The sequence below is a fragment of the Nocardia sp. CC213A genome (assembly GCF_030766805.1).
Taxonomy (GTDB): Bacteria; Actinomycetota; Actinomycetes; order Mycobacteriales; family Mycobacteriaceae; genus Nocardia; species Nocardia otitidiscaviarum.
The window spans coordinates 283059-339691 of sequence record NZ_JASFXA010000005.1 but is presented as its reverse complement, the minus strand read 5'-3'; the positions used below and the strand labels follow the sequence as shown (position 1 = coordinate 339691).

The following is a 56633-nucleotide window of genomic DNA, read 5'->3' as shown; positions in this document are numbered from 1 at the left end:
ATGGATAAGGCTGGCCGGGGTAGCGACCCACACTGCGGCATCGACAAGGTCACGCGATGGAGCGTGCCGGGCGCACCCGTGCCACAGGGGACAGCCCTGATGCTCGCCGTCGTCTTGGGCATCCAACGCTTCGAGTGAGCGGCACGGCGGTCGCCGGACATCCCACGGGTGCGCGCTGTGATCGCGAAGGCCGTCGAGGCCGCAGGCGGTGCTGATGAGGTCGAACATAGGCTCATCGGTAGGCCCGATTGTGCCGTCGCTGGGTGCTGTGAGTCGGTGCAGTCGACGAAGATGCAACAACCGGTTGGATTGGCCCAGCACGGGCGCGGCGGCGATCCCCAGCGCGCGCAAGTGTGTCACCTTCCGCAGTACGGTGGTGACGTTGTCGAGGACGACGCAGATCCGCTTCGACGGTTGCGACAATGAGGTCCACAGGATGAGTACCTCGACGAGGGTGCTCTTGCCTGCCCCGACCATACCGATCAGGTGGAGCATCCCATCGATGGTGAGTGTCTGCGACGGATGGAAGCTGTGATCGGCGGCGCGGACCTCCAGTCGCACGTCCGACAGCCGAGACGCCCAGTTGGACCGAGGAGACCAGCCCGACTGTTCCTCGAGCTGATCTCCGTGCTCCGCGGCGGCTTGCAATTCCGCCCAACTCACCGTGATGGGGTCGCGCTGACGGATGGTGAGGTCATGGCCAGTGGGCGGTGAGCCCAGCGGTATCCACTCTGGGATGGTCACGCTGGTAGGCCCTTGCACAGTGCTTACCAGGTAGTGGCCATGGACGCCGGGGCTGGCTGAGGTAGTCGCGTGTGGTGGCGGTGCCGAGAGTGCCTGGTCGAACAATTGCCACCGATCGGTCAGCGTTCGGGGCTGCCGTCGTCGTATCGCACCGGTATCGAGGTCCAGTTCGTAGCCGCGCAAAGTCTCATCAAGAGCGGAATACCACCGCAGTGCCGACTGCCAATCGTGAAAATCCTTGTACCGCAACAACAAGTGGCGGGCGACCGCGATCACATGTTCGGTTTCTTCATCGACCGATTGGCCGCTCGCATGCACAAAGGGGTATCCGCCCAAAAGCGCCCAGGCGTCGGTGCATGGAGAGGTCGGCGCGACCTGCTGAGCTAGAAAGATGCAGAGCTCGACGTCGAGCAGCCTTGCTGCTTCACGTCGGTGCATGGGTGGGTCGGAGGCCCGCTGCACTGCCTTGATCGCATCTGTTTTCCATCGCTGGCTGTCTCTCATTCCTTCCCCTCCCTCAGCCGCGCCACGACGCGCTGGATATAGGCCCGTTCGGTAACGACTTCGATGTGCCGAGACCGTTTCAACCACTCACAGTGCTGGCGAACTGTTCGGACGTAATGTTCACGTCCGCGAACTTGTTCCTGCGCGATCACAATGAACGCTCGTTCCGAACCTTCTGGAGGACGAAACGGCTTCTCGGTTAGCCGTCGGGCAAGTCGAACCGGGTTTGCCCATGACTTCACGTCAGCGGGCCAGGCCAGCCCCTCGGGAAGGAGATCGCAGGAGTCGTATCCAGGCCACAGATGTACTTTGACCCGTTCCTTCTTCAGTGCCCTCTCGATGGCCTTGGCGATCCGAATCTCAGGGCGTCCTGGGGCCGTGACGAACATCCGGAATTCGCGCGCCAGCCAGACCACCCCCTCGGCAGCAGTGAGTTGTGTTCGGACAGAATGAGGATCAGGGCAATCCCATTCCCGGCACCCTCGACGCCCGTGTGCGTCCAAGGTGCGCAAATTGCCGCATCCCCCGCACACCTCGGCGAAGCCACCGACGAGAGTCTCCGGCGGCGCAGGGCGATATGCCGACCGCAGTTCGTGAGCGAGCAGGGTCAGCTCCGGGCGGCCAAGCTGTTTGAGGAGTTCGCGCTCGGACATGGCGGGGCATTCAACGAGCAACCGGCGAAAGGCAACATAAACATCCGCGCGATTGCGCGCGCGGCACTTGTCCAGCACCGCGTTCATCAGCCGACGCTCGCGAATCTCGGCCTCGACGTCACCGGAGCCCAGGACTGCCCACTCCACGCATTCCCTGCTCGGCCGCCCTCCGACCAGCAGGCGCTCATCGACGTCGATGCCATCCGAGTGCAGCTGCAACGGCCACTGTCTGAACGGCAGCCCGGCCCAGCCGATCAGATCCATTGCGCTGCGCGGCGGATCCGCCCCCGCAGCCAGGCACATAGCGGTCAGTCGATCAAGTGCCCTCTGCATCATCGCGGGATAGGGGACGTCGATGGCGGTGTTCCCGTCGCTGATGTTGTCGGTCAAGGTCATCAGACCAGTCGCCAACATCCCGACCGCAACCTCGCCCCATTCCGCCGGCCACGCAGGCCGCCTCTCCGAGGCACTACCTATAGCTAAAGCCATGGGCGGACTGTAGCTGTGACCACCGACACTTTTGAGTTCGATCTCCATAAATGCCGGTTGGTTTCGTCCGTTATGGAGGAAATGCGCGAAATCGGCTCGCAGAGTTGAGAGATCGACTGGGCATCCGGCTAGTGAGCCGCGAAGCGCTTGCAGATTCCAGACGGTGAGGTGACCACCAGCCCCGAAGATGCGAGCGAATACCCCCGAAACAAGGGACGTGGTACTCGCGTCACGTACGATCTGGGATCGCTGAATGCACGATGATTGAGTGCGAAGGGGGCGGGAAATGGCGGGTGGGGTACCGGAGGCAGTGCCTTCGGTTAGTGAGCTCTCGGAGATCCGTGGCCGCGTTCGTCGAGAGGTGCGTAGGCGATTGGGCGAGCTGGGGGTCGTCCTCCTCCTGGTCCTCGGCGCTGTCGCGGGTGCGTTCTGGGTAGCCGCCGGGGCCGATGGCCCGCAGCTTCGATCCGGAGCCTGGGTGACAGAGGTCCGGAAGGCAGTTACCGGGCGTATCACCGCCGAGCAGTCACTGGCCATCGTGTTGGCGATGTTGGCATTGAACGCGACTATCAATGTGGCACTCGCGATTCCGCAGAACCTTTCTCAGCTGAGACCCCATGAGCAGGTGTCGCTCATGGAGTGGCGGAACTGGCTCGATCTCACCTCGCTGCTCGCCGCTAGCGTCGCGGTGCTGGCGGGTATCGCAGCGTGGCTGGGACCCACGATACGAAGCACATCGTTGATCTCCGTGTTCACCGATGCCGCCGCGCTGCTGTGCGTGGCGTTGATGGTCAGCATCACCCAGGCCACCAGCAACGCCGCAGAACGGGAGATCAACCGTGCCTGGGCGCGGAAACAACGACGCCTCGTGCTCGTATGTAAGCGACTGCTCCCGCCATCGTCCCAGCCCCCACTGTGGCGAGGCAGAAGACTGGCGATTCGGCTGGCAGCCACCGGATTGTTGATCACACTGGCGACTGCCATGGTTTCCACGGTGGCGTGGTGGGTGCTCGCAGCCCTCACCTATGACAGCCCCCTCCAGCCGGGATGGATCACCGGGGCCGCTATGATCGAACTGATGTTCTGCGCCCTGTCGGTACTGGCAGTCGGGCTCTCATCGTTCCTGCGGTGGTCGTGGTACCACACCCCGCATGCTCGGCTCAACATCGTCAGCTGGGGCATCCGTATCGCCTACGTTCTCTTCTGTACCACTGCAATCGGCCTCACCGCGGCGACCACATCAGGGCCTTCCATCGCGAACTCGGTGATGTTCTGGTTGCCGATCGTGGGGTTGCCGATTGTGATGTGGTGGGTTATCGGCCGAACTCGACGCGATTCGCTGGCATCAACATGGATGCGCTCGCTCGCGGCTCCATTGTGGAGTGCCGTCTCCGCCAGCCTCGACAACCAAGCGAGGAAGCGACGGCACCACCGCTAGATTGCCTTCCGCTGTGTTTCCGAACTGCCGCGAATCTATACATTAACCGAGGCAGGACCGCCGGACGTCAATCGCTGCCGGACCAGCCACGAATACGCCGCACCACCTCGACATCGGCAGATATTCGCAGTTCACGGCGGGTAGGTGTTTGTGTAGATGCTGTACGTGCCGCCCCGCAGGTTCGAACCGATATCGGAGCGGCTGCACGCTGCCATTGCCGTCTACGGCGCGACAAGTAGCAGTTTCCGCTGGTTGAACACGTGTGCGTAGTGGTCGATACCCTCTCTGGACACCATCACGCGTGGATGCGATCCCGGATTCCTTCGGTGTGTGCGGGCCGTGCACTGTCGAATGCGGGCAGTCGTACGGCCCAGCCGCAGGGACCACATTCCGCGTCGGTTGTGGGCATCCCGGAGACGAGCCGATATCTGGATCGAAATGCAGGGGCGTAGCCGCCCGTCGATGGTGTGATTGCTACTCACTGTGGGTGCACTTGGCAGCCGAAACGGTGGGCAGCGATGGGAATTCAGGTGCGATTTTGCGTGCCATTTTGCGGCCGAGATGGTAGGAAGCCAAGGGCTTCAGCCGGAACCCATGGGACACGTTGGGACCGCGAAACAGCAGGTCAGGATAGGTAGAACCCCAAGATCGCCCGGTCGGCGCACGATCTTGGGGGTTCTACGAGATGATGAAGAAGGATTGAGCTGTTTCCTCAGCTCGAGCGGCCTGAGCAGTGGCCGTAGCGTTGCTGCGTCGTCGACCGGTTGCCGTCGCACGCCGCCATCTGGGGTGACGAGGAAGGATCGTCAGCCCGATCGGGCGGTTTGACGTAATAATTGCGTCAAACTATCATGGTATCATGCTGTTCCCGACGCCTGAATTGACTGCTGTCGACGCTCGTGTCCTCGCCGATGTGGACCGGATGCGCGTCGACCTGCGTCACGAACTTCAGGGCAAGGCTGGCAAGTGGGCAAGTGGGCTGCGCAAGTTCCTGACGGCGGACGCTGTCGCCGCGTCGAACTCCATCGAAGGGTTCAGGGTCTCCACTGTCGATGTGGAGGACTTGATCGCCGGTGAGCGAGATGTCGAGGTTTCGGAGGAAAACAAGGCCGAGACGCTGGCCTACGAGCGGATGATGACTTACATCCAAACGTTGCATGATGTCGTTGATTTCGGCTATAGCAAGGGATTTCTGAACGCTCTGCATTGGATGCTGCAAGGGCATCGGCACGCCGAGCGTCGCCCGGCCGGGCAGTGGCGTCCCGGCCCCGTGTACGTGACCGACGCTCGCGACCCGAGTATCGCTGCGTACACCGCCCCTGACGCTGACGCGGTGCCGGCATTGATGGAAGAGCTTGTTGACTGGCTCAATATCGAGGACGGCACACACCCGCTCGTGCGGGCGGCGATGGCTCACCTGCATCTGGTGTCCATCCATCCGTGGGCCGATGGCAACGGACGTATGTCGCGATCACTGCAGACATTGATGATCGCCCGTGAAGGTGTTCTCTCGCCGGAATTCTCGTCCATCGAGGCATGGCTCGGCCGGCCTGGTAACACGTGGGAGTACTACCAGGTGCTCGGCCGGCGGGGCAGTACTTATCGGCCGAATCAGGATGTGTCCGAATGGATTCGGTTCAACTTGACCGCCTATCACCAGCAGGCGCAAACCGTGCATGCGCGCTGGGTTCGGTCCGGCACGGTGTGGGCGATGCTCGAGGAATACGTCAGGGGTATCCGCCTCGACGAAAGGGTTGTCAGCGCATTGCACGATGTCGCGATGTCCGGTCGTGCTCGCCGAACTCGATACGAACAAGCCGAAGGGCTGAGTCTGCAACAGGCGCAACGCGATCTGCGTGACCTCGTCACACTCGAGGTGCTCGAGCCGGTCGGTCGCACTCGCGCACGTTTCTACACTGCGGGACCGCGCTACCCCGTAGATGTGCTGGAGGTCTCAGGCACCCCCACGACCCTCGAGAATCCGTACGCCGAATAGCGCAAGCGGGCGGAGTAAGTCATCGAGCCCGTTGTCGGAACCAGCCGGACCTTCGTGTGGATGTCGCGGGTGGCCGCGCGAAATAGGGAGGAATGATCGACGGGTTCACGCTATGGTCACCATCGGTGACCGCCGGCGACGTGCCGGGGAGGGGTGGACGACTGTGATAATCGACGAGTTGGTCGTTCGCCGTACCTTGCGGGTGCCTGCGCCCGCAGGCGTGGCGGGTGATGGGTCCGTCGCGACTCGGCAGTTCGACGCCGTGTTGATGTCGGTGGGGTTCAAGCTCTCCGAGGAGCTTTTCGATCTGTTGTCGGCGCTGTCGGCGGGGGTGGTGATCGATACCGCGGTGAGCGTGCTCGCGGCTGTTCGCGGGATGGTCGGCGATCATGTCCAGCACAATGTCTACTTCCGGGACTTCCCCCGCCATGTGCCCGAGACGGTGGAGTTCTGGGCCGAGTGTCTGGTCGAGGCGTTGGCGGAGCCGGAGGTGGCGGAGCGGATCGGTGGTGATGTGCTGCTCGGTTCGTTGAATCTGCTGGATCTGCCGAAGTACGGACGCTACCAACACGATTACGCCGACATGCTGGCCGCGCACGCCGAGTTCATCGCGGGTGCGGGCGACCGGGTGACCGTGCTGCATGTCGGCGGGAAGGTGGCCGACGAAGCCGCCGGGCTGTACCGCGCGCTGGCGGGCGCGGCCACCCCGGGCAATGACGACGACCGGGAGGCGCTGCGCGCGCTTGCCCGGTACTGCGCGACCGATCCCCTTCAGCCGCAGGATATTCCGGTGCGAGAGAACCGGGCGCTGATCAATGCGGTGCGCCTGGAGTTGGGGCTGGAACCCTTGCTGGGGACGGTGACCGATGTGCTGCGGCTGGCGTGCGCGATCTCCGGTGGCGACGTCACGCTCGTCGAACCGACGCGGTTCCGCACGCTGCCGCGCTCCTATCGCAGAGCGCTGCTGGCCGGGCTGCACCGACTCGTGCTCGACAACCCGAGTGTGCTCGGGGATATTTCGCGCCATCGCGAACAGTGGAAACGGCTCGGTGAGCGCCTGCATCCGCACGAGTACCCGAAATGGCCGCGCGCGGCAGAGGTTTTCGCGGTGGCGCGCGGCGAGCTGGACGCCGAATCGACCGTGTCGCGTTTCGAGCGGCTGATGCGCTCGGGGCGTGTCGACGACGCGGCCGCTGTGCTGCGAACCCGGGCGCCGGGACTGCTGTTTCGGTCGGCGGACCGAGTGCTGCGCGCCAGCCCGACACCCGATCAGGACGCGATGGTCACCCGCATCGCCGACGCCGCTCCCGAGGTGTCGGGCCGGGTCCTGCTGTCACTGCGGGAGCACCTGGAGAACCGGGACGCGGCGCGCGGTCGACGGCGGGTGTTCATCAATCGGTCGGCCCGCGGCCACGCGATCGACGATGAGCGGCCGCCGATTTCGCGTGCGGCACTCGAGCGGTTGCGGGATGTGCTCGACGGCGAGATTCGCCGTCGCCATGCGGCGCTACCGCGCTGGGTGGTCGATCCGGACATGCTGAATGTCGCGCTGCCGATCAGCGGGAAGTCGATCGCGGGTGGATTCGGTACCCTGCCGCGCGGCTCGGTGTCAGCCGTGGACGGGCGGCTGCTGCGCTTTTTCGTGTACTGGCGAGAACACCAGCGGCGCACCGACTTCGACCTGTCCGCTCTGATGCTCGACGGTCGCTACGGCAGCCCGACGTGGCTGTCCTACACGAATCTGACCGCAGCCGGTGGATGCCATTCGGGCGACATCACCGAGGCACCGTTCGGCGCATCGGAGTTCATCGAAGTCGACCTGGCCAAGGTTCCCGCGCGGATTGTGATTCCCCAGGTGAACATCTACTCCGGGGAGGGATTCGATGAGGTCGCCGAATCGTTCTTCGGCTTCATGCTCCGCGAGGGCGAGCAGCGGGGCGCACCGTTCGAACCGCAGACGGTGCGCATGAAGTCGGATCTCCGTGGTGCTGGTCGCGTGGCCCTGCCCCTGGCGTTCATCCGCGGCGGAGGCAAGCGCTGGCGGGCGGTGTGGACCCACCTGCACCTGTCGGGACAAACGTTCAATCGGGTGGAGGACAACCGCCTCTCGACCGTCGACCTGATCCGCAGCGTGGTCGAACGCCGGTATCTGAAAGTCGGTTACCTCGCCGGATTGCTGGGCGCGGACATCGGCGATCCCAGCCCGGTGGCGGGCCAACCGATCACCTATGTCGGACGCGAGGACCCCGGGCAGCTGCCCGACGGTTCGATCGTGATCACACCGAGAAATCTCGCGGAGCTCGTTCCGGTGTAGTGCTAGAGTCGGTGACGGCGAGGCCATGGGGACGCTTCCTTCTCACACTTCACATGTTCCAGCATCTCCGCTTTCCTCGCCTTCACCTTTCGGTGCCGTCGCGGTTTCCGTTGCCCGGGAAGCGGTTCCCAGCCGAGTCGCGAGGATCTCGACCCCCGGCCCGGCGGTGTGTGCGAAACCCGCTGGGCGGCCGGTGATCACGAGCAGTAGGGCCAGCGTGGGGCCGTGGATCTCGAGTCCGTCGCCGTGTTCCCAGGTGGAATCGGTGGCGCGCAGCCGGACGCCGTCGAGGCGATGGCGGTCCCAGACCGGCCAGCCGACCTCCACCGCGCGGTCGGCGGCGGCTTCGAGGGAGACGGTGATGGTGCGGCCCAGGGGGATGGCCATGTCCTGGGATATGCACCATGGTGTCGAAGAGAATGTTCCGGTAGCTGGTGAGCTCAGGCAGATCACCGACCCGTACGCGTGAGCGCGCGGGGGTGTCGGTGAGGGCCGGGGCTCCCGGCGGATCGGCCGCGCGTGGTGCCACTGGACAACGTCTGTACGATGCTTAGCCTGCCCTAATTTGTGGTGCCGACCGCTACCGCCGAGCGATCCTGATGAAAGGTTTCCGATGCGCCCGAGCCCCCGCCGACTAGTCGTCTCGGCCGTTGTCGCCATGCTGTCCGCCGGTGTGCTCGCCGGTTGCGGTGCCTCGGAACCGATCGACGACACGGCGGCGGCATCCGACACCGAGGGCGTGGTGAACTACCCGCTGACGCTCGAGAACTGCGGTCTGTCACAGACTTTCGACCGGGCACCCGCCCGGGTGGTGTCCCTGGACCAGGGGTCCACCGAGATCCTGCTCTCGCTCGGACTGGCGGACAAGATCGTGGGCACCGCGTCCTGGACCGATCCGGTCCGGGATAATCTGGCCGAGGCCAATGCCGATGTGCCCCGGCTTGCGGACAATGCCCCGTCCTACGAGGCCGTGCTCGACACCGACCCGGATCTGATCACGGCATCGTTCGGGCGGCACTTCAAGCGGGAGGGCGGCGTCGCCACTCGGGAGCGGTTCGCCGAGACCGGCATCGAGACCTACCTGTCGCCCACCGACTGCGCGGACGGCCGGTCCATCAACGCCGGCGGAAAACGTACCCGGCCGCTCACCATGGACGCCCTCTATCAGGAGATCACCGAGCTCGCGCAGATCTTCGACGTGCCCGGCCGAGGCGCGCGGCTGGTGGCGGAGCTGAAGCAGCGCACCGATGCCGCCGTCGAGAAGGTGCGGGCCAGCGGGCAGACCGTCGGCTTCTGGTTCGCCGACACCAGGAGCCCGTACTTCGCCGGGGGGACGGGATCGGCGAACCTGCTGGCCACCACGGTGGGGCTGACGAATATCTTCGCCGAGGAGGCCGACGACTGGCCGGCCGTGAGCTGGGAGGCCGTGGTGGACCGCAATCCGGACATCCTGGTGCTCGGTGATCTGGCCCGCACTCGCTTCCCGGGCGATCGACTGGACGACAAGAAGGATTTCCTGGCGTCCGATCCGGTGGCGGGTGCCATGACGGCGGTACAGGGTAAGCGGTACATCGCACTGCACGGTGCCGAGCTGAATCCGTCGATCCGCGCCGTGGACGGCATCGAGAAGCTCGTCGACGGCCTCGCCCAACTGCCACCGCGGTGACCGCGCTCGATCGCGGCGGTCGCGTCGCCACCCGCAACCGCGCCACCGGCCCCGCCCTGATACTGGTCGGCCTCACCCTGCTGGTGCTGTCGGTGATGGTCGCCGTGACCCTGGGCACCGCGGACATCTCCCTGGTGAATGTGCGCGACATCCTGACCAACCACCTGCGTCTGACCGATATCCCGGTCCGGCGCACCGAGGACGCCATCGTCTGGGAGGACCGGCTGCCCCGCTCCCTGGTCGCCGCGGCATGTGGCGCCGGGCTGGCGGTGTGCGGTGTGGTGCTGCAGTCGCTGCTGCGCAACCCGTTGGCCGACCCGTTTCTGCTGGGCATCTCCTCCGGCGCCTCCACCGGCGCGGTGATCATCGGAGTGCTCGGCCTGGGCGGCGCGGTGATCGGCATGTCCGGTGGCGCGTTCGTCGGTGCGCTGCTCGCCTTCGCCCTGGTGCTGCTGCTGGCGCGCGGGTCGGGCGGCAGCAATGAACGGGTGATCCTGGCCGGAGTGGCCATGACCCAGCTGTTCTCCGCCCTGACCTCCTTCGTGATCTTCGCCTTCGCCGACTCCGACGAGACCCGGGGCGTGATGTTCTGGCTGCTCGGCTCGCTGGAGGGGGTGCGCTGGGACGATGTGTGGCTGACCGGCACGGTGGCGGTCGCGGGCGTGCTCGTCTGCGCGGTGCTGGCCTTCGTGCTGGACGCCTTCACCTTCGGTGACGAGGTGGCCGCCTCGCTCGGCATGCCGGTGCCGTGGGTGCGGGCCGGGCTGCTGGTGCTCACCTCGCTGATCACCGCCGCACTGGTGAGCGTGGCGGGCGCGATCGGCTTCGTGGGGTTGGTGCTGCCGCACGCGGCCCGGTTTCTGGTCGGTCCCGGGCACGCCCGGCTGGTACCGGTCGCCGCGATCTTCGGCGCCGTATTCCTGGTGTGGGTCGACGCGCTGTCCCGGGTGGCCTTCGCTCCCACGCCGCTGCCGGTGGGCGTCGGCACCGCCCTGATCGGCGTCCCGGTGTTCGTACTCATCATGTTCCGACGGAGGGCGGCCGCATGACACTCCACGCGGACAGCGTGACCTGGGATCGCGGTGGGGCGATCGTCGTCGACTCGGTCAGCGTGCATCCGGAGCCGGGGCAGACCGTGGGTCTGCTGGGCCCCAACGGTTCCGGCAAGTCCTCGCTGTTGCGGCTGCTCGCCGGGCTGGCGGCACCGACCGCCGGCACCGTCGAACTGGACGGGCGTGACCTGCGCCGGATCGGGCGGCGGGAGGTGGCACGGGCGGTGGCCGTGGTCTCGCAGCACGCGGACACCAATGTCGACGTCACCGTGCGGGAAGTGGTGCGGCTGGGCCGGATTCCGCATCGTGGCCTGTTCGACAGCGATCGCGCGGCCGACGATGCCGCGGTCGTCGCCGCGCTGGCACACACCGGCCTGGAGGACAAGGCCGACCGCCTGTGGCATCGGTTGTCCGGCGGTGAGCGGCAACGGGTGCAGATCGCCCGCGCGCTGGCCCAACAGCCACGGGAACTGCTGCTCGACGAACCCACCAACCACCTGGACATCCACCATCAACTGGAGTTGATGGCGCTGGTGGCACGGCTGCCGGTGACCTCGATCGTCGCCCTGCACGATCTGAACCTGGCCGCCATGTTCTGCGATCACCTGATCGTCTTGCGCAACGGTCGGGTCATGGCGGCCGGGCCGGTCCGTGAGGTGCTCACCACCGACCTGATCGCCGAGGTGTATCAGGTGCGCGCCGAGGTCACCGACACCGCCGACGGCGGGCTGCACATCCGCTTCCTGCCCACGGCGGTCGCGGTGGAAGCGCGGTGATCGGTCGGCTGCCCGGTGGGGACCGCCGCGTGACGGCGGTGAGTGGGTTCCGGGCGGCCGGTCCGGTGGTGCGCCTGCTGGTGCTGACCCAGTTGGCGTTCAATGTCGGATTCTTCATGGTGCTGCCGTATCTGGCGGTGCACCTGAGCGACGATCTCGCGCAGGGCTCGGCCGTGATCGGCGCGGTGCTGGGGTTGCGGACTGTCTCGCAACAGGGGTTGTTCATCGTCGGCGGGATACTGTCCGACCGGATCGGGGTGCGGCCGGTGGTGTTGCTGGGCTGCGCCTGCCGGGTGCTCGGATTCCTCGGATTGGGTCTGTCCACCGGTCTGGCGGGGATCGCCGTGGGAGCGGTGCTCACCGGTTTCGCCGGTGCGCTGTTCTCCCCGGCCGTGGAGGCCGCGCTCGCCCGCGCGGTCGCACCGGCGGCCACCGCGACGGACCCCGACCGCCCCGACGCTCGACTCGACAGTGCGCGTTCCGCGCGGCTCGGCGCGTTCGCCCTGTTCACCGCCTTCGGTCAGCTGGGCACCTTCCTCGGCCCGCTGGTCGGGGCCGTCCTGCTGCTGGTCGACTTCACCGCCGCCTGCCTGGTCGCCGCCGCGCTGTTCGTGGTGATCGGTTGCGCCCAGCTGCGCTGGCTGCCCGGCGACCCCGGCGAGCGCTCACATGGTGACGCGGGATCGGTGTCCGGTTGGCATGCGGCGCTGGCGAACCGCCGGTTCCTGGCCTTCGCCGCGGTGATGAGCGTGCAGCTGGTCGGTTACAACCAGCTCTACCTGCTGCTGCCATTGCAGGTGGACCGGGCATGGGGATCGGCGGCACCCCTGAGCGTGCTGTTCGCGGCGGCGTCGCTGCTGGTGGTCTTCGGGCAGCTGCCGGTCACCGCGGTCGTCGCGGATCTGCGGCCCGCGACGTGCCTGGCGGTCGGCCTGGCGTCGATGGCCGCCGCGTTCGCCGTCGGAGCGGCCGGTGTCGCGGCGAACCTGCGCGGTGCGGCGGCGCTGACCGTACTGGTCGGATTCATCCTGCTGTTCACGGTGGGCCAGATGATCGCCACCCCCACCGCCCGGGCGATGATTCCCGGCCTTGCCGGGGACCGCTGGCTGGGCACCTACTACGGGCTGTTCGCTTCGATCGGGGGACTGGCGGTACTGCCCGCGGCGACGGCCACCGGTCTGCTGTCCGATCTGCTACCCACCACCGGAATCGGCGCCGCCGGCCCGTGGCTGCTCATGAGCGGAGCCTTCGCCCTCGCCATCGTGCCCATCCTGCGCGGTGCCTCCCCGACGACGACGGTGCGCGCGGGCGAGGGCATGGTGAGCCGCTGATCAGCCAGCCCGGCCGCTCAGGGCGTCGGTCGGAGCATGGCCCAGTGCATCGGGCCGTCGTCGGGCAGCCGAGCTTCGCCGACGACCTTGAACCCCAGCGATTCGTAGAACGGCAGATTCGCCGCGTCCTGCGTCTCCAGAAACGCCCGTACGCCTTCGGCATCCGCGGCGGCCAGGCCCGGGGCGATGACCGCCCGCCCCAGACCCCGGCCGCGCCGGTCCGGGTCCACGCCGACGACGGCCAGACCCCAGACGGGCTCCGCGGGACGGTGCGCCTCGATCACCGGACCGTCCATCGCGACCACGTCGGCGCGGCTGCCGCTGATGTCCTCGAATTCCGCGGCGAGATCCGCGAAGACGCTGAGCGGGGTGCGCGGGGTCAACCAGACCGAGACGGCACTGTGGTCGTCGGTCACCCACACCCGCCCGTGGGGCAGGCCGATGCCGGTGAGGAACAGGAGCTGGTAGCGGGCCAGGCGGGTGAGGTAGTCGTCCGGGGCCAGGCTGCGCCGGGTCATCGGATAGTGCTCGAAAGCGCGGGTGAGGGTGCGGACCGCGGGGTCGATATCGGCGGCGGTGGCGGGACGGATGTCGGCTCGATCGAACGGATGACCCATACCCGCAAGGTACCTGCGTGGCGCGCGGGATGACGAGAACGCGCGACGGGTAAGCATCGCAACCGTTTTCGGCCAGCGCCTGGCTCACCGGGGGATCGCGATCGCCGGAAAACGTGTTGACCGGATATCTCCGGATGCGAACACTGACGCTGTGCACGATGCCATCGAGGAATCGAATGCGCCGCATCGCGATATGCCGCGGCCTGGAGGAAGGATGCCGGACAGCGGCATCGACAGGATTCGGGCCACCCGGGAAACGGACCGACCCGACGTGGTCCGGCTGCTGCACGCGACCTGGCGTGCCGCGTTCGCCCCACACCTGCCGCCGAGCTCCTCCGACGCCTACGTCGCCCGGCGGATCGCCGAGAACTATGTCGCGGAGCGGTGGGCTGAACTGGCGGTCGCGGAACGAGGCGACCGGGTGGTCGGCATGGTGCACCTCGAGGGGAATCTCGTCGCCGCACTGCATGTCGAACCCGCGAGCTGGGGCCGGGGTGTCGGACGACGCCTGCTGGCGTGGGCCGAGCGCCGGGCCTTCGACGGCGGCGAGCGGGTGTTGAGGCTGCAGGTGGAGGACTTCAACGCGCGGGCGGTCGAGCTCTACCAGCGCGCCGGATGGACCGAACTGGTCCGGCGGCCCGATACCGAGCTGGGATCGGGCGGGAAGTCGATCACCATGGGCAAGGTGCTCGACACCGAAGGCTTGCGGCTGCGGCCCTACGATGAGACCGATCGTGCCGGGTGCCTGGCACTGTTCGACGGCAATGTGCCGGAATTCTTCGCGCCCCGGGAGCGTGACGACTTCGTCGAATTCCTGGACGACCTACACGGTCCCTACCTCGTCGGCGCGGACACCGACGGGCGGCTCGTCGCCTGCGGAGGACTCCAGGCCGATGACGAGGACGCCACCGTGGCCGTGCTCTGCTGGGGCATGGTCGATCGGACACGGCACGGGTCGGGCTTCGGACGGGAATTGCTCGCCGCGCGGCTCGATCTGATCGCCGCCGCGGACTTCGAGCAGGTGACGATCGAAACCACGCCGATGAGCCGCGGCTTCTTCGAACGGGTGGGATTTCGGGCACTCCGGACCGAGCCGGACGGATTCGCGCCGGGCTACGACCTGGTGGAGATGGCACTTGTACTGGCCGAGCGGATGGCCGACGATCGGTCCGGGGACGCTCAGACCGTCCGTACCGGCTGAGGGTCCGCGGGCGGCAGCGGGGGCGGGAGATCGGTGTCCGGATCACCGTCGTCGGGGCCGATGTCCTCGGACAGCCGTCGGCGACGGCGCTGCGCCAGCCACTGCTGGAACTGGGTCCAGCGGGTCTGCCGGGCGGGCCAGAACTCCTGCACGCTGGCATTGAACTCCGCACCCAGGATCACCGCGAAGCCGAGGGAGAAGGTGAACAGCAGGAAGGCGATGGGGGTGGCGAGCGCGCCGTAGCTGATGCCGGTGCGGGTGACCCAGGTCAGGTAGCGGCGCAGGCCCTCGCTGGCGGCCATGAAGAACACCCCGGCCACCAGTGCGCCGCCGAAGAGCCGGTGCCAGGGCAGGGTGCGGTGCAGCGCCAGCTTGTACAGGGTGGTCAAGCCCACAATGAGCAGCAGTGCCGTGCCGGGGTAGTAGAAACTGTCGACCAGCCGCAGTCCGGGTTCGCGCCAGCTCTCCGGCAGCGCGCGGCCCACCAGCGCCGGTCCCAGCGCGACCAGCGGCAGGATGAGCACCGAGGCCACCAGGAAACCCACGTACAGCAGCAGGGCGAACAGCCGCTGCCACACCGGATGTCGGGCGTCGGCCTGGCCGTGTGCCGCGGTGATGGCGTCCACGAAGGTGGCCATGGCCGAGGACCCCGCCCACAGCGAGAGCACGAAGCCGAAGGAGACCACGCCGCCGTGTCCGCGCAACAGCACGTCGTTGACCGTCGGCGCGATGAGATCGTCGACCACGCTGGGGCTGAACAGCTTCCGGCTGAAGCTGATCACCTTGGATTCCACGATCTGGACGGTGTCGGGGCCGAACCAGCCGCCCACGTAGCCGAGGCTGCCGAGCAGGCCCAGCAGCAGCGGGGCCAGTGACAGCGTCTGCCAGAACGCGGCCGCGGCGGATTTGGCGAAAATCGAATCGTCCCACGCCTTCACGGCCACATGGGCGACGAGTTCCCAGCCGCGGCGTACGGCGGCGGCGACACGCGCGAGCACGCCGCTCGATGCGGCGGATGTCGCAGAAGGGCCAGCGTGCTCGTTCATGGTGGTTACAGCATCGCCCACCTGGGTTGCGGTTGGCTTGCGACCTGCCAATGTGTCGGGAACCACCCAACTGTGATGTGTCGAATTGGTGCGGTGTCGGTCGCGGTCGCTAATCTCTTCCGAGTGACTTCGGGTGGTGGCGGTTCGCTTCGTGCATGGCAGCGTAGGGCTCTCACCAAGTATCTGACGTCGAAGCCACGGGACTTCCTCGCGGTGGCCACGCCCGGTGCCGGTAAGACCACGTTCGCGCTGCGTATCGCCGCCGAACTGCTCACCGATCGCACCGTCGACCAGGTGACCGTGGTCGCACCGACCGAGCACCTCAAACACCAGTGGGCGGCCTCGGCGCAACGCAGCGGACTCCAGCTCGATTCCAACTTCTCCAACTCCACGGGTTCCACATCGTCGGATTACCACGGTGTGGTCGTCACCTACGCGCAGGTGGCCTCGCATCCGTTCAAGCATCGGGTGCGCACCGAGAACCGGCGCACCCTGGTGATCTTCGACGAGATCCATCACGCCGGTGACGCCAAGAGCTGGGGTGAGGCGGTCGAGGAGGCATTCGGCGACGCCACCCGACGCCTGGCGCTGACGGGTACGCCGTTCCGCAGCGACGACTCGAAGATTCCGTTCGTCAGCTACGAGCCCGACGAGTCGGGTTTCGAGAAGTCGCGTGCCGACCACACCTACGGCTATTCGGAGGCCCTCGCGGATGGCGTCGTGCGTCCGGTGGTCTTCCTCGCCTACAGCGGTGACGCGCACTGGCGCGACAGCGCGGGCGAAGAGTACCAGGCCAGGCTCGGGGAACCGCTGAGCGCCGAGCACACCGCCCGCGCCTGGCGCACCGCGCTCGACCCCGCCGGTGACTGGATGTCGAAGGTGCTCACCGCCGCCGACACCCGCCTGCGGCAGCTGCGCGCCACCGGGATGCCGGACGCGGGCGGCCTGATCATCGCCACCGATCAGGAGAAGGCCCGCGATTACGCCGAACTGATCGAGCACATCTCCGGCAGCAAGCCGACCGTGGTGCTCTCCGACGATCCGGGCTCCTCCGACCGCATCGACCAGTTCAGCCGGAGCACCGACCCGTGGATGGTGGCCGTCCGGATGGTGTCCGAGGGCGTCGACGTGCCGCGGCTGGCGGTGGGCGTGTACGCCACGTCCGCGTCGACGCCGCTGTACTTCGCGCAGGCCATCGGACGTTTCGTGCGTGCGCGCAGACCCGGGGAGACCGCGAGCGTCTTCCTACCCTCGGTGCCGGTGCTGCTCGACCTGGCGGCGCAGCTGGAGATCCAGCGCGACCACGTGATCGGCAAACCGCACCGCGAGGCCAGCGCCCTCGAGGACGAACTGCTCATCGACGCCAACCGGCAGAAAGACGAGCCGGGGGAGGAGGAGCGCAAGTTCGTCGCCCTCGCCGCCGACGCCGAACTCGACCAGGTCATCTACGACGGCGACTCCTTCGGCACCGCGACCTTCGCGGGCAGTGACGAGGAGGCCGACTACCTCGGCATTCCCGGTCTGCTCGACGCCGACCAGATGCGGGCGCTGCTGCGCGACCGGCAGACCCGGCAGTTGCAGGAGCGCAGCGCGGCGGTGGACACCGCGGTGCGACCCGAATCGGGGGCCGGAATCACCGCGGCCACCGAGCGGGCGGCGACCGCCGACCGGCTCGGGGAACTGCGTCGGGAGCTGAACAGCCTGGTGGCCATGCATCACCATCGGACCGGAAAGCCGCACGGGGTGATCCATGGGGAATTGCGCCGCGAATGCGGGGGGCCGCCCACGGCTTTGGCGACCGCCGATCAGCTCGAGCAGCGGATCGCCGCCCTGCGCCGGATGTAGGACGGCGGCACCCGGGAAGCCGCGCCGCTGGCCCTGCGACTCGAGCGCGGACCTACGTGGCTCGGATGCGGCCCCGCCGTTCGGGCGCGGCCCCCGCTCGGTTGTGCTCCGCTCGGATGCGGCCTCGATTCCTGGTTGCGGGAGGGTTGCCATTAACCTTGTTCGGTGACTTCTCCGAGCACCCTGCGGTCGGGTGCGCTTTCCCTGGCGTCCAGCGTCGTCATCGGTGTGGCCTCCGCCGGGCCCGCGTACAGCATTACCGCCACGCTCGGACTGGTGGTCGCGGCCGTGGGGTTGCAGGCTCCGATCATCGTGCTGCTGGCGTTCGTGCCGATGCTGCTGGTGGCCATCGGATACCGGGATCTCAATGCGGTGGAACCGGATCCGGGGACCAGCTTCGTGTGGACGACGCGGGCGTTCGGTCCGTTCACGGGGTGGATGGCCGGGTGGGCGATCGTGGTGTCGGATCTGCTGGTGATGGCGAGTCTGGCCCAGATCAGCGCGCAGTACACCTTCCTGCTGGTGGGTGCCGACGGGATCGGGGCGGACGCCACCAGCTGGTGGGTGCTGTTGCTGGGCATTGTCTATCTGGTGGTCATGACCGCGGTGGCGGTGGCCGGGATCGATGTGTCGGCGCGGTTGCAGTCCTGGTTGCTGGCCGTCGAGTTCGTGATCCTGGTGCTGTTCGCGGTGGTCGCGCTGGTGCGGGTGTTCCTCGGGCACGCCGCCGTGGGTGCGGCGACGCCGAGTTGGGAGTGGTTCAACCCGTTCGCGATCGGCTCGTTCAACGATTTCGTGACCGCGCTGCTGCTCATGGTGTTCATCTACTGGGGATGGGATTCGGCGGTCTCGGTGAACCAGGAGACGGTGGACCCACGGCGCACGCCGGGCCGGTCGGCGGTGCTGTCCACCATCACCCTCGTCGCGCTCTACCTGCTGGTGACGGTGGCGGCGCAGGCGTTCGCGGGCAGCGGCACCGAGGGGCTGGGCCTGGCCAATCCGGATCATGTCGACGATGTGCTCGGCGCGCTCGGCACCGCGGTGTTCGGCGCGGGCCCGGTCGGCTCGTTCCTGGTGCACCTGCTGTTCCTCATGGTGCTCACCTCGGCCGCGGCCTCCACCCAGACCACGATTCTGCCGACCGCCCGCACCACCTACTCCATGGCGCTGCATCGCGCGCTGCCGGAGGCGTTCGGCCGCGTTCATCCGCGCTTCCGCACCCCGATCGTCTCGACGGTGGTGTTCGGCGCGCTGTCGGTGCTGCTCTATGTGGCGCTGAACTTCGCCTCCGGCGGGCGGCTCATCGCCGACGCGGTGACGGCCATCGGCATCTCCATCGGTGTCTACTACGGTCTCACCGGCGTCAGCTGCGCCTGGCTGTACCGGCACGAATTCGCTTCGGACCGAAGGGCTCTGGTCATGAAGGGCGTGCTGCCCGCGCTCGGCGGCGGCATGCTGCTGTTCGCGGCGGGCTGGACGGCCGTCACCTCCTGGCAGGCCGATTACGGCGATTCCGCCTGGACGCTGCCCTTCCCGCCGCACTGGCAGATCGGCGGGGTCTTCCTGCTCGGCGTGGGCACCCTGCTGCTCGGGGTGCCGCTGTATCTGCTGCTCGCCCGCTCCATGCCGGAGTTCTTCCGGGGTGAGGTGCTGGCGCGGCGACTGCCCGCGCCGTCGGAGCGGATCGTCGAATCCGATGTGACGCCGCGCGCCTGAGGTCGACAGGCGCTGGGCGGCAAGGGATCAGCGCGCCGGTACCGGCCAGGCCGCCATGGCGGTGTCGATGGAGCGTTGCAGTTCGCTGTCGTCCACGCCGTCGCGGGCTTGAATGGACAGTCCGTACAGCACGGTCGCGTAGAAGGCGGCGAGGGCGTCGATATCGGTGTCCGGCGGCAGATCACCGTCGGCCACACCGCGTTCCAGCCGCTGCCGGATGTCTTCGGTTGTGCACCTGCGCATATCGATGAGGAAGTCGCGGACGGCGGTATTGCGGGTGGTGTAGGTGGAGCCGGCCAGCACCACCATGCAGCCCCGCGGTGAGCCGGGGGTGGTGTAGGAGCGGGCGTTGTCGCGCAGCATGGCCTCGATGGCGGCGCGGGCGGTGGGCTCCTCGCGCAGGGCGCGTTCGGTCAGGCCGCCCTCGGTGCGGCCGTAGAGCGCGACGGCCTCGCGGAACAGCGCCTCCTTGCCGCCGAAGGCCGCGTACAGGCTGGGGGAGTTGATGCCCATGGCGGTGGTGAGGTCGGTCATGGACGCGCCCTCGTAGCCGTGCTCCCAGAACACCTCCATGGCGCGCCGCAGCGCGATATCGCGGTCGAACGCCCGTGGCCGTCCGCGTTCCGCCATGGCGGACTCCTTTCTGTGTCGATCGTTAAATATACCCCTTGACGCGACCGATCGACCTCTGCTTGGGTATTTATGTACTGATCGACACAAAAAGTTATGGAGGGTTCCGATGTCGGATCTGACGGGCAAGGTGGCGCTGGTGACCGGTGGCAGCCGGGGGATCGGCGCGGCGATCGCCCGCGCGCTCGCCGCCGCGGGCGCGGATGTGGCACTGACGTACCAGGCCAATGAGGTGCTGGCGAAGAACATGGTGGCCGAACTCGAGGCGCTGGGTCGTCGGGCCGTGGCGATACGGGCCGACAGCGCCGACGCCTCCGCGGTGGCCGCCGCCGTCGACCGCGCCGCCACCGAGCTCGGCCGACTCGATGTGCTGGTCAACAACGCGGGTATCTTCCCGGCCAAGCCGTTCGAGGAGTTCACCGTGGACGAGATCGACAACGCCCTGCACATCCACGCCCGCGCCCCGTTCGTCGCCGCGCAGGCCGCGCTGAAGTATCTGACCGAGGGTGGCCGCATCATCAGCATCGGCACCAACCTGGTCGAGCACGCGCCCTTCGGCGGACTGGCGCTCTACAACCTGAGCAAATCGGCCCTCAACGGATTCACCAAGGCCCTTGCCCGTGAACTCGGCCCGCGCGGCATCACCGTCAATCTCATCCAGCCCGGCTCCACCGACACCGATATGAACCCCGCCGACAGCGATCACGCCGAGGGCCAGGTCCAGCTCACCGCCCTGGGCCGCTTCGGTGCGGCCACCGATATCGCCGCCGCCGTCGCCTATCTCGCGAGCGATTCCGCCCGCAGCGTCACCGGCGCGTTCCTCACCGTCGACAGCGGAACGAACGCCTGATCCGCGGTCGGTCGCGACTCGGCTCAGCGGCTGGGAGAAGCGGGATGGTCACCCACGGATGGGCGAAGTCGCCATCGAGCACGCCGTGCTCCTGGGAGATGCGGGGATGCTCGACGGTGACTTCCACGGTCGCCCAGCCGCGCCGACCGTATTCAGGCGACGTCGAAGAACCGGGCGGGATCCAGACTGTCGATGGGGGTCCAGCGGGCCGGCGCGGGCTCCGGGCCCTCCTCGGTCGCGCCGCCCGTGCGGTAGCCCTGGAGGTCCAGGGCCAGCCAGGGATTCTCGTCCACCATGCGAGCCAGCGTGTAGCAGGTGGCGAGCATATGGACGCAGCGGGTGGTGCGCGCGCGGCAGGAGCAGTCCGCGCTGGTGAGGGTGGGTGCGAGGGAGATGCCCGCGGCGCGGATCGCGGCGTGCATCTCGTCGGTCGGGGTCAGCGCACCGGCGGGGACGAGTTCGGCGATGGTGCGGATGGCGGCGCCGGTCAGCGGCGCGAACTCCAGGTAGGTGACCGACGCCTCGGAACCGCGGTGGATGGTGGCGCGCACCACGCTGTGCTCGATCTCCGTCCGCACCCCGCCGTGCCGGGCGATGCTGCGGGCGCGGGGCAGCAGCGGTTCGGGTTTGGTCACCGAGAGCGGTTCGGCCAGGCGCACCCAGTCCATACCCCACGTCGTGAAACCGAATTCGTTGTCGGGCATATCAGTTGCCTCGCTTCCGGCGCAGCAGTTCCATGAGTCGGTCGTCGTCGAGGCGGGCCAGAGTCGCCACTCCGGCGGCATCGGAGAGATCGGTGAGCGCCGATTTGCGGTCGTGCATGCCCGCGATGTGCTCCTCGATGGTGGTGCCCGAGGTCAGCGTGGTGACGGTGACGGTGCGGGTCTGCCCGATGCGGTGCGCGCGATCGGAGGCCTGCGCCTCCACCGCCGGATTCCACCAGCGGTCGAAATGCACCACATCCGCCGCCCGGGTCAATGTCAGCCCCGTCCCGGCCGCCTTCAAGCTCAGCACGAGAACCGGTGGGCCGTCGGCGGATTGGAATCGCCGCACGATTTCGGCGCGCTCCTGCTGGTTCAGCCCGCCGTGGAAGAACGGGGCCGTCACCCCGAACCGTTCGGCGCACAGCCGCACCAACAGCTCCCCGGTGCGCCGGTACTGCGTGAACACCAGTGTGGGCGCGCCGACCTCCACATTGTTGGCGAGAATATCGGCGCATACGTCGAACTTGCCCGAGCGCCCGGACAATTCGTCCAGCTCGCCGGTGATGAGGCCGGGATGGTTGCACACCTGCTTCAACTCGGTGAGCACCGCCAGCACGCGCGTGTGCCGCTGCGCTCCGGACCCGAAGCCTTCCGCCTCGGCGCGGTCGAGCAGCCGGTCGTAGAGCGTCTCCTGTTCGGCGGTCAGATCACAGACCAGGTCGCTGTGGATCTTGGGCGGCAGGCTCGCCGCCACCTGGGCCTTGCGCCGCGCCAGCACCACCGGTTCGATGGCGTCGCGCAGCCGCAGCACCGCCTCTGCCGACCCCTCGTGCACCGGCCGCACGAATCGGCGGCGGAACTGTGACCGGTGCGTGAACTCCCCGGGCACCACCAGGTTGAGCAGCGCCCACAGCTCGTCGAGATGGTTCTCCACCGGGGTACCGGTGAGCGCCACCCGCACCGCCGCGGCGATGGCCCGCGCCGCCTTGGCCACCTGCGTGCGCGGATTCTTCAGGACCTGCGCCTCGTCGAACACCACCGCGGCCCAGTGTGTTTCGGTCAGGGCGGGGCCGTGCCCGCGCAGGGTGGGATAGCCGGTGACCACCACCGTGCCCGCCGTCGCGTGCGGCGGCTGCCCGCCCCGCCAGGCCACGGCGCGCAGGCCGGGTGCGAATCGTTCGATCTCGTGCACCCAGTTGCCGACCAGGGAGGTCGGGCACACCACCAGTTGCGGACCCTCGGCGGCCCGCCCCAGCAGGAAGCCGATGGCCTGCACCGTCTTCCCGAGGCCCATCTCATCGGCCAGCACCGCGCCACCGTGCGCGGTGGTCGTCTCCCGCAGCCAGGTGATGCCGCGGGCCTGGTAGGGCCGCAGCTCCGCCTTCAGGCCCGAGCGCAGTTCGCCGGAGATGGCCACCGTCTCCCGCAGGGTCCGCAGTGCCCGTTCGGCGGACACCACGGCCGTTCCCGCCGCGTTGGGCACCGCGTGCGCGGCGGTGGGTAAGGGACCGGGTGTGTCGGTGAGCGCCGCGAGCCACGCCCGACCGGAGGACGCGAGGTCGGGCAGTGCCAGCGTCGGGAGTCGCTCGGGTTCCACCAGGGCGCATTCGACGTCGGCGATCTCGATCCGCCGCCCGGACGGCACGGCCAGCGCGACGGTTTCCCGCTCCCCGATATCGCGCGGGGCGGCGCCGGGGCCGGTTCCGGCCCAGGTCCAGAGGGCGAACATGTGCCGGTCCGGCAGATAGGTGACGTGGATGGCGGACAGGGGACACCTCGATTCGGTTCGTGTCAAATCGGCGGGCAGAGAGCGCGACAGCGGGCGACCGTGTGGTCGCCCGCTGTCGGGTTTTCTGTTGGGAAGATTCAGTTGTCGAGCGGACCCCTCGCGTTCACATACCGCGAGGCGGAGGAGCTGATTACAGCGCCGGTGCCGACTCCGTGTCGATCACGGCTTCGAGCTCACGAAGACGATCCATGTGCTCATTGGCGTGATGCTGGCAGAAGAGCAACTCTCCACCACCGGGAAGGGTCGCACGCACGCGCGCGCCTGCCCCGCAGCGGTCGCAACGGTCGACCGCGGTCAGTGGGGTGCTAGTCAGGGTTCCTGGCATGACTCCTCCGTCCTGGCTCCGGGTGCTCACACACCGTTCGCCTGGTGTGGGGCTCACGGACCTCTCCGTGAGCTCGCTACCGCTACTTCCCAGCAGTGGCTATGACTACTTTGTCAGACGTTCGGGACGGGGGCTTTGTTCCCGAGAATGTTTCTTTGTGTTTTCGCTAACACGACCTGCGGTTTCGCTAGAAGCGAACAGCCCGCGGCCGCATTCGCGATACGCCGATATCACCCTCCGGAACAGGCCGATCCATTTGTCTTATCGGGAGACTACCCGGGGGCACCGACACTCACACTCCGATTGGATATCGGCACGGACTCGGTAGCAAACGCGAGTAGGACTCGTTTCAGAACCAGGACTCGTCCAGGTCCAGCGTGGTCCGGTCGCGCGAGACCAGCAGGTCGAACAGCGGACCGGTACGCGGCAGCTCCCAGCGGAAGAAGTAGCGCGCCGCCGCGCGCTTGCCGAGCGCGAAGGCGTCGCCGCCGCTGGCAACCAGGGACTGCTGCAACCAGAGCCAGGCCAGCACCACATGCCCGACCGCCTCCAGATACGCCGCGGAGTTGGCCAGCGCCGTCTCCGGATCGAGGTCCTGCCACAGCGTGGCGGTGGTGGTGGCGACCCGGCCCGCCGCCAGGTCCAGGGCGTCGGCGCAGGCGGTGAGCTCCGTATCGCCGGTGTCGCGCGCGGCGGTCACCGTGGTCGCGATGGCGTCGAGCAGGGCGGTGAGCGCGCTGCCCCCGTCGGCGGTGACGGCCCGGCCCAGCAGGTCCAGGCTCTGAATGCCGTGCGTCCCCTCGTGAATGGGATTGAGCCGGTTGTCGCGGTAATGCTGTTCGACGTCGTAGTCGCGGGTGTAGCCGGCACCGCCGAGCACCTGGATGGCGAGGTCGTTGGCGGTCAGGCACCACTGGGACGGCCAGCTCTTGGCGATCGGGGTGAGGATGCGCAGCAGCACGGCGGCGCGCTCGGCGTCGGTACCGGTGCGCAGATCGTCGACCAGCTTGGCGCAGTACAGCTGAAGCGCGAGCGCGCCCTCCGCGTACGCCTTCTGCGCCAACAGCATCCGCCGCACATCCGGATGCCGCACGATGGGCACCTGCGCGCCGTCGCGCACCCCCTGCGGGCGGCCCTGCGGCCGCGTGCGGGCGTAGTCCAGGGATTTCAGGTATCCGGTGTAGCCCAGGGCGGTGGCGGCCAGGCCGACGCCCAAGCGCGCCTCGTTCATCATCGAGAACATGTACGCCAGACCGCGATTGGGCTCGCCGACCAGGTAGCCGACGGCACCGGCGGCTCCACCCGGGGTGTAGCGGCCGTCGCCGAAGACCGGCGCGGTGTTGACCGTGCCGCGCCATCCCATCTTGTGGTTGATGCCCGCCAGCGCCACGTCGTTGTGTTCGCCCGGCGTGCCGTCGGCGGCGGGCAGGTACTTGGGCACGATGAACAGCGAGATGCCGCGGGTGCCCGCCGGTGCGTCGGGGATCCGGGCCAGCACCAGGTGCACGATATTGTCCGAGAGTTCGTGATCCCCGCCGGAAATCCACATCTTGCGGCCGAACAGCCGGTAGGTGCCGTCCTGCTGCGGGACCGCCCGGGTGGTGATGTCGGCGAGATTGGATCCGGCGTGCGGCTCCGACAGCGCCATGGTGCCGAAGCTGCGGCCGTCGAGCATGGGGCGCAGGAAGCGGTCGACCTGCTCCGGGCTGCCGTGCGTGGCAAGCAGATTGGCATTGCCGACGGTGAGCAGCGCATATCCGGTGGTGCCCACATTGGCGGCATGGAACCAGGACATGCAGGCGGTGAACACGCTGTAGGGCAGCTGCATGCCGCCGACCTCGTAATCCATGGCCGCGCCGATCATCCCGGCATCGGCGAAGGCCCGCAGTGCCTCGCCGACCGCGGGGATGATGTGCACCTTCTCCCCGTCGAAGGTGGGCTCGTGCAGGTCGCTGTCGCGGTTGTGCGGCGCGAAGTAGCGCGCGGCGAGATCCTGGCTCAGTCGCAGCACCTGGTCGAAGGTCTCGCGCGAGTGGTCGCCGTAGCGGTCCCGTGTCGTCAACGACTCCACGTCCAGCCAGTCGTAGAGCAGGAATTCGATATCGCGGGCGGACATGATGAGCGACGGGTTCATGGCCACCGGTCTATCAGAGACCGCGTGTCGTGCACACCGCTAGCGTGGCGGCATGGCACTCGACGCATCCGAGGCGGTATCGGAGTACACCGGCCCGCTCCTGCACATCTGTTCGCGGGCGGAATGGGAGGCGGCGCGCGCGGCCGGGGAACTGCGCGCCCCTTCGTTGGCCGAGGTCGGCTTCATCCATCTGTCCGCACCGCGGCAGGTGCACCTGCCCGCCGATCGCCTGTTCGCGGGCCGCCGCGACCTGGTGCTGCTCTGGCTGGACCCGGCCCGCCTGACCGATCCGGTGCGCTGGGAGCCGGGCGTGCCGACCGATCCGGAATCCATGCGGTTTCCGCATCTCTACGGGCCGCTGCCGGTGGCGGCGGTCGTCGAGGTCACCGAGTTCCGGCCCGGTCCGGACGGTCGCTTCGTGCCGGTGGAGCTGCCGCGGGGGGATCTGTCCTAATCTGGACGTCGTGAACGTCGACGTTACTGCGCTGCCCGGCATCGGTGTGCGGAAAGATTTCGAGTCCCGCGGCGGTCGCCGGATCGGAGTGGTGGTGCACCGCGACGGAGGTATCGACCTGATCGTCGCGCAGCGTGACGATCCCGATGCCTGCCTGGCCCAGGTGCCGCTGACCACCGATGAGGCGGCGGTGCTGGCCAACCTGCTCGGCGCGCCGCAGCTGGTGGAGAGCCTCAAGGAAGACCATCGGGATCTGCCCGGCATCACCACCCGGCAGCTGCCCATCAACAACAATTCGCCGTACCGGGGGCGGATGCTGGGGGAGACCGGGATGCGCACCCGCACCAAGGCCTCCATCGTGGCGATCATGCGGGCCGGACAGTTGCATCCCTCGCCCGGCCCGGACTTCGTCCTCGATTCCGGTGATCTGCTCGTCGTGGTCGGCACACCGCAGGGGCTGGACGCGGCCGCGCGTATCCTCGCCGACGGCTGAGCGGCGTGGATCCGACGGCGCTAGGACTCGTCGAACTCGGCGCGATCTTGTTCGTGCTCGGCGTGATGGGCCGGGTCGCCGGACGGTTCGGCATGTCGCCCATTCCGCTGTACCTGCTGGGCGGGCTCGCATTCGGCACCGGCGGGATCGTGGAGATGCACGCCGCGGCCGAATTCGGCCATCTGGCCGGGGAAATCGGCGTGGTACTGCTGCTGCTCCTGCTCGGGTTGGAGTACACGGCCGCGGAACTGGTGACCGGGCTGCGGCGGTCCTGGCTGGCCGGTCTGCTCGATATCGTCGCCAACGCCACCCCCGGCGTGCTGGTGGCGCTGATGCTCGGCTGGGGCACGGTAGGCGCGATCACCATGGGCGGGGTCACCTACATCTCGTCCTCGGGAATCGTGGCCAAGGTCCTCAACGACCTCGGTCGACTCGGCAACCGCGAGACGCCGGTGATCCTGTCCATCCTGGTCTTCGAAGACCTGGCCATGGCGGTGTACCTGCCCATCCTCACCGTCATGCTGGCCGGGCTGGGCTTCGCCGCCGGGGTGAAGACGCTCGGCATCGCCATGCTGGCCATCACCGTGGTGCTGGTGGTCGCGCTGCGCTACGGCAGGTACGTCTCGGCCGTCGTGGACAGCGAGGACCGGGAGGTGTTCCTGCTCAAGCTGCTGGGTGCGGCGCTGTTGGTCGCCGGGGTGGCGTCGGCGCTGAACGTCTCGGCCGCGGTCGGCGCGTTCCTGCTCGGCATCGCCATCTCGGGATCGACCGCGCAGCAGGCGGCGAAACTGCTGGAGCCGCTGCGGGATCTGTTCGCGGCCATCTTCTTCGTGGCCTTCGGTCTCAATACCGACCCCCGCGCCATTCCGCCGGTGCTCGGCTGGGCGGTCGCGCTGGTCGTCGTCACCACCGTGACCAAGGTGGGCACCGGGTGGTGGGCGGCCAAACGGCAGGGCATCCGGCGGATGGGCCGCGCCCGTGCGGGCGCGGCGCTGGTGGCGCGCGGCGAATTCTCGATCGTCATCGCGGGATTGGCGGTGACCATGGGCGGGGTCGACGGTGAACTCGCCGCGCTGGCCTCGGCCTACGTGCTACTGATGGCGATCCTCGGGCCGATCGCCGCCCGGCTGGTCGAACCCGCCGTCGCCTTCGTCAAGCAGGACCGCCCCCGGGCCGAACCCGTGGGGCGCTGACTCGCGTTCCAGGCGCCGGGTGGCGAAGACCGCCGACCCGGCGATGAGGAAGCCGACGGTCATGGCCAGGACGTGGCCGTAGTCGGTGAAGGTGCGCCCGCGCACCGCCGCGCCGACGTAGACGATGATCAGCAGGCCCGCCCAGAGCAGTCGCGGCACGCCGCGCAGTCGGAAGGTGAGCGCCGCCAGCACGGCCGAAATGCCATAGCTGGGGCCGACATCCGAGGCGAGCGCCACCCGCAGCGGAATCAGGCGATGCTCCACGGCGTAGGCGATTCCGGTGACGGTGCCGAGCGTGGCCCCGACGTGCCCGATGGCGAACACACCGATCCAGCGCAGGGTGCCCAGCCAGCGTTCGGCGGCGGCCATCACCGTCAGGAAGGTGATGATGAACGCCCACGGGAAGTCGCCGTCCACCCAGAACGCCGAGGCCACCAGCACCTGAACCGGGTCGCGGCGCATATTCGCGAGGTTGGTGGAGGCCGAGAAGATGATGTGGCGGTCGGTGATCTCGTTCGCACCCCGCAGCGTCCAGTAGGTGACGAAGAGCGTGAACGCGTAGCAAACGCTGGCCGGTGCCGCTCCCAGGTGGTCGCGCACGGCTCGCACCGCCCGCCGCGGCCGGTGTGGTCGCCGCCACCAGCTACACCACCGGCGTAGCTCGTCGGCGAGATCGAGGGTCCGAGTCCACGGGGACCGGTGCCGGTGCGGTACGGGCGGCATAGCTGCGATTGTGCTCGGTCCGCGGCGGATCGGCACGCACGCGGGTCCGTAACGCGGCGTCATGCCGCCACAAACTCGTAGTTACACGTCAGCAATATAGGTCCGGAGGATCTACAGGTCAGCCCTCTGGGCATGTGACCAACCGAGTACGAGGGGTACGGGCAACCTGCATGACGACTGCTTCGAGGCCGACGGCGGATACCGCCGAGGACTATCTGGCCAAGCGGACCCTGCGCTCCGGATCGGCGGGCTGGCTGCTGCTGGCCGGGCTCGGCGTGAGCTATGTGATCTCCGGTGACTATTCCGGATGGAATTTCGGCCTGGCCGAGGGCGGATTCGGTGGGCTCTTGATCGCCACCGTCCTCATCGCGGGCATGTACCTGGCCATGGTGTTGGGTATGGCGGAACTGTCGGCGGCGTTGCCCGCGGCGGGCGGCGGCTACACCTTCGCCCGCCGGGCGCTCGGGCCGTGGGGCGGATTCGCCACCGGCACCGCGGTTCTCATCGAATACGCCATCGCACCGGCGGCCATCGCCACTTTCATCGGCGCGTACGTGGAATCGCTGAACCTGTTCGGGATCACCGACGGGTGGTGGGTGTATCTGGCGGTGTACGCGCTGTTCATCGGCATTCATCTGGCCGGGGCGGGGGAGGCGCTCAAGGTGATGTGCGCGATCACGGTGATCGCGCTGATCGGGCTGGTGGTGTTCGCGGTGGCGGCCTGGGGCCGTTTCGACCTGGGCAATCTCACCGATATTCCCGTCGATACCGGGGCGGCGGGGGCCTCGGAGTTCCTGCCGTTCGGCGCTTTCGGCGTCTGGGCGGCGATTCCGTTCGCGATCTGGTTCTTCCTGGCCGTCGAAGGGGTGCCGCTGGCCGCGGAGGAGGCGCGCGAGCCGGAGAAGAACGTGCCCAAGGGCATTATCGTCGCCATGCTGGTGCTGCTGGTGACCGGCGGCAGCGTACTGGTGCTGTCCACGGGAGCGATTGGCGCGCAAGCGCTCTCGACCTCCGGCAATCCGCTGGTCGAGGCGCTGGGCAGCGGTGGCGCGGCCACGGCGGTGAACTACATCGGCCTGGCCGGACTGGTGGCCAGCTTCTTCTCCATCGTCTACGCCTACTCCCGGCAGACCTTCGCGCTGTCGCGGGCCGGATACCTGCCGACCAGCCTGTCGGTCACCAACTCCCGCAAGGCCCCGGTGTGGGCGCTGATCGTGCCGGGCGTGATCGGCTTCGGGCTGTCGCTGACCGGCGAGGGCGCGATGTTGCTGAACATGGCCGTCTTCGGCGCGGCGGTCAGCTACGTGCTCATGATGGTCAGCCATATCGTGCTGCGAGTGCGCGAACCGGGTATGCGGCGGCCGTACCGCACTCCGGGCGGCGTGGTGACCACCGGATTCGCGCTCGTGATCGCCTGTGTGTCCGTGGTGGCGACCTTCCTGGTGGATCCGGTGGCCGCGGGCTGGACATTCGCCGCGTTCTGCGCCTTCATGCTCTATTTCGCCCTCTACAGTCGCCATCGGCTGGTCGCGGCCTCGCCCGATGAGGAGTTCGCGATCCTGGCCCGCGCCGAGAAGGAGCTCGAATGACGGTGTACCAGCAGCGCATCGGCGGCGTGAGTTACCGGTTCGACGGGTTGGTCGAGCTGTTGGCCAAGGCGACGCCGCGCCGCAGCGGTGACGAATTGGCCGGGTGCGCGGCGCATTCCGACGCCGAACGGGCGGCCGCGCAGTGGGCGCTGGCGGAGGTGCCATTGCTCACCTTCCTGAACGACGTGGTGGTGCCGTACGAGAGCGACGAGGTCACCCGGCTCATTGTCGACACCCACGATCGCGTCGCGTTCCAGCAGATCTCGCACCTGACCGTGGGCGGGCTGCGGGATTGGCTGCTGGCGGTGGCCGCCACCGAACACGCGGCCGCCACCCTCGCGGCCGTATCCCGTGGGCTCACACCGGAAATGGTGGCCGCGGTCAGCAAACTCATGCGCAATCAGGACCTCATCGCGGTCGCCGCGGCCACCGAGGTGCGGGCCGGATTCCGTACCACCGTGGGACTTCCGGGCACCCTGGCCACCCGCTTGCAGCCCAACCACCCGACCGATGACCCGCGCGGTATCGCCGCCGCCGTGCTGGACGGGCTGCTGCTCGGCTGCGGGGACGCGGTGATCGGCATCAATCCGGCCACCGACTCGCCACGGGCCACCGCGGATCTGCTGCACCTGCTCGACGAGGTGCGGCAGCGGTTCGACATTCCGACGCAGTCGTGTGTGCTCTCGCACGTCACCACCACGCTCGGGCTGATCGAGGCGGGTGCCCCGGTGGATCTGGTGTTCCAGTCCGTGGCCGGAACCGAGGGCGCGAATTCCGGGTTCGGCGTGAATATCTCGCTGCTGCGGGAGGCGAATGCGGCCGGGCGCGCACTGGGTCGCGGAACGGTCGGCGACAATGTCATGTACCTGGAGACCGGGCAGGGCTCGGCGCTCTCGGCGGGCGCGCACCTCGGCACCGGCGGCAAACCCGTGGACCAGCAGACCCTCGAGGCCCGCGCCTACGCGGTCTGCCGGGATCTCGATCCGCTGCTGGTGAATACGGTGGTCGGGTTCATCGGTCCGGAATACCTCTACGACGGCAAGCAGATCATCCGCGCCGGACTCGAGGACCACTTCTGCGGCAAACTGCTGGGGCTGCCCATGGGCGTGGACGTCTGCTACACCAACCACGCCGAGGCCGACCAGGACGATATGGACAGCCTGCTCACCCTGCTCGGCGCGGCCGGTGTCGCCTTCGTCATCGCGGTACCCGGGGCCGACGACGTCATGCTCGGGTACCAGAGCCTCGCCTACCACGATGCCCTGTACGTGCGAAAGGTGCTGGGGTTGCGGCCCGCTCCCGAATTCGCGGGCTGGCTGGACCGGCTGGGCATGCTGGACGCCGACGGCCGGGTGCGGCCGGTCGAGCCGCTCACCTCGCCGCTGCGCGCCCTGGCGAGTGCGTCATGAGGCCGGTGCGCGGCGATACCTCCCGTACCGACACCGCCCGTACCGGTGCCTCGGAGGAGTTCTGGGCTGAGCTGCGGCGCACCACCCAGGCGCGGATCGGGTTGGGCCGCACCGGGGATGCGCTGCCCACCGAACGGGTGCTGGAATTCCGGGCCGCGCACGCGGCGGCGCGGGACGCGGTGCACACGCCACTCGCGGTCGACGACCTGGCCGCGCGGGTGGCGGAGCTCGGTCTGGGGCGGCCGACGCACGTGCGCAGTCGCGCGGCGGACCGATCGGAGTATCTGCGCCGCCCCGACCTCGGACGGCTGCCCGCGATCGCGGCGGGTGCGGTCGAGTGGACGCGCACGAGCGCGCCGGAAGCCGCGGACGCGGTCGAGCCGCATTCCGTCGCGTCGAATGCCACCGCGTCGAACGCCACCGCGACGGATGCCACCGCGACGGATGCGCCAGGGACGGATGCCACCGCGACGGATGCGCCAGGGACGGATGCCACCGCGACGGATGCCACCGCGACGGATGCGCCAGGGACGGATGCCACCGCGACGGATGCGCCAGGGACGGATGCCACCGCGACGGATGCGCCAGGGACGGCACGTACGCCCTCTGCGCGCGCCGTGGTCGGGGAGGCGCTGTCGTCCTCGGCGGGTGGGCGCACCGGTCCGGACATCGAGATGGATCCGAGTAGCCGTGCAGGGCAGAGGGTTTCGGCGTCACCGGGAACCGGGGCCGATATCGGTTTCGTGCTCGCCGACGGTTTGTCGCCCCGGGCGCTCGCCGAACACGGTGTGCCCATGCTGCGGGCACTGGTAGCGGTGCTGGGGGAGCGCTACACCCTCGCCCCTCCGGTCATCGCCACCCAGGCGCGGGTGGCGCTGGGTGATCACATCGGTGAAAGCCTCGGCGTCGCAACCGTTCTGGTACTCATCGGGGAGCGCCCCGGCCTGTCGGTCGCCGACAGCCTCGGCATCTATCTCACCCACCGGCCGCGTCCGGGGCGGGCCGACTCCGAGCGCAATTGCATCTCCAATATCCATCCGCCGGAAGGACTCGGCTACGAGCGTGCGGCGCGGGTGGCGGCGGGGCTGGTCGAGGGCGCTCGCCGACTCGGGCGCTCCGGTGTGGATCTGAAGGACACCTCGGTGAGCGCGCTGGTACCCGGTGCCGACGCGCTCGTTCTCGAGGCGGATGGCGCGCAGGTGTGAGCCGACAGGTGATCGCCCCCCGCGTTCGTGCGGGGGGCGATCACCCGGTGTGCCTGGCGGATTCCGTCAGAATGCGGCCAGTACGCAGGCGGCGAGGAAGACGCCCTGCACCACCGTGCGGGCGGGCAGCGGCATGGTCTTGACCCCGCCGCCGGTCCGCGCGGCTCGAATATTGGCCGGGAACATGATGATCAGCAGCGCCGCCAGGCACGCGGCGGCGACCGGGGCGACCGGCGGCAGCAGTAGGCCCACCGCACCGGCCGCCTCCAGGACGCCGGTGAGGGTGATCATGGCCGCCGCGTTGGGGAAGGCGGGCGGGACCATGGCGATCAGCGCGTCACGTTTGGGCTGGGTGAAGTGCGCGCTCGCGGTGAGCAGGAACATGGCGGCCAGGCCGACGCGTGTGGCGTGTGGCCAGGAGTCGAGCCAGTCGACACCGAGCAGGCCGATGAGTCGGGACAGTCCGGTGACGGCGATGAGGGCGATGAGCGGCGCCATGGGGCACTCCTGAGGGCGAGCAGCGAATCTTGACAATGGCTAGATTAGAACCGTGGCGAGAACTTGTCAATGACAAGATTTGCCGTCAGGATCGAAGGATGACCAAGAGCGCCTACCACCACGGCGACCTACGCGCCGCGCTGCTGCGGGCCGCGGCCGAACAGATCGCTCAGGACGGCGTGGACGCGGTATCACTGCGCGCCCTCGCCCAGCGGGCCGGAGTCTCGCATGCCGCGCCCGCCCATCACTTCGGCAACAAACAGGGACTGCTCACGGAACTCGCCATCGAGGGATTCGAGCTGCTGGCGGCTCAATTGCATGGTGCGGCAGGCGATTTCCGAGCCGTTGCGCTCGCCTACATCGGTTTCGCCCGGCGCTGGCCCGGTCATTTCGATGTCATGTTCCGACGCGACCTGCTGTGTGTCGACGATGAACGGCTGATCGCGGCGCGCCGTCACTCCGGGGCGGAATTACGGTCCGGCATAGCGGAATTGGGCATCGAACCGGAGGATCGCCGGGCCGGTCAGCTCGCGGCCTGGTCGCTGGTGCACGGTTTCGCGCATCTGTGGCGCGAGGGTGCGCTGGTGGGATCGGATCTCGGGGGCGACGACCCCGAGGCATTGGCGCTGGCCATGGTGTCGGCCGTCCGATTCGAGAGTGGTACCGCCGACTGAGCGGGTGGCCGAGATCAGGGCATGGGATTGGACCGCAGGTCCAGGCGGCGCATCACCCGGTCCACCACATCCGGTGGGATACCCGGTTCGCGGCGGGCCGTCAGGGCTTCGGTGCGGCCCGCCTCCATGACCTCGTGGGTGATCCTGCGCATCTCGGTGGTGAACTTCAGGGTCTTGTCGGTGGCGAGGCGGGCCTTGTCGTCGGCCGCCTCCGGATCGGCCTGGGCCAGGCGGCGTTCGAAGGATTCGCGCAGCCGCACGTAGACGTCCTCCGGCAGATCCTCGGTGGTCGAAATCTGTTTCAGGCGGGCCAGTTCCGCATTGAGGACCCGGGTCCACAGTTGGCGTTCCAGGGTGCGCTCGAGTTCGGTGTCGGCGTGCACACCGGTCGCGCGCACCACGGCGGGCAGCGTCGGCCCCTGGAGCAGCAGGGTGAACAGGACGACGGCGAAGGCGGTGAAGAGGATTTCGGTGCGTCCGGGGAAGGGGTCGCCGTCGGCGGTGGTGAACGGCACGGCCAGGGCCAGCGCGACCGTCGCCACTCCGCGCATACCGGCCCACCAGGTGACCAGGGTTTCCCGCCAGGTGTACGGCTCATCCTTGTCGCGGGTGCGCCACCAACTGTGGAAGACCGCGGTGGTGCCCAGCAGCCACAGCAGGCGCAGCCCGACCACCACCGCCACCACGGCGGCCGCGCCGGTGAGGAAGCGCGGCCAGTCCGGGCCGGTGGTGCGCAACACGGTGCTCAATTCCAGGCCGATGAGGCCGAAAGCGAAACCGGTGACCAGCATTTCGGTGATCTCCCAGAAGGAGTCGCCCACCGTCCGATAGGCGCTGTCGCTGAAATCCGTTGCCGCGTCGGTCAGATACAGCGCGCTCACCAGCACCGCCAGCACTCCCGAACCGCCGCGGGCGTCGGCGATGCCGTAGGCCGCGAAGGGCAGCAGCAGGCCCAGCGCCACCTGCCACGGCGCTTCGCTCAACCGTTTCATGAGCATGGTGCCCAGCCAGCCCAGTGCCAACCCCACGCCCACCGCGACCAGCGCCGACAGTACGAACTCCCAGGCCGCGCTCCACGCGGAGAACGTCCCGGTCAGCACCGCCTGAATGGCCACCGTGTAAATGACGATGGCGGTGACGTCGTTGAACAGCCCCTCACCCTCGAGCACCGACACCAGGCGGCGCGGCAGCCCCAGCTTGCCCGCCAGCGCCGAGACCGCGACCGGATCCGGTGGCGCCACCAGCGCGCCCAATGCCACCGCCGCGGCGATCGGCACCGTCGGGAACATCTCGTGGAACACCCAGGCCGCGGCCGCCGCGGTCACGATGACCAGCACCACCGCCCGCATGACGATGGCACTCCAGTTGTCGGCGAACTGCCGCCACGAGGTGCGCCGCGCCTGGGCGTAGAGCAGCGGCGGCAGCACCATCGGCAGGATCAGCTCCGGATCGATGTGGATCTCCGGCACCGAGGGAATGAGGGCGAGCACACATCCGAAGGCCGTCATGAGCACGGCCGGAGCCTGTCCTATCCGCTTGCCCAGCGGCTGCGCCAGGATCGTCGCGAACAGGACCAGAAAGATCAACTCCAACTGGTGGTGCACCCCCGCCAGTTTGCTGTCGATGCGCTGGATTGTCGAACCGGCTCGCTCGGCCCGCTAGGGTCGGGCCTATGCGTCGCCTCCTGTTCGCGCTGTGCGTGCTGCCCGCCGGGCTGGCCGCGCTGCTGGAGTTGAATGCCACGGGGTCGCTGTTGTGGACGGGCGTGGACGCGGGCGGGGCGGCGCTGGGGAGTTGGGCCTGCTGGACGGCGGCGCGGGAGGACGCTGTGCGGCTCACCCGGCACGCCGGGGTGCCGCTCACCCGACGCGCCGGGGTGGTGGCCGCGCTGGCCGGGCCGGTGCTCGCGATCACCGCGGTGAGCCTGTGGCCGCAGGGTGTGCAGAGTTGGGCGGTGGCCTCGGCGTGGGTGGCAGTTGTCGCGAGCGGGGTGGCGGCGTCGCGGATCGTCACGGTCGCCGATGCCGGGCTCACCGGTGCGCTGGCCGTCGCCGCGGTCGGGTCGCCGCTGGCCCTGCGGACCGACGATGTGCCGATAGGCGTGCTGATCATCACCGTTCCGACCGTCACCGCGCTGGGAATCGGGCTGCTCGTGCGGGCCCAGCGCCAACGGCTGGTGGCCGAGCGCGGCGCGGCCGTCGCGGGCGAACGCGCCCAGATGGCACGGGAACTGCACGATGTGATCGCGCACGAGGTGATGGGGATGGTGGTGCTGGCGCAGGCCGCGCAGGCGGGCGCGGAGGAGCGCACCCGGCCACTGCTGGCGCGCATCGAACAGTCGGGTCGGCGGGCGCTGGGCGATATCCGGTCGCTGGTCGACACCCTGGGCGACGGTGCGGGCTCGCGCGGCACCTACGACCTCGACGATCTGGTCTCGCGCTTCGCCGATACCGTCGACGCCGAGGTGGTGTCGGACATCGACCCGGACGTGCGCGACGCCCGGGTGCCCGATCCGGTGGCCTTGGCGGCGCACCGAGTGCTGGCCGAGGCGTTCAACAACATTCGGCGCTACGCCGCCGACGCGAGCCGCATCGACGCGGTGGTGCGGATCCGCGATGCCGAGCTGGCCGTCGAAGTGTGCGACAACGGTTCCGGGACAGCGGGATTGGGTGGTGGCAGTGGTACGGGACTGACCGGGCTGGCCGCGCGGGCGGCGGCGGTGGGCGGCACCGTCACCGCGGGCCGCCTGCCCGACGGCCGCTGGCGGGTGGCCGCGCGGCTGCCGGTCGACGGAAAGGCGGGAGGGATATGACGATTCGCGTCCTCGTGGCCGACGACCAGGAGATGGTGCGCATCGGCTTCGCGCTGATCCTCGACAGTGCACCCGATATCGAGGTGGTGGCCCAGTGCGCCGACGGTGTCGCGGCGGTCGCGGCGGTGCGGGAGCACCGGCCGGAGGTGGCGTTGCTGGATATCCGGATGCCGCGGCTGGACGGACTACAGGTGTGCCGCCGGATCAGCGGCGAGACACGCGTGGTCATGGTGACCACCTTCAACGACGACGACTATGTCGATACCGCGCTCGCGCACGGGGCGACCGGATTCCTGCTCAAGGACTCCGGACCGGACCTGTTGCTCGCCGCCGTCCGCGCGGCCGTCGCCGGGGACGCCCTGATCGGCCCGGAACTCACCACCGGTCTGCTGCGCCGCACCCATGCCCGCGCCGGCCGCCGGGTGCCGCCGGAGCTGGCGGCCGCGGTCGCCGCTCTCAGCCCCCGTGAACTGGAGGTGACCCGGTTGGTGGGGGAGGGCGCGACCAACGCTGAGATCGGGGAGCGGTTGCATCTGTCGCTCGGTACGGTGAAAACCCATATCGCCAGCGTGCAGCGGCGGCTGTCGGCGCGGAACCGGGTGGAGGTGGCGGCCCGTGCCTGGCGGGCCGGGCTCATGGACTGAGATCGGCCGATCGGCCGGCGCGGGCGGGTGGATACCGGCCGTTCGGCCGATGCCGGACGGATGCCACGGCGGCCAGCATGAGGGTATGCGACGACTGCCGAGCCTCGATGTCCTGCGTGGATTCGCGCTGTGCGGAATCCTCTTCGCCAACGCGCCCGCCATCCTGCGGCTCGATCCGGTGCGCGACGGTGCGCTCGACCCGGTCCCACGGGTGCTGGAACTCGCCGTGTACGGGCGGTTCTTCCCGCTGTTCTCGCTGCTGTTCGGGATCGGCTTCGCGCTCATGTGGCGCTCGGCCCGCGGCCGGGCGGCGGCGCCGCGCGTGGTGCTGCTGCGGCGGATTCTCGCCCTGGCGGTGCTGGGTGCGCTCCATCAACTGCTGCAACCGGGGGAAGCGCTGCTGCCGTACGCCATCGCGGGGCTCACGGTGTTGCTGCCGTCGACGTTCCTGCCGCAGCGGTGGGTGATCCCGGTGACCGGTGCGGCAGGTGCGGTGCTCACCGTCGCCGGGGTCGCGCAGGGCGGTGGCCTGGTGCTGGTGCCCGGGCTGTTCCTGCTGGGGTTCGCGGCGGGCCTGGCCGATCTACCGCGACGATGGGAAACCGTTGCGGGTCCGGCACTGCCGACAGTCGCGCTGGTGTTGGTATCGGCCAGCGCCGCCGGAATCCTGTGGCAGTGGGGGCATCCGGAGGCCGGTGCGGCCGTCGGGCTGATCATGGCGGCGACCTATGCCTGCCTCGTGTCGATGCTCACTCGCACAGAGGTTTTCGCGGTGATCACCCCGGTGCTGGCGGCGCTGGGCCGCACGGCGCTCACCAACTATGTGGCGGCCACCCTCATCGTGGTCGGCCTGCGCTTCGCCGCGCGGCCGCTCGGCATCGTTCCGGACGCGCCGCGGGCCTGGTCGCACACGGTCGTGCTGTGTCTGCTGATCCTCGCGGTTCAGGGGGTGGTCTCCCGGTGGTGGCTGAGCCGCTTCGACCAGGGGCCACTGGAGTGGTTGCTGCGCAAGGCATCCTGGGCCGGTGCGGCCCCGGCGGTCAGGGTCGGTAGCGCGGCGGCTGCGTAGTCGTGGTCCGGGGTGCGGCCGGGTTGCTGCCCGCCAGCGACCACGGTTCGGGCGCCGGCGTCCGCGGCAGCGTCTCGCGGCGGCTGCGCTCGTCCACCTCGGTCAGTCCCACATGAATGAGCAGGACCAGGGTCACCATGCTCACCGAGATCATCAGCGGCGCAAGCAACTCCATGGCTCCCGCGCCGGAGGGCATGGTCGGGTTCGCCGCATGGTGCGCGCTCATGGCCGCCATGCCGGTGTAGTGCATGCCGCATACCGCCACACCCATGATCAGGGCCGCCCCGATGGTGGCGAGGATGCCATTGATGTGCAGCGTGAACCACAGCGCCACCGTCGCCGCCACCACCGCGATCACCATGGACAGCGTCACCAGCGCCGGATCGTACCGCATGATCGCATCCGATTTCATGGCGTACATCCCGGCGTAGTGCATCGCGCCCACGCCCGTTCCGGTGATCGTGCCGCCCGTCGGCAACTCCCATCGTCCCCGCCGCTCCCGCGTCACGATGGACAATCCCAGCCACACCACCACCATGGCGATCCCGGCGCTCAACAGCGTGATGGGTATGTCGTAGCGAATCGTGGCCCCGGGAATCGAGAAGCCGAGCATGGCGATGAAGTGCATCACCCAGATTCCGGTGCCGCCGATGGCCACCGCCGCCGCGATCAGCCACCCGCGCCGTCCACCACCGGCACGCGCCCGTGCCGTACACCGCAATCCGAGCAGCGAGCCCGTGACGGACATAATGTAGGCCAGCACGGGCGTCACCCACCCGTAGCTGAAGTGATGAATTTCGAGCACACGAACTCCATTGCCGGAACTGGGCTTTGGCGCTTCACCGCCGCGATCGAGCGCGAACCTTACCGTCCGGTACCGGCTTTGTGAAATTGAAAGGCCCTATTTCCTCGAAACTCGTTCCAGTTGGCGATAGCTCGAAGTTTCCGCAGGTGACGAGCAATTCGCGGGCGAATGCGTACACCGGGTCGGGGCTACCCATGGCCCGGCGCGACCGTTGTGGTGTCGATGCGCCCGATCGGGTCCGCGACGAGGTCGGTCCGCAGCTGTTTCCAGTCCGTGTCGTCGATGCCGAGAACGTCGCGGAGAAAGGCTCGGGCCGCGCGCCGGATGAGCGCTACCCGCTCGGGGCTCTCGTCGGTGGTGTCGCGGGCGTTGTAGCCGTGGATGCCGCCGAGGGAGTGCTCACCGCCGTGGATGGTGAGCAGGCTCAGCGCGCCCGGGCTGTGGGTGTAGGCGTCGGTGAACCAGTCCGGCCCGCGCGTCGAGAGGTGGGATCGGTCGTGGTCGCCCGCGACCACCAGCGTCGGGGTGGTCAGGGCGGCGAAGTCGGGACTCATGAAGTCGAAGTGCTCGGCGGCGAACGGTGTCAGGCTGTCGCCACCGATGCCGGTGGTGGCAAGCAGCACACCGGCTTTCACGCGTGGATCGCTCAGGTCGGGTCCGGGTCGCCCGTCCGCGTCGAGTACGCGCGCGCCGAGCAGCATGCCGACGGTCTGGCCGCCCCACGAATGCCCCGCCACCGCGATGCTGTCGCGGTCGACGCGGTCGCCGAGTCCGGGGAGCGCCGTGACGATGTGGTCGAGTTCGTCGAGCACCCGCGTGATGTCGGCGACGCGGATCCGCCAGATATCCGGGTAGCGCGGATCGGCCATGGACAGGCCCAGAGTTCGGGAATCGAGGAAGGTCGGCTGCACGACGACGAAACCGTTGCCCGCCCAGTAGTCGACCAACGGGTCGTAGGCGGACATCGATTCGCCGAAACCGTGCGCGAACACGATGACCGGCAGGCCGGTCCCGACGGCGGGCGCGGACACGCGCACCTGGAGGTCGTGGCCGCGTTCGGGTGCGGGCAGCACAACCGGTTTGACGCTGATGACGGGCGTGGACAGTGCGGGTACGGCGCTGGGGGCCGTCAGATCTGGTCCGGGCATGGCTTTTCCTTCGATAGCGGTGAACGCCCCACTGCTGCGGTGCGGCCGATGACCGCGCGAACCGCCGATATACTCATAACCGGAGCGCTGTTCCGAATATACGGAGCAGTGTTCCGCTTAGCAAGTGCTGTCATCGGAAAGGGGCGTCACATGGACGCAGGCGACCGGACTCCACCCGCCACCACCTCGGCCAAACGTGCCGACGCGCAGCGGAACGAGCGCGCCCTGCTCGACGCCGCCGCCTCGGTCTTCCGCACCCACGGCGTGGACGCACCGGTCCGCCGCATCGCCGCCGCCGCGGGCGTCGGCATGGGCACCATCTACCGCCATTTCCCCACCCGAGCCGACCTCATCGCCGCCGTCTACCGCCACCAGATAGCAGCCTGCGCCGAAGCCGCCCCCACCCTCCTCGCCACCGAGCAGTCCCCCTTCGTCGCCCTCACCCGCTGGATCGACCTCTTCGTAGACTTCCTCGTCACCAAACACGGCCTAGCCGCCGCCATGCGCACCGACCCCGAAGGCTTCACCTCCCTGCACACCCTCTTCCTCGACCGCCTCCTCCCGGTCCTGGACACCCTCCTCACCGCCGCCCGCGCCGCCGGCGAGATCACCACCGACATCCCCGCCTACCAACTGATGCGCGCTGTCGGTGACATCTGCGCGGGTGCGGAAACCGCCGACCCGGATTACGACGTGCGGTTCACGATTCGGCTGTTGTTGGAAGGGTGTCGGCGGGTGGGGGAATGAGGCGCGCGACCGGACTTCGCGCACGTGCTCCGGCGCAGTGCAGGCGGCAGGTCCGGTACTCGTGATGGTTGGCCTCGACCCAGTGCTGGTGGATACACGCGCAGCACCACGCCGACGCCAGGAATGATGTCGGCGAGGAGATTCTGAGCCTCCCGAGTGCGCGGATGGCGCTGGGGGTCGCAGTCGAGACTGGGCGATTCGGTCGCGGTTCTATCGGAGGTACCGAGTCGGCCAGAGTTGGCGACCGGCGGCCAGCGCGGAGGCCTGGTACGGGGGCAGCTGTTCGTCCTCGGCAACCACTTCGACCAGCGCATCCACTTCCAGGGCGCCCTGCAGGCGGGACACGTCCGTGCCAGCGGCGCATACAACGACATACAGAACCGCCTCGGGTTCCTGGAGCCTGCGGGTCTTCACAATGCGACGCAGGTCGGGACGACCGACCGCGCAGTTGAGCAGATCGGTCTCGGCGGGCGAGTCATCGGGGTCGGCGGCAGCGAACCGCGGGGTGTGGATCGTGCGGCCCGGTGCGGCACCGACGTCGGCGCCAGGCAGCATCGCGCGCTCCGGCGGGGTGAGTTCGATGCCGTAGTAGCTGATCTTATGAACCAGGGAGCGTTCCAGATACTCCAACTCGCGAGCGGCCAGCAGCGAGCGCAGTGTCGCCAGATCCCCGTCCGGAAGGCGAACGACCGCAGAACGGGGCATCGACTCTCTCCGGATCCGCAACGGCTGTCAGGCGCAGAACGTTAGTTGGTCATGATCGCTGGGAGCTCGCCAGGTCGTGACGGGTTGATGAAGTAGAACAGATTCACCAATGCCACCGGCACGAAGAACAACGCCCACCATCTGACGGCCTTCCGGCAGGTCACCGTGAACCAATTCGGGTTGCGTTCGTATATACCGGAACTCGTGGCCGCCCACGCCAACACGAATCCGAGCGTGGCGACGTACTGCGCGTACGTTGCGACATTCCCACTCAGCGCGACGGCGATGAGCGTGATCACGATCGCGACGCCGAACGCGCCGGTAGCGAACTGTGTCGCCCGGACGACTCGATCCAGCCCCTCCGCGAGGTCTGTCCGGGTTGCCGCGGACGAACGCCGGCTCGGGTCGTCCTGTGGATCATTCGGTGGTCTACGCGACCACAAACGGGCATCCCGGATTCGTAATGCCACGGCTCGAACCTTGTCAGGCAGCAGGCGCAATACCCCGGCTGGCGGTCGGCTGTAACCCTTCTCGTACAGCAGGGTCGCGCCAGCGGGGCGGAATCGAACCACCCCGACACCTCGCTCTGGGCGGTCGACGATCTGGCCCCTGCGGGCGAAAGTCTGCCAGCGTTGGATGGTCACAACCTCATGACCGTAGCGATACGTCCGGCGGCGATTGTGATATCGACAGCGACTCCATTCACCGGCGACCCAGTTGCGGCATGGCCCACCTCGTTTCGTGCGCGGGTACGCGCAGTGCACCGGCCACACGCTGCCGCGCAAGAACCACACGACAACCGAGACCGCGGCAATATAGATCGGAAAGAGGATGCCGATCCACAGCGGCCACGGGATCGGCGACACCGAGTCGAGATTGGTCGCGATCCGCTTCAACGTCTCGGGCAGCAGTCCCAGGTAATCGTTCATCGGCGTCCCCCTGCGTTTTTCGGAACCCCTCTACGCGTCCGAACCGCGCCTCGGTCCGTCGTAACAAGCGCGTATTGCCTTGCAGCGCTGCGTATTAGGGCGAGGGTGAACATCTTATCGTGGCTTACGGCCCCTCGTACGGGGAGCGAGGGCTGATTCTTGAAGGCTGTAGGCAGCGCCCTGGTTGCTGATTCAGGCGGGGTGATCGCCAGGACCGGCGTCGTCGCCCTCAGCGTGGTTCGACAAGAGGTCCGCGATGGTCACGGCCTCCGGAAGGGTCCACGTCGTGGCCTCCGCGGCGAGTAGCAGTTCCCACGACGGTGCTCCGGCTTGTGCACGGGTCGCGGCGTCGGAGCGGACTCTCAGGGCGAGCATGCCGATCCGCATGAGCACGGGAATATTGAGATGTCGTGCGGCGACGACGGTTTCACCGGCGATGGCTGCTGCGGCGGTCTTCGACACACTGATCGCTCCGGCTGCGGCGTGCGCGGCCAGCAGCAGTTCTGTGCGGTTGGCTGTCGCCGAGGTGGTCAGGCGTGCCGTGCCTGTGGAGCGATAGGCGCGCAGGTGGGTGTGGGTTCGGATGATGGCCTCCGTTGCGAGCATTCCCAGTCCGGGAGTCAGCATGCCGGAGCGGAGATTCAGCCCGTCACCGGAATTCGTGCCGGCGTAGACGTCATTGGCGAACTTCCGCAGGTCGTGGTTCGGCATCTCGCAGAGGAGCGTCCAGCCCGGCAGCGGAAGGTTCATCGGTGTGACGAAGTCGGCTGCCCAGTGCTTCAGCAACAGCGCGACCGCGAGATGGGGTTCGGGTGCTTGCGCGAACGGCAGTCCGGAGCGCGTCGCCGTGACGTGTTCGATCATCCGTTGTCCGTCGTTCCACCAGGTTCCTTCGAACGTTCCGGTGCGGATTTGCTCGAGTGCGGTGAAGAAGCGGCCGATGTCGTGGCCCGCGGACCGGGCGCGATGCGCCGGACCACCGAATTTCGGGCCGGTGTAGTCGATGGGAAGTCGGGCGGTCTCCCTCTCCCAGCGGCGCAGCAGGTCGCTCTTCTTCAACACGGACAGGCCATTGAGGACTGCGGCGTCCACATGGTTATCGTAAAGGTTGCCGAGTGCGCCGATGAGCCCGGAGATTCCGACGACCACCAGATCACTTCGTTCCCATGGAATCCGTTGGGCCGCCCGCCATTCATCGAGCTGTTCGAGCGCGATCGGGTCGAGTATGTCGGATAGTTCGGGCTCACCCCATCCTTCGGCCGCTCGACGATCCTCATGACGGGCCGTGAGTTCGGAATAGGTGAGGTCGGTCGGAGTACTCGCTACGCGCTCCCTCGCCGCATGGTCGGTCGGCTGGTTGGAAAGCGCTGACGCGGCGATTATTTCGATGTCGTCGAGGTCGCGCGTGAGTGCGTCCAGGTTGCCGATGTAGGCGTCGTCGATCGGCGGGATCCGGTCGCTGGAATCGCGGTCGGTGCTCACGCGGCGTCCTCGAGGTCGTCTGCGAGGTTGGCGACCCCCTGGGCGAGGTTCTCGACGGTCTTCTTCTCGCCCTCGAGATCGTCGAGTTCGGCGAGCAGAGCCTGGAGTTCGTCGTTCTCGGGTCCGGTGACGCGCTCCTTGAGCCGGTCGGCGACGACCCGGAAGCGGGCGACGCGATCCTCGGCCGCGAGGCGCTGCCCCCGCTCCGCGTTCAGCTCCGCCTGCTTGATCTCGAGCTGCGCACGGAGGGCGTCGATTCGCTCGGCGAGAGCCACGACGGTCTTGCCGAGGTTGGTGACCCGTTCGCGGAGGCTGACGATGACCGCCTTCGCCGCTTCCTCGTTGCCGTCGACATCGCGAAGTACGAGTTGGGTCACGACGTGGAGCCGGATGGCGTCGGCTGCGATGCGAGCCGCCGTGAGCCCGGATACCTTACCCGCGAGCGTGACCGCTCCGGCTCCCACCGCACCACTGAATCCGGTGATCAGGGCCGCCCCACCGGCCATGCCGAGACCACCGGCGGCAATGGAACCGCCGCCGATCGCGGCCAAGCCCGCAGACGTCGCGGCCGCACCCGAATAGCCGAGCACGAGCGCCCCGTACGCTCCCCCGATCGCCGGTGCGGCGAGACCTCCGGTCAGGATGCCGAGCCCGAGACCGGCCCCGGCGAGGAGCGCGTACTTGCCCCAGCTCCCCGCCTTCGACAGCGTCTTGATTGCGTCCCTGTATGCGATTTCCACCGCGTGCAGATCTTCGGGATGCAGCGGGTCCAGGGATCGATGAGCGGCGGTGAGAGCCTCAGTGCGAACGGTCTTCTCCCACTTGCCCTCGACCCACGGCTCGAAGCCATACAGGTCGATGAGCAGCAGCAGGGCTCGTGACCTTCGCGTTACGACCGAGAAGATCTCCGGCCCAGCGGATTCGAGGGCTTCGAGGTTGGGAGATTCGCCCTCCACCACGATCTGGTCGACGGCCTCGGCGACAGCGGGCGACCAGTCCTCCCGATTGCGCTGCATGATGGCCGCAACCGCATTGTCGCGGAACGAATTGCGGACCTCGCGCTTGGACGGTAGGTGCTTGCCCTTCGATGCTGCGATGTCGCGCTGCATCATCCGGTATTGCCACACCGTGAGGATGAAGTCCTCATCGGGCGTGAGCTCGAGCTTCTTCTGCACCAGCACCGCGTCCATGCGCTCGACAGTAGCGAGACGATCCGACCGGAAACGGCAGTTCCGAGCGACGGATTGTGAACTACGTTTCAGACTGGCCGACGAAATCGATGCAGTCGCGCTGGTTCGCGATGAAGCGCGCCTTCTTCTGCCGGTTCCCGCAGGTATTCATATCGCACCATCGGCGGGTGCGGCTTCGGCTGGTGTCGAAGAAGGCGGCTCGGCAGGTGGGGGAGGCGCACAGGGCCAGTTTTCCGTCTCGTTCGCCCGCCAGAATGCCGATGGCGTCGGCGGCGATCACGCCCAGGGCGTCTTCTACGCAGGACGATGAGCTGAGTCGCCATTGCCGGGTGCCCTCGGGGGTCAGGATCGGTGCGGCTCGGCCCTGCGTGCTGCGGTCATTGATGATGTGGACCGCTGCTACCGGGAGCGGGGCGTTGCTGGCGGCCGCGGTTGCCGCGGCGTGGATGGATTCCCTGAGTTCCCAGGCGAGTTCGAGTTGGGCGGCGGTGCAGGAATCCACGGCCAGTCCGCTCACCACCAGCCAGTCGACGAGTCGCTGCGGGGTGGGGATGCGCTCCACGGGGTTGCCGTGACGTTCCGACAGCGTCCCCGTGAAGCTGGTCGCCAGCACAGTGCCGAGACGGAATTCGGGGAACCGGGGAGCCATGGAACCACCTTAGCCGGTTGCGCGTCGAGATTCGGCCGTGTTAGAACCGGCTATGCCGGTTCCACGATGGCCAGGAGGTCTCATGTCCCGACCGACCAGCGATGTGCGGGTATTCGAAGCCCACGCACCCGACGCCGAACTCGACGAACTGCGCGCGCGTTTGGCCGCGGCGCGACTACCCGAAGCCGAGACGGTCCGCCGCCCCGCACCCGACCCTCGCCGTTGGGGCCAGGGCGTGCCCCTCGCGGATCTCGTCGATCTCGTGGACTACTGGCGCACCGGATACGACTGGCGCTCGTTCGAGGCGCGCCTCAACCGGATCGGCCAGTTCCGCACGACCATCGACGGCGTGGGGATTCATTTCCTGCACCGCCGATCCACGCGCACGGATGCCACCCCGCTGCTCATCACGCACGGCTGGCCGGGCAGCATCGCCGAGTTCGTCGATGTGGTGGACGAGCTGGCGGAACCGAAAGACGTTGCGGCTCCGGCATTTCACGTCGTAGTACCGTCGCTACCCGGATTCGGCTACAGCGACAAGCCCGCCACCACCGGATGGGGCATCGAAAAGATCGCTGCCGCATGGGTGGAACTGATGGGCAGACTCGGCTACCGCGAGTTCCTGGCCCACGGCGGCGACTGGGGCGGAGTGATCACCACGGTCCTCGGCGGCAGATTCCCCGACCACGTTCTCGGCATCCACACCGTGACCCCGCAGGCCCCGCCCGGATTGACCACGGACGGGCTGACCGCGACCGAGCGCGCCTGGACCGAGGAAACCCGCGATTTCTGGGGCAGCCGCCGCGCGGCGTACGCGAAGCAACAGGCGGCCCGCCCGCAGACCATCGGCTACTCACTCGTCGACTCCCCGGTCGGCCTGCTCGCTTGGATCCTCGACAAATTCGCCGAGTGGACCGATACCGAAGACAGCCCCTTCGAGGCGATCTCCCGGGACAGAATCCTCGACGACGTCACCCTCTACTGGCTGACCCGGACCGGCGCCTCGGCGGCCCGCATCTACTACGAGAGCCACAACTCACTCGACCCCGAACTGCGCGTCGACGTCCCGTCGGCGATCACGGTGTATCCCCGTGATATCGAGAAGTGCCCGCGCCCCTGGGCGCAGCAGCGGTTCCGGCGGATCGTGCGATGGACCGAACCCGACACCGGGGGACACTTCCCGTCGCTGGAGGTACCCGAGTATTTCGTCGAGGATCTGCGAGCAGGTCTCGCGGCGGTACTGGCCGCTGGTCGGTGAACGCGGCTCGGGGCGAGACAAGATGCCGGGCATGCTGTTTTCGCGTTGTCATGCGGGACAATCCGCATGTGGCGGGTGTTGATGACGAGACCGACGCTTTCCTGACGACCCGACTGGCCGATTCGGCCCTCATAGGTCAGGACCACTTCCTACTCACCCCCGAGGAGAGCGGAGCAATCCGCGCTTACGACTACAACTTCGAACAGATCAACAGCGCGCTCTGGGACGGCGGCGAGAGGTCGCCACTGGTGGCGCGCTACATCGGCCTGATCAGGTCGGGTCTGGCGAAGTACCCGCTTCTCGAGCAGGTGCGTGTCACCCGCGAAGCTGTCGCTGCCGACTTCGGCATCGTCGATGAGGAATCAACCTACGCGCTGGTTGAGGAGGAGATCAGGCACCGAGGGTTCATGTCGACGTGCGGCCTGGCATCCAAGGATTCGTGAGGGAGGCGTGACATGGGAGCCTTGACGCAGGAGACTATGCGCGTCGAGCGCGTGCAGCTGACGCCTGAACAGCGCGAAGAACGGCGCCGTGAGGCCGAGAAATTGGGTATCAAGATCCGTAAGCGCAGCGCGACCGGCAAAGCCGGCAAGTAGCCAGGATCCGAAAGCTGTCGCGAACCCGCGGAGCAGGAGTCTCCAAGGAACCATCTGAACCGACTACGTATCGGCAGAGACTACGGCGCGGAACAACGAGGGCCTGATCGAGTTGGTGCGCGAACTACTCGCGGAACCCACGTCGACTCCCTGTCCCGTACGCGCTTGGCACCGTCCCCGTGAGATGAGAACTCCTGTGGCGCGGGGCGTTCTGTACGTCGCGGGATGTAACGCTGTACTCCGCGTCGAATACGGCTCGGGCCGCAGAACTACTGCTCTGCGGCCCGAGCCGTGCGGAACTAATCCAGATAATCCCGCAAGACCTGGGAGCGGCTCGGGTGGCGGAGCTTGCTCATGGTCTTGGATTCGATCTGGCGGATGCGTTCGCGGGTGACGCCGTAGACCTGGCCGATTTCGTCCAGGGTGCGGGGCTGGCCGTCGGTGAGGCCGAAGCGGAGGCGGACCACGCCTGCTTCGCGCTCGGAGAGGGTTTCCAGGACGGACTGGAGTTGGTCCTGGAGGAGCGTGAAGCTGACGGCGTCCACCGCGACGACCGCTTCGGAGTCCTCGATGAAGTCACCGAGCTGGCTGTCGCCCTCGTCGCCGATGGTCTGGTCCAGGGAGATGGGTTCACGCGCGTACTGCTGGATCTCGAGGACCTTCTCGGGCGTGATGTCCATTTCCTTGGCGAGTTCCTCGGGGGTGGGCTCGCGGCCCAGGTCCTGGAGGAGTTCGCGCTGGATGCGGCCGAGCTTGTTGATGACCTCGACCATGTGCACCGGGATGCGGATGGTGCGGGCCTGGTCGGCCATGGCGCGGGTGATCGCCTGCCGGATCCACCAGGTGGCGTACGTGGAGAACTTGTAGCCCTTGGTGTAGTCGAACTTCTCGACGGCGCGGATCAGACCCAGGTTGCCTTCCTGGATCAGGTCCAGGAACGCCATGCCGCGGCCGGTGTAGCGCTTGGCCAGCGAGACGACCAGTCGGAGGTTGGCCTCCAGCAGGTGGTTCTTGGCACGGTTGCCGTCGCGCATGATCCAGTTCAGATCGCGGCGCAGCTGGACGTTGAGCTTCTCGCCCTTGTCCGCGTACTCCCGGATCTTCTCCGTGGCGTACAGACCGGCCTCGATGCGCTTGGCGAGTTCGACCTCCTCCTCGGCATTGAGGAGGGCGACCTTGCCGATCTGCTTGAGGTAGGCGCGGACCGAGTCGGCGGAGGCGGTGAGTTCGGCGTCCTTGCGGGCCTGTCGCAGCGCCTCGGACTCCTCCTCGTCCCAGACGAAGTCGCCGGACGCCTTGTCCTTGGCGGTCGGCTCGTCGGCCTCCTCCTCGGCCTCGGCTTCGGCCTCTTCGGCCTCCTCCTCGACCTCGTCCTCGACTTCGAGTTCCTCGTCGCCGAGATCCTCCTCGTCGACCTCGAGGTCACCCAGGTCGTCGATTTCCAACGACTCGTCGTCGAGGTTCTCGGTCTCGGCGCCGTCGGCGCCCTCACCGGCCTTCTTGGGGGCCGCCTTCTTCGCGGCCTTGGTGGCCTTGGTCGCCTTGGCGGTCTTCTTCGCGGCGGTCTTCTTGGCCGCCGTCTTCTTGGCAGCGGCCTTCTTGGCCGGAGCCTTCTTAGCGGCAGCCTTCTTGACCGGCCGTGCTGCGGTGGTGTCTGCGGAGTCGGCAGCGTCGGCCGATTCGGCGGTCTCTCGGGTATTCGTGGCTACCACGTACGCCCTTTCGTGACGGTTTCGTGCGGCGTCACGCCAGAGTGGTCATCCGGCGGAGCGGTTCGGTCGGGGGTTCCGGCAATCGCCGGGTTGGCTTTCCGGCTCACCGCCGGGCTTGTTCCATTGTAACGATCGAACCTGGCTGCTTACGGTGCGATACCGGCATCGACGGCCATGGCGGCTCCGACGATGCCCGCGGTGTTCTTCAAATCGGCCGCCACCACGGGGGTTCTGTTGGTCAGCAACGGGATCCACTGCTCATAATCCCGACTGATCCCGCCGCCCGCCACGAAGACATTCGGCCAGAACAGATTCTCCAGGGTGACCAGCACCTTGCTCACCTCCTCGGCCCACTGCGGGTAGGTCAGGCCGAGTCGATCCTTGATCGACGCGGCGGCGAGATGCTCGGCCTCGCGGCCGCCGACCTCCACGTGCCCGAGTTCGGAGTTGGGCATCAACACGCCGTTGTACATCACCGCCGATCCGATACCGGTGCCGAAGGTGAGCAGCACCACCAGACCGGTCAGTTCCTTCGCCGCGCCGTAGCGGTCCTCGGCGAGTCCGGCGGCGTCGGCGTCGTTGAGCACGGTGACCTCACGGCCGCCCAGCGCCGCGGAGAACAGGGCGCGGGCGTCGGTGCCGATCCAGTTCGGATCGATATTGGCGGCGGTGCGGGCGATGCCGCCGATCACCACGCTCGGCAGGGTGATGCCGACCGGTCCCTCCCATCCGGCCTGGGCGACCAACTTCGCCACCGCCTCGGCGACGGCGTTCGGGGTGGACGGCTGCGGCGTCGGGATCTTGATGCGCTCGTGGGCCAGTTCGCCGTCGGTGAGATCCACCGCGGCCCCCTTCACCCCACTGCCACCGATATCGATGCCGAACGCGTGCCCCCGAGCGGACATGACGACTCTCCTCGTTCTCTCCTGATAAGCCGGTACACCATCGTGGTCGCCCGCCACATCGCGTCCCGCACCGGCGTATGAGCTGTGTCGTGCCCGACAAGCCTAATGCGCGTTTCGCCGGATCTGTGCTGCGATGGATGCGTGCCGGACTCCGATTTCACTTCGACTTCCACTTCGACCTTCACTTCGACCGCATCGAACACCACCGACGACCCCGATGGGACCGATATCGCCGAACTGCGCCGGGTAGCGGTACTTCTGGCCGAGACAGCCGCCGCGCACGTGCGCTCCCGCCGCCCGGAGGTCTTCGGACCGCACGCCCGCGAATCGGACGCCGTGCAGGCCAAGAGCACGCCGACCGATCCGGTCACCGTCGTAGACACCGAGACCGAACAGTTGGTTCGCAAACTACTGGCCGAACTGCGCCCACACGATCGCGTGGTGGGGGAGGAGGGTGGCGGCTCACTCGACGGCGACGCCGTGCACTGGGTGGTGGACCCGATCGACGGCACCGTGAACTTCCTCTACGGCATCCCGGCCTACGCCGTCTCGGTGGCGGCAATGCGGGACGGGCGTTCGCTGGCGGGCGCGGTGGCCGACGTGGCGCACGAGGTGATCTACAGCGCGGGGCTGGGGCAGGGCGCGCACCGCCTCGAACCGGGTGCGGACCCGATCCCGTTGCGCTGCAACGCCGTGGACAGTGCCGCCATGTCCCTGGTGGCGACCGGCTTCGCCTACGCGCGGCAGCGCCGCACCCGGCAGGGGCAGTTGATCGCCGAACTGTTGCCGCATATTCGTGACATTCGGCGTGTCGGGGCGGCCGCGCTGGATCTGTGCATGGTCGCCGAGGGGCGCGTGGACGCGCACTACGAACACGGCCTGAATCTCTGGGACTGGGCCGCGGGAGCGCTCATCGCGGCGGAAGCCGGTGCGCGCCTGCGCCTTCCGGCCCCGGAAGCATCCGGAGCCGAGGGCGCGCTGATGGTCGCCGCCGCCCCGGGCATCGCCGATGAATTGTTCGGCCTGCTGGAGACACTGGATGCGACAGCGGACATACCGGAGCACTGAGGCATACCGGACGGCCGAAGGGCTGTACGGGACAGCCGGGGCGCTGTAGCGCACGGCTGGGGCGCTCTACCGGGGCGCACCAGCGTGCCGGACTCGAGCGCGGGTGCGCGGCGGCGGCTCGTGGCACCGCGCCCCACCCGGCTCATGATGACCTGCCCCGACCAGATCGTGCCGTCGCGTCCTGCCCGGCTCGCGACGACGCGATGCGCCCGCCTCGCCATGGCGGTGACACGCTTCCGATGCCCAGGGGACCGACCGGACAAGTGTGGGGGCCGTGAACTCGAGTTCACGGCCCCCACGTCGATCGGGAGAGAAGATCCGCTCGGCGGATCGGCAGGGCTCAGGTCAGCACTTGGCCGTCCGTGCCGCGTCGAGCAGTGCGGGGTCGATGGCCGGTTCGCTGCCCGGGGCGGGGTTCTTCAGCGACCGCAGCACCTCCTCGGCGTCGGTGCTGGGCCGCACGTCGCGGAACAGCGAGCCGAGCACCAGGTCCACGCTCTCGTCGGTGCGCTGGTCCTCGATGAGTTCGGCGCAGGGGGCCACCAACTGCACGGAGGCGGCGGCCGCGCGGCCGTTCACGCCGTAGCGGATCTGTCCGCTGCACTCCAGATCGCCGTTGACGTACACCGTATCGTTACCGAAAGCCTCTGTCGCGGGCGCGAATCCGAGATCGCTGAGCTGCGAGGCCACATGGGTGGCCTGGCCGCGCTGCCCGTTGGCGTTGAGTACGCGGACCTTGGTCTGGGCCAGCGCCGCCGGCTCCACATCCCGCAGCCGCGAGGGGGACACCCGCTGGCCCAGTTCGGTCGCCGCGGGGGCGTCGGTGCTCTGCGCGGGGCTGGGGGAGTTGCAGCTCATGGCGCCGGAGTCGCGCGCGTCCCGGGTGAGCGCGCCCCACCAGACGAGCAGGCAGATCACGGCGAGCGCACCCACCAGCGCCGCCCACGGTTCCCAGCGGCGTCGGATGAAGGGTCGGCCCTCGGAATCGGTCGCGGTGCCTCGAGTGATCAGTGAAACCACCCTCACACTCTACGAAAAGGTCTCGCTCACGGTGCGGAAGGTCTCGGCGAGTTTCAGCAACGGTGACGATTGCCCCTCAGTTTCGACTCGTGTGTGTTTTGATTGCGACTTTTGTCGTGGGGTCCGCTATTGTCTGGCGGCCAGATCGGATCATCCGAGGTGAATCGGGGGTGCGATTTCGGGAACAACAAGGGCATGTCCTGCGTTGACCGAGCGCGATCAGGGACGGATCCTCCGGGTCCGGACCGGTCAGTGACCGGTGTGCGTCGTGACGTACACCACGGGCGGGGCGGTGCACCCCGATCCGATTCCCCTCCAGGGGGTCGGTGAGATGTGCGTCGGTCCGGGATATACGGAGTAAGGACGAGGGGAAGACGACATGGCAACCGACTATGACGCACCGCGGCGCAGCGAGACCGACGAAGTGTCGGAGGACTCGCTGGAGGAGCTGAAGGCTCGCCGCAACGAGGCCGCGTCCGCTGTCGTGGATATCGACGAGTCCGACACCGCGGAGTCGTTCGAGCTTCCCGGCGCGGACCTGTCCGAGGAAGTGCTCTCGGTCCGGGTGATCCCGAAGCAGGCCGACGAGTTCACCTGCTCGAGCTGTTTCCTGGTGCACCACCGCAGCCGACTGGCCGAGGAGCACGGTGGCCAGCTGATCTGCATGGATTGCGCGGCCTGAGAGCCGGACACTGTTCGGCGAGGGGAATTTGGAGTCCGCGCTCGGACGGCCGAGCGCGGTCAGGACCGTGTCGAGTTCCGCAGCGCGGCTCGACCAGCCCAGGTCCACTGTGACCAGCGCTGCACGACCTCGTCGGGCCCACTCGGCGTGGCCCGACGCGGCAGGGGTTCGACCGAGCCCCGCACGACCTGCCGGGTCCACCAGCGCGGCCCGGCCGACGGGGGTCATCTACCGAGCGCTGCCAAGACCTTGTCGGGCCGACGCGTACTGACCAACCAGTACGGCGTCGGGTCGTCGGGGTCGTCCAGAACCAGCAGCACCATGGGGCCGATCCAGGCCCGATGCTGGACATAGGCGGCCGGGTCCAGCTGCCGGCCCAGTGCCGCGCTCTTCGCGCTGGCGGGCACCGCCGCCGCCCGCGCCACGAACGACGCGGGCAGATGCGCCCGGTCCGCACGTAGTTCCGGCACTCCGGCCGCGTCGCGCGTCACCTCCACGCGGTGTCGCGAAAACCACAGCAGCACCCACACCACTATCGGGAACAGCACCGCGTAGGGCAGCCATGCCCGCAATCCCGGTGCGCCCATGTGGATTTCGGCGGCCAGCAGCCCGGCCACGAGGAAGCCGGCCGGCCACCACCACAGCGGCACCCAGAGGCGCTCGCGGTAGAGGGTCGCGGTCTGCTGCTGTTCCATGGTCACCTGTGACGGGAGCTGGTCGGACACGACCCCAGACTAGGTCAAGGGGTGCGGCTCGGAACGCGTAGGCTCGGCATACGTGACCGGTATTCCACCTATTCCGTTGCTGCGGCTCGATCCCGGCATCCCCGTACCCACGCGCGCCCACGCCGGCGACGCGGGTGTGGACCTGTGCACCACAGAGGACGTCATCATCGAACCCGGGGAGCGGGTGCTCGTCGGCACCGGGATCGCCGTCGCTCTCCCGATGGGCACCGTGGGGCTCATCCATCCGCGGTCCGGATTGGCCGCCAAGCACGGTCTGTCCGTTGTCAACACCCCCGGCACGGTCGACGCCGGGTACCGCGGCGAGATCAAGGTGTGCCTCATCAATCATGATGTGCGTACCCCCATCGAGCTCCGGCGCGGTGACCGCATCGCCCAGTTGCTGGTGCAGCGGGTGGAGCTGGTCGACTTCGTCGAGGTGGAGCAGCTCGACGACACCGCTCGGGGCGCGGGAGGATACGGATCGAGCGGAGGGCACGCGAGCCTGTCCGAGGGGTCCGGTGGGGCGGGCGTGGCGACCGGCAAGGAGGCATGACGATGGTGTTCGGACGGAAGAGAAAGCGCTCCGACAGAGAACCGGAGGAGCGGTTCGACGACGAGTACGTCGACTACGACGAGTCCGAGTATCGGGACACCGACTACCAGGACGCCGGCTATCGGGACGCCGACTACGACGACGAGTACGCGGACGAGGCCGACAGCGGCTACGACGATGCCGCGGCCCACTTCGCCGAGCGCACCGGGCCCTACGACTACGACGACGTGGCCGAGTTGCTGGCGAAGGTCGCCGATCAGCGCCTCGATCTCGGCTCGGTGATCGTGCCGGTGCCGCCGGGCGGCCAGCTCCAGGTGGAGATGACCCCCGAGGGCAGCCCGCAGGCGGTGCACCTGGCCACCCAGCACGGTCGTATCACCGTCGCCGCCTACGCGGCGCCCAAGTCGCCGGGGCAGTGGCGGTCGGTGGCGGCCGATCTGGCGGAGACCCTGCGCAAGGACGGCGCGCAGGTCTCCGTACAACAGGGCCCCTGGGGTCGCGAGCTGCACGCGGTGACTCAGGGCGCGGATCTGCGCTTCATCGGCGTGGACGGCCACCGCTGGATGGTTCGCCTGGTCGCGGCCGGTCCCTCCGGCGCGGCCGATGAGGGCCAGCCCCTGGTGGCGGCGGCGCGGGCGATTCTGGGCGAGACGATCGTCCGGCGCGGCGACGAGCCGCTGCCGGTGCGCGAACCGCTGCCGGTGGTGCTGCCGCAGGAGCTCGCGGATCAGCTCGCCGCCGCCCACCAGCAGCAGCTGGCGGCGCAGCAGCAGGCGGTGGCGGCGCAGATGGCGGCCATGAACACCGGGCAGCATCCGGTGATCGCGCCGACCGAGCCGGACCAGCCGCGCCGCGGTGCCGAGGGTTCGGCCATGCAGCAGCTGGGGTTGAACGGCTGATACAACCCCGAACAGATAAGGGACACAGTGTGATACGGCCCGCTCACCGACGGTGAGCGGGCCGATTGCGATATCGGGCACAATGGGCCCGGTGAGCGGACCCGCTCCGCGGCGCTCGAGGACACGGTCGCCGCCAGCGGCAGGGGCAGGTGCCGGTCCAGATCGGCGGGCGCTGAGAGCCGGGGCGGACAGGACCACGCGGGTGGTGACGGTGCTGTTCGTGACCGCGCACCCGCGCACCCGCGGACGGCTTCGGCCACTCGCGTGCAGGGTCGGGGCGCGGCGGTCCGGAGTGCGCCGCACCCCGCTCCGGTGGCAGGTCGGTCATGTGGCCGCCCGGAGTCCATCGTCCACGTGCGGTGCATTCGCAGGCGGGCGTGGGCGTGGTGGGCGTGTTGTCGCGTAGCGAGTGCGGTCACGCGTGGGCCTGCATCGTGACTGTGGGATGGGTTACGCCGATGCGGTGGGGCGCACCGTGGTTCGCAGCAGCGCCGGGACGCCGCGGCGGCCCAGCACGCTCGGATCCGCGCCCAACTCGTCCAGGGTGATGCGGTGCAGCTCGGCGTGGGGCAGCAGGGCGGTCCACCGTTGCGCCACCGCGATCGGATGCACCGGATCGTCGACCGCGCCGATCACCGCCACCGGCGCGGTCACGCGCGCCAGCAGGTCCGGTTCGGGCCAGCCGTAGGCGGCGGCCTCGTCGAGGAAGTGCGGCAGTTCCGGCCACTGGGCGCGCCAGGAGCGGGTGAGGGCGTCGGCCAGCCAGGCCGGGCTGGAGGCGCGCATGCGGGCGGTCACGGCGTCGATTCCGTCGGCACGCAACTGGACGGCGGTGGCGGCGGCGGAGCGGGCGGCGGGGCAGTCGGCGGTGTCGGCTCCCGTCCACGCGGGCAGGGCGGCCACCACACCGGCGGTGCGGTCCGGATGGCGTGCGGCCCAGTCGACCGCGACGGCCGCGCCGAGTGAGATTCCGGCGA

At 68.3% G+C, this 56633-nt stretch carries 53 protein-coding genes and 2 pseudogenes (2 of these 55 cut by a window edge); 30 read left to right on the top strand and 25 right to left on the bottom strand.

Annotation, left to right across the window (positions count from 1 at the left end):
- Together QJS31_RS12390 and QJS31_RS12385 are read right to left on the bottom strand one after the other, a co-directional pair.
- Nucleotides 1–1248 carry the beginning of a hypothetical protein gene (locus QJS31_RS12390; RefSeq protein ID WP_306356741.1) on the bottom strand. It extends 2112 nt beyond the left edge of the window, so the window shows 1248 of its 3360 coding nt (coding positions 1–1248); the start codon lies at nt 1246–1248; its stop codon lies beyond the left edge, outside the window.
- Nucleotides 1245–2315 (bottom strand): hypothetical protein, encoded by a 1071-nt coding sequence (locus tag QJS31_RS12385; protein ID WP_306356740.1) that lies wholly within the window; start codon nt 2313–2315, stop codon nt 1245–1247. Before QJS31_RS12385 ends, QJS31_RS12390 begins: the two co-directional genes overlap by 4 nt.
- A gap of 448 nt (nt 2316–2763) precedes the next feature.
- On the opposite strand from QJS31_RS12385, the gene QJS31_RS12380 reads away from it, so the two are divergent.
- The 3 genes from QJS31_RS12380 (at nt 2764) to QJS31_RS12370 (ending at nt 8138) form a co-directional block, all read left to right on the top strand.
- Nucleotides 2764–3828, top strand: a complete 1065-nt coding sequence (locus tag QJS31_RS12380) for a hypothetical protein (protein WP_306356739.1) — start codon at nt 2764–2766, stop codon at nt 3826–3828.
- 859 nt (nt 3829–4687) lie between these two features.
- Complete coding sequence (locus QJS31_RS12375; protein ID WP_306356738.1) at nt 4688–5824, top strand: Fic family protein; 1137 nt, start codon at nt 4688–4690, stop codon at nt 5822–5824.
- Nucleotides 5825–6092: 268 nt separating this feature from the next.
- Nucleotides 6093–8138: a TerD family protein gene (locus QJS31_RS12370; RefSeq protein ID WP_306356737.1), complete on the top strand. Its 2046-nt coding sequence runs from the start codon at nt 6093–6095 to the stop codon at nt 8136–8138.
- A 42-nt stretch (nt 8139–8180) separates the two neighbouring features.
- On the opposite strand, the gene QJS31_RS12365 is transcribed toward QJS31_RS12370, so the two are convergent.
- Nucleotides 8181–8525, bottom strand: coding sequence for a hypothetical protein (locus QJS31_RS12365; protein ID WP_306356736.1), 345 nt, complete (start codon nt 8523–8525; stop codon nt 8181–8183).
- Between the two features lie 226 nt (nt 8526–8751).
- Between QJS31_RS12365 and QJS31_RS12360 the strand changes: the two genes are divergently transcribed.
- The 4 genes from QJS31_RS12360 (at nt 8752) to QJS31_RS12345 (ending at nt 12963) form a co-directional block, all read left to right on the top strand.
- Entirely contained in the window at nt 8752–9804 is a 1053-nt protein-coding gene (locus QJS31_RS12360; protein ID WP_306356735.1) for an ABC transporter substrate-binding protein, read from the top strand.
- 83 nt (nt 9805–9887) lie between these two features.
- Nucleotides 9888–10853, top strand: coding sequence for an iron ABC transporter permease (locus tag QJS31_RS12355; protein ID WP_282778101.1), 966 nt, complete (start codon nt 9888–9890; stop codon nt 10851–10853).
- Nucleotides 10850–11632: an ABC transporter ATP-binding protein gene (locus QJS31_RS12350; protein WP_306356734.1), complete on the top strand. Its 783-nt coding sequence runs from the start codon at nt 10850–10852 to the stop codon at nt 11630–11632. Before QJS31_RS12355 ends, QJS31_RS12350 begins: the two co-directional genes overlap by 4 nt.
- 29 nt (nt 11633–11661) lie before the next feature.
- Nucleotides 11662–12963 carry an MFS transporter gene (locus tag QJS31_RS12345; RefSeq protein WP_282778084.1) on the top strand — a complete coding sequence of 434 codons (1302 nt, stop codon included), beginning with the start codon at nt 11662–11664 and terminating at the stop codon, nt 12961–12963.
- 17 nt (nt 12964–12980) lie between these two features.
- Here QJS31_RS12345 and QJS31_RS12340 read toward each other — a convergent pair whose 3' ends face one another.
- Entirely contained in the window at nt 12981–13580 is a 600-nt protein-coding gene (locus QJS31_RS12340) for a GNAT family N-acetyltransferase (protein ID WP_306356733.1), read from the bottom strand.
- Nucleotides 13581–13794: 214 nt separating this feature from the next.
- Between QJS31_RS12340 and QJS31_RS12335 the strand changes: the two genes are divergently transcribed.
- Complete coding sequence (locus QJS31_RS12335) at nt 13795–14781, top strand: GNAT family N-acetyltransferase (RefSeq protein ID WP_306356732.1); 987 nt, start codon at nt 13795–13797, stop codon at nt 14779–14781.
- Here QJS31_RS12335 and QJS31_RS12330 read toward each other — a convergent pair.
- On the bottom strand, nt 14760–15827 hold the full coding sequence (locus QJS31_RS12330) for a YihY/virulence factor BrkB family protein (protein WP_282778089.1): 1068 nt from the start codon (nt 15825–15827) through the stop codon (nt 14760–14762). The two genes, QJS31_RS12335 and QJS31_RS12330, sit on opposite strands and share 22 nt — an antisense overlap.
- 123 nt (nt 15828–15950) lie before the next feature.
- Here QJS31_RS12330 and QJS31_RS12325 point away from each other — a divergent pair, with 123 nt between their 5' ends.
- Together QJS31_RS12325 and QJS31_RS12320 are read left to right on the top strand one after the other, a co-directional pair.
- Nucleotides 15951–17672: a DEAD/DEAH box helicase gene (locus tag QJS31_RS12325; RefSeq protein WP_306356731.1), complete on the top strand. Its 1722-nt coding sequence runs from the start codon at nt 15951–15953 to the stop codon at nt 17670–17672.
- A 165-nt stretch (nt 17673–17837) separates the two neighbouring features.
- A complete protein-coding gene (locus QJS31_RS12320) occupies nt 17838–19388 on the top strand; it encodes an APC family permease (RefSeq protein WP_306356730.1) in 1551 nt (516 codons plus the stop codon).
- A gap of 27 nt (nt 19389–19415) precedes the next feature.
- Here QJS31_RS12320 and QJS31_RS12315 read toward each other — a convergent pair whose 3' ends face one another.
- The gene (locus tag QJS31_RS12315; protein ID WP_282778094.1) at nt 19416–20018 is read right to left on the bottom strand and encodes a TetR/AcrR family transcriptional regulator; all 603 of its coding nucleotides are present in this window, start codon (nt 20016–20018) and stop codon (nt 19416–19418) included.
- A 109-nt stretch (nt 20019–20127) separates the two neighbouring features.
- Between QJS31_RS12315 and QJS31_RS12310 the strand changes: the two genes are divergently transcribed.
- Nucleotides 20128–20868: an SDR family oxidoreductase gene (locus QJS31_RS12310; protein WP_282778097.1), complete on the top strand. Its 741-nt coding sequence runs from the start codon at nt 20128–20130 to the stop codon at nt 20866–20868.
- Nucleotides 20869–21020: 152 nt separating this feature from the next.
- Here the strand turns inward: QJS31_RS12310 and QJS31_RS12305 are convergent, their stop codons facing one another.
- The 4 genes from QJS31_RS12305 to QJS31_RS12290 all read right to left on the bottom strand — a co-directional run bounded on the left by QJS31_RS12305 (nt 21021) and on the right by QJS31_RS12290 (nt 25820).
- Entirely contained in the window at nt 21021–21572 is a 552-nt protein-coding gene (locus tag QJS31_RS12305) for a hypothetical protein (protein WP_282778099.1), read from the bottom strand.
- 1 nt (nt 21573) lies between these two features.
- Entirely contained in the window at nt 21574–23301 is a 1728-nt protein-coding gene (locus QJS31_RS12300; protein ID WP_306356787.1) for a DEAD/DEAH box helicase, read from the bottom strand.
- A gap of 190 nt (nt 23302–23491) precedes the next feature.
- A complete protein-coding gene (locus QJS31_RS12295; protein ID WP_029924071.1) occupies nt 23492–23686 on the bottom strand; it encodes a hypothetical protein in 195 nt (64 codons plus the stop codon).
- Between the two features lie 349 nt (nt 23687–24035).
- Complete coding sequence (locus QJS31_RS12290) at nt 24036–25820, bottom strand: acyl-CoA dehydrogenase (protein ID WP_306356729.1); 1785 nt, start codon at nt 25818–25820, stop codon at nt 24036–24038.
- Between the two features lie 52 nt (nt 25821–25872).
- Here QJS31_RS12290 and QJS31_RS12285 point away from each other — a divergent pair, with 52 nt between their 5' ends.
- From QJS31_RS12285 to QJS31_RS12275, 3 genes are read left to right on the top strand one after another with little or no spacing between them, the layout of a single operon-like run.
- Nucleotides 25873–26274 (top strand): DUF952 domain-containing protein, encoded by a 402-nt coding sequence (locus QJS31_RS12285; RefSeq protein ID WP_282784477.1) that lies wholly within the window; start codon nt 25873–25875, stop codon nt 26272–26274.
- A gap of 10 nt (nt 26275–26284) precedes the next feature.
- Complete coding sequence (locus tag QJS31_RS12280) at nt 26285–26767, top strand: cation:proton antiporter regulatory subunit (protein ID WP_029924074.1); 483 nt, start codon at nt 26285–26287, stop codon at nt 26765–26767.
- A gap of 5 nt (nt 26768–26772) precedes the next feature.
- Entirely contained in the window at nt 26773–27960 is a 1188-nt protein-coding gene (locus QJS31_RS12275) for a cation:proton antiporter (protein WP_306356728.1), read from the top strand.
- Here QJS31_RS12275 and QJS31_RS12270 read toward each other — a convergent pair.
- Nucleotides 27859–28560: a rhomboid-like protein gene (locus tag QJS31_RS12270; RefSeq protein WP_282784481.1), complete on the bottom strand. Its 702-nt coding sequence runs from the start codon at nt 28558–28560 to the stop codon at nt 27859–27861. The two genes, QJS31_RS12275 and QJS31_RS12270, sit on opposite strands and share 102 nt — an antisense overlap.
- Nucleotides 28561–28853: 293 nt before the next feature.
- Here QJS31_RS12270 and eat point away from each other — a divergent pair, with 293 nt between their 5' ends.
- The 4 genes and pseudogenes from eat to QJS31_RS12250 form a co-directional block, all read left to right on the top strand.
- Complete coding sequence (gene eat, locus QJS31_RS12265) at nt 28854–30272, top strand: ethanolamine permease (protein WP_282784483.1); 1419 nt, start codon at nt 28854–28856, stop codon at nt 30270–30272.
- Nucleotides 30269–31681 (top strand): ethanolamine ammonia-lyase subunit EutB, encoded by a 1413-nt coding sequence (locus QJS31_RS12260; RefSeq protein WP_282784485.1) that lies wholly within the window; start codon nt 30269–30271, stop codon nt 31679–31681. Before eat ends, QJS31_RS12260 begins: the two co-directional genes overlap by 4 nt.
- A pseudogene (locus tag QJS31_RS12255) lies at nt 31678–31983 on the top strand (ethanolamine ammonia-lyase light chain EutC); the annotation flags it as partial. The gene QJS31_RS12260 and the pseudogene QJS31_RS12255, both read left to right, overlap by 4 nt.
- A 360-nt stretch (nt 31984–32343) precedes the next feature.
- Nucleotides 32344–32886, top strand: a pseudogene (locus QJS31_RS12250) (ethanolamine ammonia-lyase light chain EutC); the annotation flags it as partial.
- A gap of 66 nt (nt 32887–32952) precedes the next feature.
- Here QJS31_RS12250 and QJS31_RS12245 read toward each other — a convergent pair.
- Nucleotides 32953–33384 (bottom strand): DoxX family protein, encoded by a 432-nt coding sequence (locus tag QJS31_RS12245; protein ID WP_282786083.1) that lies wholly within the window; start codon nt 33382–33384, stop codon nt 32953–32955.
- A gap of 98 nt (nt 33385–33482) precedes the next feature.
- Here QJS31_RS12245 and QJS31_RS12240 point away from each other — a divergent pair, with 98 nt between their 5' ends.
- Nucleotides 33483–34058 carry a TetR/AcrR family transcriptional regulator gene (locus QJS31_RS12240; protein WP_306356727.1) on the top strand — a complete coding sequence of 192 codons (576 nt, stop codon included), beginning with the start codon at nt 33483–33485 and terminating at the stop codon, nt 34056–34058.
- 14 nt (nt 34059–34072) lie between these two features.
- Here QJS31_RS12240 and QJS31_RS12235 read toward each other — a convergent pair whose 3' ends face one another.
- Nucleotides 34073–35662 carry a Na+/H+ antiporter gene (locus QJS31_RS12235; protein ID WP_306356726.1) on the bottom strand — a complete coding sequence of 530 codons (1590 nt, stop codon included), beginning with the start codon at nt 35660–35662 and terminating at the stop codon, nt 34073–34075.
- 68 nt (nt 35663–35730) lie between these two features.
- Between QJS31_RS12235 and QJS31_RS12230 the strand changes: the two genes are divergently transcribed.
- The 3 genes from QJS31_RS12230 (at nt 35731) to QJS31_RS12220 (ending at nt 38583) form a co-directional block, all read left to right on the top strand.
- Nucleotides 35731–36870, top strand: a complete 1140-nt coding sequence (locus QJS31_RS12230) for a sensor histidine kinase (protein WP_306356725.1) — start codon at nt 35731–35733, stop codon at nt 36868–36870.
- Nucleotides 36867–37514 (top strand): response regulator, encoded by a 648-nt coding sequence (locus tag QJS31_RS12225; protein ID WP_306356724.1) that lies wholly within the window; start codon nt 36867–36869, stop codon nt 37512–37514. The genes QJS31_RS12230 and QJS31_RS12225 overlap by 4 nt, the downstream gene beginning before the upstream one ends.
- 85 nt (nt 37515–37599) lie before the next feature.
- Entirely contained in the window at nt 37600–38583 is a 984-nt protein-coding gene (locus QJS31_RS12220; RefSeq protein WP_306356723.1) for a DUF418 domain-containing protein, read from the top strand.
- On the opposite strand, the gene QJS31_RS12215 is transcribed toward QJS31_RS12220, so the two are convergent.
- Together QJS31_RS12215 and QJS31_RS12210 are read right to left on the bottom strand one after the other, a co-directional pair.
- Entirely contained in the window at nt 38555–39388 is an 834-nt protein-coding gene (locus QJS31_RS12215) for an MHYT domain-containing protein (protein WP_282781954.1), read from the bottom strand. The genes QJS31_RS12220 and QJS31_RS12215 overlap by 29 nt on opposite strands.
- A 188-nt stretch (nt 39389–39576) precedes the next feature.
- A complete protein-coding gene (locus QJS31_RS12210; RefSeq protein WP_282781952.1) occupies nt 39577–40536 on the bottom strand; it encodes a serine aminopeptidase domain-containing protein in 960 nt (319 codons plus the stop codon).
- A 150-nt stretch (nt 40537–40686) separates the two neighbouring features.
- Here QJS31_RS12210 and QJS31_RS12205 point away from each other — a divergent pair, with 150 nt between their 5' ends.
- The gene (locus tag QJS31_RS12205) at nt 40687–41283 is read left to right on the top strand and encodes a TetR/AcrR family transcriptional regulator (protein ID WP_282781951.1); all 597 of its coding nucleotides are present in this window, start codon (nt 40687–40689) and stop codon (nt 41281–41283) included.
- 210 nt (nt 41284–41493) lie between these two features.
- On the opposite strand, the gene QJS31_RS12200 is transcribed toward QJS31_RS12205, so the two are convergent.
- The 5 genes from QJS31_RS12200 to QJS31_RS12180 all read right to left on the bottom strand — a co-directional run bounded on the left by QJS31_RS12200 (nt 41494) and on the right by QJS31_RS12180 (nt 46238).
- A complete protein-coding gene (locus QJS31_RS12200) occupies nt 41494–41913 on the bottom strand; it encodes a hypothetical protein (protein WP_282781949.1) in 420 nt (139 codons plus the stop codon).
- A gap of 116 nt (nt 41914–42029) precedes the next feature.
- Complete coding sequence (locus tag QJS31_RS12195) at nt 42030–42917, bottom strand: hypothetical protein (RefSeq protein WP_282781947.1); 888 nt, start codon at nt 42915–42917, stop codon at nt 42030–42032.
- Between the two features lie 192 nt (nt 42918–43109).
- Nucleotides 43110–44399 (bottom strand): hypothetical protein, encoded by a 1290-nt coding sequence (locus QJS31_RS12190; RefSeq protein WP_306356722.1) that lies wholly within the window; start codon nt 44397–44399, stop codon nt 43110–43112.
- Nucleotides 44396–45589 carry a hypothetical protein gene (locus QJS31_RS12185; RefSeq protein ID WP_306356721.1) on the bottom strand — a complete coding sequence of 398 codons (1194 nt, stop codon included), beginning with the start codon at nt 45587–45589 and terminating at the stop codon, nt 44396–44398. The genes QJS31_RS12190 and QJS31_RS12185 overlap by 4 nt, the downstream gene beginning before the upstream one ends.
- A gap of 61 nt (nt 45590–45650) precedes the next feature.
- Nucleotides 45651–46238, bottom strand: a complete 588-nt coding sequence (locus QJS31_RS12180; protein ID WP_282781941.1) for a CGNR zinc finger domain-containing protein — start codon at nt 46236–46238, stop codon at nt 45651–45653.
- 82 nt (nt 46239–46320) lie between these two features.
- Between QJS31_RS12180 and QJS31_RS12175 the strand changes: the two genes are divergently transcribed.
- The 3 genes from QJS31_RS12175 (at nt 46321) to QJS31_RS12165 (ending at nt 48092) form a co-directional block, all read left to right on the top strand.
- Entirely contained in the window at nt 46321–47496 is a 1176-nt protein-coding gene (locus QJS31_RS12175) for an epoxide hydrolase family protein (protein ID WP_306356720.1), read from the top strand.
- A gap of 68 nt (nt 47497–47564) precedes the next feature.
- On the top strand, nt 47565–47939 hold the full coding sequence (locus QJS31_RS12170; protein ID WP_306356719.1) for a hypothetical protein: 375 nt from the start codon (nt 47565–47567) through the stop codon (nt 47937–47939).
- A 12-nt stretch (nt 47940–47951) separates the two neighbouring features.
- A complete protein-coding gene (locus QJS31_RS12165) occupies nt 47952–48092 on the top strand; it encodes a hypothetical protein (RefSeq protein WP_282781936.1) in 141 nt (46 codons plus the stop codon).
- Nucleotides 48093–48391: 299 nt separating this feature from the next.
- Here the strand turns inward: QJS31_RS12165 and QJS31_RS12160 are convergent, their stop codons facing one another.
- Nucleotides 48392–49804 carry an RNA polymerase sigma factor gene (locus QJS31_RS12160; RefSeq protein ID WP_306356718.1) on the bottom strand — a complete coding sequence of 471 codons (1413 nt, stop codon included), beginning with the start codon at nt 49802–49804 and terminating at the stop codon, nt 48392–48394.
- A gap of 146 nt (nt 49805–49950) precedes the next feature.
- Entirely contained in the window at nt 49951–50709 is a 759-nt protein-coding gene (gene ppgK / locus QJS31_RS12155; protein ID WP_282781932.1) for a polyphosphate--glucose phosphotransferase, read from the bottom strand.
- A 141-nt stretch (nt 50710–50850) separates the two neighbouring features.
- On the opposite strand from ppgK, the gene QJS31_RS12150 reads away from it, so the two are divergent.
- The gene (locus QJS31_RS12150; protein ID WP_372341546.1) at nt 50851–51777 is read left to right on the top strand and encodes an inositol monophosphatase family protein; all 927 of its coding nucleotides are present in this window, start codon (nt 50851–50853) and stop codon (nt 51775–51777) included.
- Between the two features lie 345 nt (nt 51778–52122).
- Here the strand turns inward: QJS31_RS12150 and cei are convergent, their stop codons facing one another.
- Nucleotides 52123–52797 (bottom strand): envelope integrity protein Cei, encoded by a 675-nt coding sequence (gene cei / locus QJS31_RS12145; RefSeq protein WP_306356717.1) that lies wholly within the window; start codon nt 52795–52797, stop codon nt 52123–52125.
- Between the two features lie 379 nt (nt 52798–53176).
- Between cei and QJS31_RS12140 the strand changes: the two genes are divergently transcribed.
- Nucleotides 53177–53479 carry a DUF4193 domain-containing protein gene (locus tag QJS31_RS12140; RefSeq protein WP_029924101.1) on the top strand — a complete coding sequence of 101 codons (303 nt, stop codon included), beginning with the start codon at nt 53177–53179 and terminating at the stop codon, nt 53477–53479.
- Between the two features lie 224 nt (nt 53480–53703).
- Here QJS31_RS12140 and QJS31_RS12135 read toward each other — a convergent pair whose 3' ends face one another.
- Nucleotides 53704–54174 (bottom strand): DUF3093 domain-containing protein, encoded by a 471-nt coding sequence (locus tag QJS31_RS12135; RefSeq protein WP_039815563.1) that lies wholly within the window; start codon nt 54172–54174, stop codon nt 53704–53706.
- 82 nt (nt 54175–54256) lie between these two features.
- Between QJS31_RS12135 and dut the strand changes: the two genes are divergently transcribed.
- Nucleotides 54257–54757, top strand: coding sequence for a dUTP diphosphatase (dut, locus tag QJS31_RS12130; RefSeq protein WP_029924103.1), 501 nt, complete (start codon nt 54257–54259; stop codon nt 54755–54757).
- Nucleotides 54758–54762: 5 nt separating this feature from the next.
- Entirely contained in the window at nt 54763–55656 is an 894-nt protein-coding gene (locus QJS31_RS12125; protein WP_282786026.1) for a DUF3710 domain-containing protein, read from the top strand.
- 450 nt (nt 55657–56106) lie between these two features.
- Here the strand turns inward: QJS31_RS12125 and QJS31_RS12120 are convergent, their stop codons facing one another.
- Nucleotides 56107–56633, bottom strand: partial view of an alpha/beta fold hydrolase gene (locus QJS31_RS12120; protein ID WP_306356716.1) — the 3' portion only. 199 nt of this gene lie beyond the right edge of the window; 527 of the gene's 726 nt are visible here — the last part of the coding sequence; its start codon lies off the right edge, out of view — the gene reads right to left on this strand; its stop codon occupies nt 56107–56109.

Bases quoted from the DNA above. Each gene is read 5' to 3' on its own strand.
- QJS31_RS12385 (WP_306356740.1), bottom strand. From the start codon at position 2,315: ATGTTGGCGACTGGTCTGATGACCTTGACCGACAACATCAGCGACGGG.
- QJS31_RS12375 (WP_306356738.1), top strand. From the start codon at position 4,688: ATGCTGTTCCCGACGCCTGAATTGACTGCTGTCGACGCTCGTGTCCTC.
- QJS31_RS12370 (WP_306356737.1), top strand. From the start codon at position 6,093: ATGTCGGTGGGGTTCAAGCTCTCCGAGGAGCTTTTCGATCTGTTGTCG.
- QJS31_RS12365 (WP_306356736.1), bottom strand. From the start codon at position 8,525: ATGGCCATCCCCCTGGGCCGCACCATCACCGTCTCCCTCGAAGCCGCC.
- QJS31_RS12360 (WP_306356735.1), top strand. From the start codon at position 8,752: ATGCGCCCGAGCCCCCGCCGACTAGTCGTCTCGGCCGTTGTCGCCATG.
- QJS31_RS12350 (WP_306356734.1), top strand. From the start codon at position 10,850: ATGACACTCCACGCGGACAGCGTGACCTGGGATCGCGGTGGGGCGATC.
- QJS31_RS12340 (WP_306356733.1), bottom strand. From the start codon at position 13,580: ATGGGTCATCCGTTCGATCGAGCCGACATCCGTCCCGCCACCGCCGCC.
- QJS31_RS12335 (WP_306356732.1), top strand. From the start codon at position 13,795: ATGCCGGACAGCGGCATCGACAGGATTCGGGCCACCCGGGAAACGGAC.
- QJS31_RS12330 (WP_282778089.1), bottom strand. From the start codon at position 15,827: ATGAACGAGCACGCTGGCCCTTCTGCGACATCCGCCGCATCGAGCGGC.
- QJS31_RS12315 (WP_282778094.1), bottom strand. From the start codon at position 20,018: ATGGCGGAACGCGGACGGCCACGGGCGTTCGACCGCGATATCGCGCTG.
- QJS31_RS12310 (WP_282778097.1), top strand. From the start codon at position 20,128: ATGTCGGATCTGACGGGCAAGGTGGCGCTGGTGACCGGTGGCAGCCGG.
- QJS31_RS12305 (WP_282778099.1), bottom strand. From the start codon at position 21,572: ATGCCCGACAACGAATTCGGTTTCACGACGTGGGGTATGGACTGGGTG.
- QJS31_RS12300 (WP_306356787.1), bottom strand. From the start codon at position 23,301: ATGTTCGCCCTCTGGACCTGGGCCGGAACCGGCCCCGGCGCCGCCCCG.
- QJS31_RS12295 (WP_029924071.1), bottom strand. From the start codon at position 23,686: ATGCCAGGAACCCTGACTAGCACCCCACTGACCGCGGTCGACCGTTGC.
- QJS31_RS12290 (WP_306356729.1), bottom strand. From the start codon at position 25,820: ATGAACCCGTCGCTCATCATGTCCGCCCGCGATATCGAATTCCTGCTC.
- QJS31_RS12285 (WP_282784477.1), top strand. From the start codon at position 25,873: ATGGCACTCGACGCATCCGAGGCGGTATCGGAGTACACCGGCCCGCTC.
- eat (WP_282784483.1), top strand. From the start codon at position 28,854: ATGACGACTGCTTCGAGGCCGACGGCGGATACCGCCGAGGACTATCTG.
- QJS31_RS12260 (WP_282784485.1), top strand. From the start codon at position 30,269: ATGACGGTGTACCAGCAGCGCATCGGCGGCGTGAGTTACCGGTTCGAC.
- QJS31_RS12245 (WP_282786083.1), bottom strand. From the start codon at position 33,384: ATGGCGCCGCTCATCGCCCTCATCGCCGTCACCGGACTGTCCCGACTC.
- QJS31_RS12240 (WP_306356727.1), top strand. From the start codon at position 33,483: ATGACCAAGAGCGCCTACCACCACGGCGACCTACGCGCCGCGCTGCTG.
- QJS31_RS12230 (WP_306356725.1), top strand. From the start codon at position 35,731: ATGCGTCGCCTCCTGTTCGCGCTGTGCGTGCTGCCCGCCGGGCTGGCC.
- QJS31_RS12225 (WP_306356724.1), top strand. From the start codon at position 36,867: ATGACGATTCGCGTCCTCGTGGCCGACGACCAGGAGATGGTGCGCATC.
- QJS31_RS12220 (WP_306356723.1), top strand. From the start codon at position 37,600: ATGCGACGACTGCCGAGCCTCGATGTCCTGCGTGGATTCGCGCTGTGC.
- QJS31_RS12210 (WP_282781952.1), bottom strand. From the start codon at position 40,536: ATGCCCGGACCAGATCTGACGGCCCCCAGCGCCGTACCCGCACTGTCC.
- QJS31_RS12205 (WP_282781951.1), top strand. From the start codon at position 40,687: ATGGACGCAGGCGACCGGACTCCACCCGCCACCACCTCGGCCAAACGT.
- QJS31_RS12195 (WP_282781947.1), bottom strand. From the start codon at position 42,917: ATGAACGATTACCTGGGACTGCTGCCCGAGACGTTGAAGCGGATCGCG.
- QJS31_RS12185 (WP_306356721.1), bottom strand. From the start codon at position 45,589: ATGGACGCGGTGCTGGTGCAGAAGAAGCTCGAGCTCACGCCCGATGAG.
- QJS31_RS12180 (WP_282781941.1), bottom strand. From the start codon at position 46,238: ATGGCTCCCCGGTTCCCCGAATTCCGTCTCGGCACTGTGCTGGCGACC.
- QJS31_RS12175 (WP_306356720.1), top strand. From the start codon at position 46,321: ATGTCCCGACCGACCAGCGATGTGCGGGTATTCGAAGCCCACGCACCC.
- QJS31_RS12165 (WP_282781936.1), top strand. From the start codon at position 47,952: ATGGGAGCCTTGACGCAGGAGACTATGCGCGTCGAGCGCGTGCAGCTG.
- ppgK (WP_282781932.1), bottom strand. From the start codon at position 50,709: ATGTCCGCTCGGGGGCACGCGTTCGGCATCGATATCGGTGGCAGTGGG.
- QJS31_RS12140 (WP_029924101.1), top strand. From the start codon at position 53,177: ATGGCAACCGACTATGACGCACCGCGGCGCAGCGAGACCGACGAAGTG.
- QJS31_RS12135 (WP_039815563.1), bottom strand. From the start codon at position 54,174: ATGGAACAGCAGCAGACCGCGACCCTCTACCGCGAGCGCCTCTGGGTG.